51 protein-coding genes and 1 tRNA gene (1 of these 52 only partly in view) are annotated in these 55,830 nt (G+C 67.2%); 23 read left to right on the forward strand and 29 right to left on the reverse strand.

Annotated elements, in window-relative coordinates:
• Nucleotides 1-225, reverse strand: a 225-nt coding sequence (locus AC1D2O_RS05600) for a biotin/lipoyl-containing protein (protein ID WP_478156448.1), incomplete at its 3' end; no start/stop codon positions are given.
• Nucleotides 226-264: 39 nt separating this feature from the next.
• Nucleotides 265-2,979, reverse strand: coding sequence for a pyruvate dehydrogenase (acetyl-transferring), homodimeric type (aceE, locus tag AC1D2O_RS05605; protein ID WP_478156450.1), 2,715 nt, complete (start codon nt 2,977-2,979; stop codon nt 265-267).
• A gap of 206 nt (nt 2,980-3,185) precedes the next feature.
• Between aceE and AC1D2O_RS05610 the strand changes: the two genes are divergently transcribed.
• The 5 genes from AC1D2O_RS05610 to AC1D2O_RS05630 all read left to right on the forward strand — a co-directional run bounded on the left by AC1D2O_RS05610 (nt 3,186) and on the right by AC1D2O_RS05630 (nt 10,037).
• A complete protein-coding gene (locus tag AC1D2O_RS05610; RefSeq protein WP_478156452.1) occupies nt 3,186-5,723 on the forward strand; it encodes a PAS domain-containing sensor histidine kinase in 2,538 nt (845 codons plus the stop codon).
• Nucleotides 5,720-6,352 carry a response regulator transcription factor gene (locus AC1D2O_RS05615; RefSeq protein ID WP_478092149.1) on the forward strand — a complete coding sequence of 211 codons (633 nt, stop codon included), beginning with the start codon at nt 5,720-5,722 and terminating at the stop codon, nt 6,350-6,352. Before AC1D2O_RS05610 ends, AC1D2O_RS05615 begins: the two co-directional genes overlap by 4 nt.
• Before the next feature lie 77 nt (nt 6,353-6,429).
• On the forward strand, nt 6,430-7,290 hold the full coding sequence (gene folD / locus AC1D2O_RS05620; protein ID WP_478092151.1) for a bifunctional methylenetetrahydrofolate dehydrogenase/methenyltetrahydrofolate cyclohydrolase FolD: 861 nt from the start codon (nt 6,430-6,432) through the stop codon (nt 7,288-7,290).
• A gap of 34 nt (nt 7,291-7,324) precedes the next feature.
• On the forward strand, nt 7,325-9,373 hold the full coding sequence (locus AC1D2O_RS05625; RefSeq protein WP_478092152.1) for a M3 family metallopeptidase: 2,049 nt from the start codon (nt 7,325-7,327) through the stop codon (nt 9,371-9,373).
• A 34-nt stretch (nt 9,374-9,407) separates the two neighbouring features.
• Entirely contained in the window at nt 9,408-10,037 is a 630-nt protein-coding gene (locus AC1D2O_RS05630) for a glutaredoxin family protein (RefSeq protein ID WP_478156454.1), read from the forward strand.
• A gap of 72 nt (nt 10,038-10,109) precedes the next feature.
• On the opposite strand, the gene rpiA is transcribed toward AC1D2O_RS05630, so the two are convergent.
• Nucleotides 10,110-10,811, reverse strand: coding sequence for a ribose-5-phosphate isomerase RpiA (rpiA, locus tag AC1D2O_RS05635; RefSeq protein ID WP_478090830.1), 702 nt, complete (start codon nt 10,809-10,811; stop codon nt 10,110-10,112).
• Between the two features lie 47 nt (nt 10,812-10,858).
• On the opposite strand from rpiA, the gene AC1D2O_RS05640 reads away from it, so the two are divergent.
• Nucleotides 10,859-11,926 (forward strand): quinone-dependent dihydroorotate dehydrogenase, encoded by a 1,068-nt coding sequence (locus AC1D2O_RS05640; RefSeq protein WP_478090829.1) that lies wholly within the window; start codon nt 10,859-10,861, stop codon nt 11,924-11,926.
• A 10-nt stretch (nt 11,927-11,936) separates the two neighbouring features.
• On the opposite strand, the gene AC1D2O_RS05645 is transcribed toward AC1D2O_RS05640, so the two are convergent.
• The 13 genes from AC1D2O_RS05645 to uvrB form a co-directional block, all read right to left on the reverse strand.
• Entirely contained in the window at nt 11,937-12,623 is a 687-nt protein-coding gene (locus AC1D2O_RS05645; protein ID WP_478090828.1) for a phage holin family protein, read from the reverse strand.
• Between the two features lie 45 nt (nt 12,624-12,668).
• Entirely contained in the window at nt 12,669-12,977 is a 309-nt protein-coding gene (locus AC1D2O_RS05650; protein ID WP_478090827.1) for a glycine zipper domain-containing protein, read from the reverse strand.
• A gap of 92 nt (nt 12,978-13,069) precedes the next feature.
• Nucleotides 13,070-14,167, reverse strand: a complete 1,098-nt coding sequence (locus tag AC1D2O_RS05655; RefSeq protein WP_478090826.1) for an NAD(P)/FAD-dependent oxidoreductase — start codon at nt 14,165-14,167, stop codon at nt 13,070-13,072.
• Nucleotides 14,168-14,222: 55 nt separating this feature from the next.
• Nucleotides 14,223-14,297: transfer RNA gene (locus AC1D2O_RS05660), tRNA-Val, on the reverse strand.
• Between the two features lie 67 nt (nt 14,298-14,364).
• Nucleotides 14,365-15,084, reverse strand: a complete 720-nt coding sequence (dnaQ, locus tag AC1D2O_RS05665; protein WP_478090825.1) for a DNA polymerase III subunit epsilon — start codon at nt 15,082-15,084, stop codon at nt 14,365-14,367.
• Nucleotides 15,084-15,422: an ISC system 2Fe-2S type ferredoxin gene (fdx, locus tag AC1D2O_RS05670; protein WP_478090824.1), complete on the reverse strand. Its 339-nt coding sequence runs from the start codon at nt 15,420-15,422 to the stop codon at nt 15,084-15,086. The genes dnaQ and fdx overlap by 1 nt, the downstream gene beginning before the upstream one ends.
• 3 nt (nt 15,423-15,425) lie before the next feature.
• A complete protein-coding gene (hscA, locus tag AC1D2O_RS05675) occupies nt 15,426-17,282 on the reverse strand; it encodes a Fe-S protein assembly chaperone HscA (protein WP_478156455.1) in 1,857 nt (618 codons plus the stop codon).
• 42 nt (nt 17,283-17,324) lie between these two features.
• A complete protein-coding gene (gene hscB / locus AC1D2O_RS05680) occupies nt 17,325-17,843 on the reverse strand; it encodes a Fe-S protein assembly co-chaperone HscB (protein ID WP_478090822.1) in 519 nt (172 codons plus the stop codon).
• Between the two features lie 60 nt (nt 17,844-17,903).
• On the reverse strand, nt 17,904-18,227 hold the full coding sequence (iscA, locus tag AC1D2O_RS05685; RefSeq protein ID WP_286507593.1) for an iron-sulfur cluster assembly protein IscA: 324 nt from the start codon (nt 18,225-18,227) through the stop codon (nt 17,904-17,906).
• Nucleotide 18,228: 1 nt separating this feature from the next.
• Nucleotides 18,229-18,642 carry a Fe-S cluster assembly scaffold IscU gene (gene iscU / locus AC1D2O_RS05690; protein WP_478090821.1) on the reverse strand — a complete coding sequence of 138 codons (414 nt, stop codon included), beginning with the start codon at nt 18,640-18,642 and terminating at the stop codon, nt 18,229-18,231.
• A gap of 19 nt (nt 18,643-18,661) precedes the next feature.
• Nucleotides 18,662-19,882, reverse strand: coding sequence for an IscS subfamily cysteine desulfurase (locus AC1D2O_RS05695; RefSeq protein WP_478156457.1), 1,221 nt, complete (start codon nt 19,880-19,882; stop codon nt 18,662-18,664).
• Nucleotides 19,883-19,959: 77 nt separating this feature from the next.
• The gene (gene iscR, locus AC1D2O_RS05700) at nt 19,960-20,496 is read right to left on the reverse strand and encodes a Fe-S cluster assembly transcriptional regulator IscR (protein WP_158720462.1); all 537 of its coding nucleotides are present in this window, start codon (nt 20,494-20,496) and stop codon (nt 19,960-19,962) included.
• Between the two features lie 255 nt (nt 20,497-20,751).
• A complete protein-coding gene (uvrB, locus tag AC1D2O_RS05705) occupies nt 20,752-22,854 on the reverse strand; it encodes an excinuclease ABC subunit UvrB (protein WP_478156459.1) in 2,103 nt (700 codons plus the stop codon).
• Between the two features lie 106 nt (nt 22,855-22,960).
• Here uvrB and AC1D2O_RS05710 point away from each other — a divergent pair, with 106 nt between their 5' ends.
• From AC1D2O_RS05710 to AC1D2O_RS05730, 5 genes are all read left to right on the forward strand, one after another.
• Nucleotides 22,961-24,157, forward strand: coding sequence for an amino acid aminotransferase (locus AC1D2O_RS05710; protein WP_478090919.1), 1,197 nt, complete (start codon nt 22,961-22,963; stop codon nt 24,155-24,157).
• A complete protein-coding gene (locus AC1D2O_RS05715) occupies nt 24,130-24,738 on the forward strand; it encodes a nucleotidyltransferase family protein (protein WP_478090920.1) in 609 nt (202 codons plus the stop codon). The genes AC1D2O_RS05710 and AC1D2O_RS05715 overlap by 28 nt, the downstream gene beginning before the upstream one ends.
• A 111-nt stretch (nt 24,739-24,849) precedes the next feature.
• Nucleotides 24,850-26,253, forward strand: a complete 1,404-nt coding sequence (locus AC1D2O_RS05720; RefSeq protein WP_478090921.1) for a polyhydroxyalkanoate depolymerase — start codon at nt 24,850-24,852, stop codon at nt 26,251-26,253.
• Nucleotides 26,254-26,257: 4 nt separating this feature from the next.
• Nucleotides 26,258-26,884, forward strand: a complete 627-nt coding sequence (locus AC1D2O_RS05725; protein WP_478090922.1) for an RnfABCDGE type electron transport complex subunit B — start codon at nt 26,258-26,260, stop codon at nt 26,882-26,884.
• A gap of 7 nt (nt 26,885-26,891) precedes the next feature.
• Nucleotides 26,892-27,527: a LysE family translocator gene (locus tag AC1D2O_RS05730; RefSeq protein ID WP_478090923.1), complete on the forward strand. Its 636-nt coding sequence runs from the start codon at nt 26,892-26,894 to the stop codon at nt 27,525-27,527.
• Between the two features lie 30 nt (nt 27,528-27,557).
• On the opposite strand, the gene AC1D2O_RS05735 is transcribed toward AC1D2O_RS05730, so the two are convergent.
• Genes AC1D2O_RS05735 through scpA form a run of 6 tightly spaced genes read right to left on the reverse strand, consistent with a single transcriptional unit; the run spans nt 27,558 to nt 35,941 of the window.
• A complete protein-coding gene (locus AC1D2O_RS05735) occupies nt 27,558-28,034 on the reverse strand; it encodes a VOC family protein (RefSeq protein WP_478090924.1) in 477 nt (158 codons plus the stop codon).
• Nucleotides 28,031-29,062: a biotin synthase BioB gene (gene bioB, locus AC1D2O_RS05740; protein WP_478090925.1), complete on the reverse strand. Its 1,032-nt coding sequence runs from the start codon at nt 29,060-29,062 to the stop codon at nt 28,031-28,033. The genes AC1D2O_RS05735 and bioB overlap by 4 nt, the downstream gene beginning before the upstream one ends.
• The gene (locus AC1D2O_RS05745; protein ID WP_478156461.1) at nt 29,063-31,111 is read right to left on the reverse strand and encodes an acetyl-CoA carboxylase biotin carboxylase subunit; all 2,049 of its coding nucleotides are present in this window, start codon (nt 31,109-31,111) and stop codon (nt 29,063-29,065) included.
• A 17-nt stretch (nt 31,112-31,128) separates the two neighbouring features.
• Entirely contained in the window at nt 31,129-32,661 is a 1,533-nt protein-coding gene (locus tag AC1D2O_RS05750) for an acyl-CoA carboxylase subunit beta (RefSeq protein WP_478156463.1), read from the reverse strand.
• A 47-nt stretch (nt 32,662-32,708) separates the two neighbouring features.
• The gene (meaB, locus tag AC1D2O_RS05755) at nt 32,709-33,779 is read right to left on the reverse strand and encodes a methylmalonyl Co-A mutase-associated GTPase MeaB (protein ID WP_478093805.1); all 1,071 of its coding nucleotides are present in this window, start codon (nt 33,777-33,779) and stop codon (nt 32,709-32,711) included.
• Nucleotides 33,780-33,781: 2 nt separating this feature from the next.
• Nucleotides 33,782-35,941 (reverse strand): methylmalonyl-CoA mutase, encoded by a 2,160-nt coding sequence (scpA, locus tag AC1D2O_RS05760; RefSeq protein ID WP_478156465.1) that lies wholly within the window; start codon nt 35,939-35,941, stop codon nt 33,782-33,784.
• Between the two features lie 124 nt (nt 35,942-36,065).
• Here scpA and AC1D2O_RS05765 point away from each other — a divergent pair, with 124 nt between their 5' ends.
• Nucleotides 36,066-36,713, forward strand: a complete 648-nt coding sequence (locus AC1D2O_RS05765) for a GntR family transcriptional regulator (RefSeq protein ID WP_478093066.1) — start codon at nt 36,066-36,068, stop codon at nt 36,711-36,713.
• A gap of 238 nt (nt 36,714-36,951) precedes the next feature.
• Here the strand turns inward: AC1D2O_RS05765 and dusA are convergent, their stop codons facing one another.
• Nucleotides 36,952-37,938: a tRNA dihydrouridine(20/20a) synthase DusA gene (dusA, locus tag AC1D2O_RS05770; protein WP_478093069.1), complete on the reverse strand. Its 987-nt coding sequence runs from the start codon at nt 37,936-37,938 to the stop codon at nt 36,952-36,954.
• Nucleotides 37,939-38,124: 186 nt separating this feature from the next.
• On the opposite strand from dusA, the gene AC1D2O_RS05775 reads away from it, so the two are divergent.
• The gene (locus AC1D2O_RS05775; RefSeq protein ID WP_478156467.1) at nt 38,125-39,684 is read left to right on the forward strand and encodes an aryl-sulfate sulfotransferase; all 1,560 of its coding nucleotides are present in this window, start codon (nt 38,125-38,127) and stop codon (nt 39,682-39,684) included.
• A 9-nt stretch (nt 39,685-39,693) separates the two neighbouring features.
• Here AC1D2O_RS05775 and msrB read toward each other — a convergent pair whose 3' ends face one another.
• Entirely contained in the window at nt 39,694-40,203 is a 510-nt protein-coding gene (gene msrB / locus AC1D2O_RS05780) for a peptide-methionine (R)-S-oxide reductase MsrB (RefSeq protein WP_478093073.1), read from the reverse strand.
• A 226-nt stretch (nt 40,204-40,429) separates the two neighbouring features.
• Here msrB and AC1D2O_RS05785 point away from each other — a divergent pair, with 226 nt between their 5' ends.
• The 9 genes from AC1D2O_RS05785 (at nt 40,430) to xylB (ending at nt 50,732) form a co-directional block, all read left to right on the forward strand.
• Entirely contained in the window at nt 40,430-41,593 is a 1,164-nt protein-coding gene (locus AC1D2O_RS05785; protein WP_478156593.1) for an MFS transporter, read from the forward strand.
• 181 nt (nt 41,594-41,774) lie between these two features.
• Nucleotides 41,775-43,082, forward strand: a complete 1,308-nt coding sequence (locus AC1D2O_RS05790; protein ID WP_478093460.1) for an ABC transporter substrate-binding protein — start codon at nt 41,775-41,777, stop codon at nt 43,080-43,082.
• Nucleotides 43,083-43,137: 55 nt separating this feature from the next.
• The gene (locus AC1D2O_RS05795; protein ID WP_478156468.1) at nt 43,138-43,995 is read left to right on the forward strand and encodes a carbohydrate ABC transporter permease; all 858 of its coding nucleotides are present in this window, start codon (nt 43,138-43,140) and stop codon (nt 43,993-43,995) included.
• A 10-nt stretch (nt 43,996-44,005) separates the two neighbouring features.
• Nucleotides 44,006-44,830 carry a carbohydrate ABC transporter permease gene (locus AC1D2O_RS05800; protein WP_478093463.1) on the forward strand — a complete coding sequence of 275 codons (825 nt, stop codon included), beginning with the start codon at nt 44,006-44,008 and terminating at the stop codon, nt 44,828-44,830.
• A 73-nt stretch (nt 44,831-44,903) separates the two neighbouring features.
• Nucleotides 44,904-45,935, forward strand: a complete 1,032-nt coding sequence (locus AC1D2O_RS05805) for an ABC transporter ATP-binding protein (RefSeq protein ID WP_478093464.1) — start codon at nt 44,904-44,906, stop codon at nt 45,933-45,935.
• Nucleotides 45,936-46,098: 163 nt separating this feature from the next.
• Entirely contained in the window at nt 46,099-47,517 is a 1,419-nt protein-coding gene (dalD, locus tag AC1D2O_RS05810) for a D-arabinitol 4-dehydrogenase (protein ID WP_478156470.1), read from the forward strand.
• Nucleotides 47,514-48,302 (forward strand): L-iditol 2-dehydrogenase, encoded by a 789-nt coding sequence (locus AC1D2O_RS05815; RefSeq protein WP_478156471.1) that lies wholly within the window; start codon nt 47,514-47,516, stop codon nt 48,300-48,302. Before dalD ends, AC1D2O_RS05815 begins: the two co-directional genes overlap by 4 nt.
• Before the next feature lie 24 nt (nt 48,303-48,326).
• The gene (locus AC1D2O_RS05820) at nt 48,327-49,265 is read left to right on the forward strand and encodes an AraC family transcriptional regulator (RefSeq protein ID WP_478156473.1); all 939 of its coding nucleotides are present in this window, start codon (nt 48,327-48,329) and stop codon (nt 49,263-49,265) included.
• Between the two features lie 12 nt (nt 49,266-49,277).
• Nucleotides 49,278-50,732 (forward strand): xylulokinase, encoded by a 1,455-nt coding sequence (xylB, locus tag AC1D2O_RS05825; protein ID WP_478156474.1) that lies wholly within the window; start codon nt 49,278-49,280, stop codon nt 50,730-50,732.
• Here the strand turns inward: xylB and AC1D2O_RS05830 are convergent.
• Together AC1D2O_RS05830 and AC1D2O_RS05835 are read right to left on the reverse strand one after the other, a co-directional pair.
• Complete coding sequence (locus AC1D2O_RS05830) at nt 50,729-51,301, reverse strand: hypothetical protein (protein WP_478095013.1); 573 nt, start codon at nt 51,299-51,301, stop codon at nt 50,729-50,731. The two genes, xylB and AC1D2O_RS05830, sit on opposite strands and share 4 nt — an antisense overlap.
• Before the next feature lie 214 nt (nt 51,302-51,515).
• Nucleotides 51,516-51,734 (reverse strand): hypothetical protein, encoded by a 219-nt coding sequence (locus tag AC1D2O_RS05835; protein WP_478092306.1) that lies wholly within the window; start codon nt 51,732-51,734, stop codon nt 51,516-51,518.
• Between the two features lie 235 nt (nt 51,735-51,969).
• On the opposite strand from AC1D2O_RS05835, the gene AC1D2O_RS05840 reads away from it, so the two are divergent.
• Nucleotides 51,970-52,374 (forward strand): hypothetical protein, encoded by a 405-nt coding sequence (locus AC1D2O_RS05840; protein ID WP_478092309.1) that lies wholly within the window; start codon nt 51,970-51,972, stop codon nt 52,372-52,374.
• A 42-nt stretch (nt 52,375-52,416) separates the two neighbouring features.
• On the opposite strand, the gene AC1D2O_RS05845 is transcribed toward AC1D2O_RS05840, so the two are convergent.
• The 3 genes from AC1D2O_RS05845 to phbB form a co-directional block, all read right to left on the reverse strand.
• The gene (locus AC1D2O_RS05845) at nt 52,417-54,108 is read right to left on the reverse strand and encodes a cation:proton antiporter domain-containing protein (protein ID WP_478092312.1); all 1,692 of its coding nucleotides are present in this window, start codon (nt 54,106-54,108) and stop codon (nt 52,417-52,419) included.
• Nucleotides 54,109-54,145: 37 nt separating this feature from the next.
• Entirely contained in the window at nt 54,146-55,495 is a 1,350-nt protein-coding gene (locus AC1D2O_RS05850) for a dicarboxylate/amino acid:cation symporter (RefSeq protein ID WP_478092314.1), read from the reverse strand.
• Between the two features lie 118 nt (nt 55,496-55,613).
• Nucleotides 55,614-55,830 carry the final stretch of an acetoacetyl-CoA reductase gene (phbB, locus tag AC1D2O_RS05855; RefSeq protein ID WP_478092316.1) on the reverse strand. Its footprint extends 521 nt past the window's final position, so the window shows 217 of its 738 coding nt (coding positions 522-738); the start codon falls outside the window, past its right edge; the stop codon is at nt 55,614-55,616.

Here is a 55,830-nt window from a genome sequence, read left to right on the forward strand (position 1 = left end):
CACCAGCACCACCGAGCCTTCCTTGACCTTGCTGCCGACCTCGACCTTGAGCTCCTTCACGACGCCGGCCTGGCTCGACGGGATCTCCATCGAGGCCTTGTCCGACTCCACCGTGATCAGCGACTGCTCGGCCTTCACCGTGTCGCCGACCTTCACCAGCACCTCGATCACCGCGACCTCGTCGAAGTCGCCGATGTCCGGCACCTTGATTTCCACTGTTGCCATATCGTGTGTCTCCCGCCCTTCGGGCGCCGTTGATTGGTGTTATGCGTAGAGCGGGTTGATCTTCTCGGCGTTGATGCCGTACTTCTTGATTGCGTCTGCCACCTTCTGGGCCGGCACGGTGCCGTCCTCGGCCAGCGCCTTCAGCGCCGCCACCACGATGAAGTGGCGGTTGACCTCGAAGTGCTCGCGCAGCTTGTTGCGGAAGTCGCTGCGGCCGAAGCCGTCGGTGCCGAGCACCTTGTAGTTGCGGCCCTTCGGGATGAACGGGCGGATCTGCTCGGCATAGGCCTTCATGTAGTCGGTCGACGCCACGACCGGGCCGGCGCTGGCCGACAACTGCTGCGCAACGAACGAGATGCGCGCGGTTTCGGTCGGATGCAGCAGGTTCCAGCGATCGGCCTCCTGGCCGTCGCGCGTCAGCTCGTTGAAGCTCGGGCAGCTCCAGACCGCGGCGCTCACGCCCCAGTCCTTCTCGAGCAGTTCCTGGGCCGCGAAGCTCTCGCGCAGGATGGTGCCGCTGCCCAGCAACTGCACTGTCGGTGCCTTGGCCTTGAGCGCCGGCCCCTGCTTGGCCAGGTACATGCCCTTGATGATCTGTTCCTCGGTGCCGGGCTGCAGGCCGGGCATCGGGTAGTTCTCGTTGAGCAGCGTGATGTAGTAGTAGACGTTGTCCTGCTTCTCGACCATGCGCTTGAGGCCATGGTGCAGGATCACGCCGACCTCGTGCGAGAAGGTCGGGTCGTAGCTCACGCAGTTCGGGATCGTGTTGGCCAGGATGTGGCTGTGGCCGTCCTCGTGCTGCAGGCCTTCGCCGTTCAGCGTGGTGCGGCCCGAGGTGCCGCCGAGCAGGAAGCCGCGCGCCTGCATGTCGCCCGCCGCCCAGGCCAGGTCGCCGATGCGCTGGAAGCCGAACATCGAGTAGTAGACATAGAACGGCACCATGATCCGGTTGTTGGTGCTGTACGAGGTGGCGGCCGCGATCCAGCTCGACATGCCGCCGGCCTCGTTGATGCCTTCCTGCAGGATCTGGCCGGCCTTGTCCTCGCGGTAGTACATGACCTGGTCCTTGTCGACCGGCGTGTACTGCTGCCCCGCGGGGTTGTAGATGCCGATCTGGCGGAACAGGCCTTCCATGCCGAAGGTGCGGGCCTCGTCGACCAGGATCGGCACCACGCGCGGACCCAGCGCCTGGTCGCGCAGCAGCTGCGTCAGGAAGCGCACATAGGCCTGCGTGGTCGAGATCTCGCGCCCCTCGGCGGTCGGCTCCAGCACCGCCTTGAAGGTCTCGAGCGACGGCACCGTGAAGCTCTCGTCGGCCTTCACACGGCGGTGCGGCAGGTAGCCGCCCAGCGCCTTGCGGCGCTCGTGCAGGTACTTCATCTCGGGCGTGTCGTCGGCCGGCTTGTAGAACGGCAGATCGGCGATCTGGCTGTCCGGGATCGGGATGTTGAAGCGATCGCGGAAGGCCTTGATGTCCTCGTCGCCGAGCTTCTTGGTCTGGTGGACCGTGTTCTTGCCTTCGCCGATCTTGCCCATGCCGAAGCCCTTGACCGTCTTGACCAGCAGCACGGTCGGCTGACCCTGGTGCTTGACGGCGGCGTCGAAGGCGGCATAGACCTTCTGCGAATCGTGGCCGCCGCGGCGCAGGTTCCAGATCTCGTCGTCGCTCATCTTGGCGACCATCTCGAGCGTGCGCGGATCGCGGCCGAAGAAGTGCTTGCGCACATAGGCGCCGTCGTTGGCCTTGAACGACTGGTAGTCGCCGTCGTTGGTCTCCATCATGATCTTGCGCAGCGCACCGTCCTTGTCGCGCGCCAGCAGCGGATCCCAGTTGCTGCCCCAGATCAGTTTGATCACGTTCCAGCCCGAGCCGCGGAATTCGCCCTCGAGCTCCTGGATGATCTTGCCGTTGCCGCGCACCGGGCCGTCCAGGCGCTGCAGGTTGCAGTTGATCACGAACACCAGGTTGTCGAGGTTCTCGCGCGCCGCCAGGCTGATCGCCCCGAGCGACTCGACCTCGTCCATTTCGCCGTCGCCGCAGAACACCCAGACCTTGCGGTTCTCGGTGTTGGCGATGCCGCGGGCGTGCAGGTACTTGAGGAAACGGGCCTGGTAGATCGCCATCAGCGGGCCCAGGCCCATCGAGACGGTCGGGAACTGCCAGAACTCGGGCATCAGCTTCGGATGCGGGTAGCTCGACAGGCCCTTGCCGTCGACTTCCTGGCGGAAGTTGAGCAGCTGCTCTTCGGTCAGGCGGCCCTCGAGGTAGGCGCGGGCATAGATGCCGGGCGACACATGGCCCTGGATATAGAGGCAGTCGCCGCCGTGGTTCTCGCTCTCGGCATGCCAGAAGTGGTTGAAGCCGGCGCCGAACATGCTGGCCAGCGAGGCAAAGGAGCCGATGTGGCCGCCGAGGTCGCCGCCTTCGGGCGGGTGGTGGCGGTTGGCCTTGACGACCATCGCCATCGCATTCCAACGCATGTAGGAGCGCAGGCGCTCCTCGATTTCGGCGTTGCCCGGCGAGCGCTCCTCCTGGACGGTCTCGATGGTGTTCACATAGGCCGTATTGGCCGAGAACGGTTTGTCGATGCTGTTCTGGCGCGCATGCTCGAGCAGTTGCTCAAGCAGGAAGTGCGCGCGTTCGGGCCCCTCGCTCTCGATGACGGCCGACAGGGCGTCCATCCATTCACGCGTCTCCTGCGCGTCCAGGTCGTTCGCGGCCGAGCCGAACAGGTTCTCGGGATTTGCCGACATGCTTGTCTCCTTTGTGAGGGGGGTGTGGCTGTAATTTAGTGCCGTATCCGGCAGCGCGCGGCAGTTTCTCACAGAATTCTTTGGATTTCAAATCGTGCTTAGCGATTTCTTATTATGAAATCTCTCTATCGAAGGTGGCCGCACGTCGGTCCCTGACACTCGCCTGCCGCCGTTCGTCGGCAGGGGGCTTCACCTAAACTTGGCCGATGCCCCTTTCTTCTCCGATCGCGGTCGCCCGCAGCGCCGCATCGCCGCTGTCGTGGTGGCGCCGCTGGTGGCGCCGCCAGACGCCGGTGCTGCAGGACGCCGTTGCGATGCTCGCGCCGCTGGCCGCCGTGCTGCTGTTCCTCGCCGCCATCGTGTCGGCGTTCTGGTACTTGCGCGCCGAGGAAGTGGAACGGGTCCAGGAGTCGGTGAAGCGCGACGTGGAGTACGCCCAGCAACGCGTGCGCCTGCGGCTGCTGGAGCGCCAGGAGCAGCTGATGCGGCTCGCGCGCGACGCCTCCAACCGCGAGATCGACCCCGCCGAGTTCACCAGCCGCGCGGAGTCGCTGGTGAGCCAGTTCCCGGAGTTGCAGTCGGTCAGCTGGATCGACGATCGCCGCCGCTTCAAGGCCAATTACGCCGCGCCGAGCGTCCATCCGGCGCTCCAGCATGCGATCGGCGAGGTGCTGCGACCGGGCGACATCGAGAGCAACTACGCGCTGGCGCGCGAGCTGCGCCAGCCGGTCTTCTCGCAGCCGCTGGCCGGCGGCGAGCCGCCGCCGATGCTGGGGCTCTACATCCCGTTGTTCGACCAGGGCCTGTTCGCCGGGATGCTGCTCGGAGAGTTCTCGATCGATGGACTGCTGCGCTACGGCATGCCGTCCGAGGTCTCGGCGCGCTACGCGGTCTCGCTGCTCGACGCCAAGGGCGGCCTGATCGCCGGCAACACGGTCGCCAATCCGCGCGGCGCCGGTACGCGGCTGCTGCCCTGGACGGCGCGCACCAACGAGTACGAAGTCCCGGTCTCTCCCGTGGGCAACGCGCTGGTGCTGCGGGCACAGGCCTACCGCACCTCGCAGGGCGTGGTCGGCAACGGCCTCTTCTGGCTGGTCGGCGCGCTCAGCGTGCTCACCAGCTGGATGCTGATCGGCACCTGGCGCCACACGCGCAGGCGGCTGCAGGCGCAGCAGGCGCTGGTCGCCGAGACCAACTTCCGGCGCGCGATGGAGAACTCCATGCTGACCGGCATGCGCGTGCTCGACCTCGAAGGCCGCATCACCTATGTCAACGCGGCCTTCTGCGCCATGACCGGCTGGAGCGAGAACGAGCTGGTCGGCCAGACCCCGCCCTTCCCCTACTGGCTCGAATCCGACCGCGAGGTCATGAACGAGCGGCTCGAGGAAGAGCTGCACGGGCGCGCCCTGCCCGGCGGCTTCCAGGTCCGGGTGAAGCGCCGCAACGGCAGCGTCTTCAACGCCCGGCTCTATGTCTCGCCGCTGATCGACGCCCGCGGCCACCAGACCGGCTGGATGACCTCGATGACCGACATCACCGAGCCGACCCGGATCCGCGAGCAGCTGTCGGCCTCCTACGAGCGCTTCACCACCGTGCTGGAAGCGCTGGACGCCTCGGTCTCGGTGGCCCCGCTGGGCAGCGAGGAGCTGCTGTTCGCCAACAAGCTCTACCGGCTCTGGTTCGGCTCCAACACGGTCGGCCACCTCGGCATGGTGGCGCAGGCCGGCGTGCCGGCCACGCAGGCGCGCGATGAAGAACTGGACGACGTCGACTCCTTCGCCGGACTGCCGATCGACCAGCTCACCACCGCCCAGCCGGCCAACAACGAGATCTTCGTGCCCGAGCTCGGCAAGTGGCTCGAGGTGCGCTCGCGCTACCTGACCTGGGTCGACGGCCGGCTGGCCCAGCTGGTGATCGCCACCGACATCACGCCGCGGCGCGACGCCGAAGACCTGGCAGCGGCCCAGGCCGACCGGGCCCACGCAGCCAGTCGGCTGATCACCATGGGCGAGATGGCCTCCAGCGTCGCGCACGAGCTCAACCAGCCGCTGACCGCGATCACCAACTACTGCAACGGCATGGTGTCGCGCATCAAGGGCCAGCAGATCGATTCGGACGCCCTGCTCGCGGCACTCGAGAAGACCTCGAAGCAGGCCCAGCGCGCCGGCCAGATCATCCAGCGCATCCGCTCCTTCGTGAAGCGCAGCGAGCCCAACCGGACGCCGGCCGAGGTCTCGACCATGGTCAGCGAGGCGGTCGAACTGGCCGGCATCGAGTTGCGCCGGCGCAACGTGCGCCTGAACCACTATGTGGCCGCGCGGCTGCCGATCCTGCGGGTCGACCCGATCCTGATCGAGCAGGTGATGGTCAACCTGCTGAAGAACGCGGCCGAGTCGATCGACCTGGCCAACCGGCCGCTGGCGCGCCGCAGCGTCGAGCTGCGGGTGCTGCCCAAGACAATCGACGGCCAGCCCGCGGTCGAATTCTCGGTCCAGGACACCGGCATGGGCCTGGCCCCCGAAGTGATGGAACGGCTCTACGAGGCCTTCTTCTCCACCAAGCCCGAGGGCATGGGGATCGGCCTCAATTTGTGCCGCACCATCGTCGAGTCGCACCGCGGCCGGATGCAGGCGGAGAACATCTACAATGGGCCGGATGTGGTCGGATGCCGTTTTTCCTTCTGGTTACCGGTGTTGGACGCTATCGATTCCGTAGCAAGCAACGAGGCGAAAGTACCTGCATGAGTTTGATTCCGAAGAAGGGCACGGTCTATGTCGTCGATGACGACGAAGCAGTCCGCGATTCGTTGCAATGGCTGCTCGAGGGCAAGGACTACCGAGTCCGCTGCTTCGATTCGGCCGAGTCCTTCCTGTCGCGCTACGACCCGCGCGAGGTGGCCTGCCTGATCGTCGACATCCGCATGGCCGGCATGTCCGGCATCGAGCTCCAGGACCGGCTGATCGAGCGCCGCTCTCCGCTGCCGATCGTGGTCATCACCGGCCACGGCGACGTGCCGATGGCGGTCGACAGCATGAAGAAGGGCGCGATGGATTTCATCCAGAAGCCTTTCAACGACGAGGCGCTGGTGACGCTGGTCGAGCGCATGCTCGAACACGCGCGCGGCGCCTTCGCGCAGCACCAGCAGTCGGCCAGCCGCGACGCCCTGCTGTCCAAGCTCACCGGCCGCGAGGCCCAGGTGCTCGAGCGCATCGTCGCCGGCCGCCTCAACAAGCAGATCGCCGACGACCTCGGCATCAGCATCAAGACGGTGGAGGCGCACCGCGCCAACATCATGGAAAAGCTCAACGCCAACACCGTGGCCGACCTGCTGAAAATCGCCCTCGGACAGGCGGCGACGCCGGCCAAGGCCTAGCCCGGCCGCCCCGGCGCTCCCGACCGACCTCACGCCTGCGCAAGCGGGCGTTTCCATTTCTGAAGATCGAAAAAACGATGACAGCTCAACTGATCGACGGCAACGCCCTCTCCAAGACGCTCCGCACCGAGGTCGCGGCCCGCGCCGCCGCGCTCAAGGCCCGCGGCGTGGTCCCCGGCCTGGCGGTGGTGCTGGTCGGCGAAAACCCCGCCAGCCAGGTCTACGTGCGCAACAAGGTCAAGGCCTGCGAGGACAGCGGCCTGCACTCGGTGCTCGAGAAGTACCCGGCCGACCTGAGCGAGGCCGACCTGCTGGCCCGGGTCGACGCGCTCAACAACGACCCGTCGATCCACGGCATCCTGGTGCAGCTCCCGCTGCCCGCGCACATCGACGCGCAGAAGGTGATCGAGGCGATCGCACCGTCCAAGGATGTCGATGGCTTCCACGTCGCCAGCGCCGGCGCCCTGATGACCGGCTCGCCCGGCTTCTGGCCCTGCACGCCCTACGGCTGCATGAAGATGCTCGAGTCGATCGGCTTCGAGCTGCGCGGCAAGCACGCGGTGGTCATCGGCCGCAGCAACATCGTCGGCAAGCCGATGGCGCTGATGCTGCTGGCCAGGAGCGCCACGGTCACCATCTGCCACAGTGCGACCGCCGACCTGGGCGCCATCACGCGCCAGGCCGACGTGGTGGTCGCGGCCGTGGGCAAGCGCAATGTGCTCACGGCCGACATGGTCAAGCCGGGCGCGGTCGTGATCGACGTCGGCATGAACCGCAACGACGAAGGCAAGCTCTGCGGGGACGTCGACTTCGCCGGCGTGCGCGAGGTCGCGGGCTGGATCACGCCGGTGCCCGGCGGCGTCGGCCCGATGACCATCACGATGCTGCTGGTCAACACCCTCGAGGCCGCCGAACGCGCGGCCGCCAGCGCCACTTGAACTCGCGCCGTCCGTCCGCCATCTGAACAAGACCATGACCAATCCGCTCCTCGACTTCAACGACCTCCCGCTGTTCGACCAGATCCGGCCGGAGCATGTCGCCCCGGCGGTCGACACCCTGCTCGCCGACGCCGAGTCGGCGCTGCAGGAAGTGACCGCGCCCGGATTCCCGGCCGACTGGACCGCGATCGCGAAGGTCCTGGACGTGGCCTCGGAGCGCTTCAGCCGCGCCTGGGGCGCGGTCGGCCATCTCAATGCGGTCGCCGACACGCCCGAGCTGCGCGCCGCCTATAACGACGCGATGCCGCGTGTCACCGCCTTCTGGACCCGCCTGGGTTCGGACGAGCGGCTCTACGCCAAGTACAAGGCGATCGTCCCGGCGACGCTCAACCCCGAACAGCGCCAGGCGCACCGCTATGCGATCCGCAACTTCGTGCTCGGCGGCGCCGAACTGCAGGGTGCGGCCAAGGCTCGTTTCGCGGAGATCCAGGAGCGCCAGGCCGAGCTGAGCCAGAAGTTCAGCGAGAACGCGCTCGACGCCACCGACGCCTTCGCCTGGTATGCGGAGCTCGCAGATCTCGACGGCCTGCCGGAGGACGTCATCAGCGCCGCCAGCTCGGCCGCCGAAGCCGAGGGCAAGGACGGCTACAAGCTCACGCTCAAGATGCCCTGCTACCTGCCGGTCATGCAGTTCGCGAAGAGCAGTGCGCTGCGCGAGCGGCTCTATCGCGCCTACGTCACGCGCGCCAGCGAATTCGGCGACCCCGCCTTCGACAACACCGCGCTGATCCGCGAGATCCTGGCGCTGCGCCAGGAGGAGGCCAAGCTTCTCGGCTACCCCAATTTCGGCGAGCTCTCGATCGTGCCGAAGATGGCCGAATCGGCCGACCAGGTGATCAAGTTCCTGCGCGATCTCGCCGCCAAGGCCAGGCCCTACGGCGAGCGCGACCTGGCCGACCTGCGCAGCTTCGCGGCGCAGCACCTGGGCCTCGCCGATCCGCAGCCCTGGGACTGGAGCTACATCGGCGAAAAGCTCAAGGAAGCGCGTTACGCCTTCAGCGAGCAGGAGGTCAAGCAGTACTTCCCCGCGCCGAAGGTGATGGCCGGCCTGTTCAAGATCGTCGAAACCCTGTTCGAGGTCTCGATCCGGCGCGACACGGCGCCGGTCTGGCACCCGAGCGTGGAGTTCTATCGCATCGAGCGCGCCGGCCAGAAGGTCGGCCAGTTCTACCTTGACCCGTCCGCCCGTGCCGCCAAGCGCGGCGGCGCCTGGATGGACGACGTGCGCGCGCGCTGGCTTCGCCCCGACACCGGCGCGCTGCAGACGCCGGTGGCGCAATTGGTCTGCAACTTCGCCGAAGGCGTCGACGGCAAGCCGCCGCTGCTGACGCACGACGACGTGACCACCCTGTTCCACGAATTCGGCCATGGCCTGCACCACATGCTGACCCGGATCAACGAGCGCGACGTCTCGGGCATCAGCGGCGTCGAGTGGGATGCGGTCGAGCTGCCGAGCCAGTTCATGGAGAACTTCTGCTGGGAATGGGACGTGCTCGCGCACATGACCTCTCAAGTCGACACCGGCGCGCCGCTGCCGCGCGCCCTGTTCGACAAGATGACGGCCGCGAAGAACTTCCAGAGCGGCCTGCAGACCCTGCGCCAGATCGAGTTCTCGCTCTTCGACATGCTGCTGCACACCGGCTACGACGCCGCCAGCGCCCAGCCGGGCGATGTGATGGCGCTGCTGGCCAAGGTGCGCGAGGAGGTCGCGGTGATGCCCTCCCCGGCCTTCAGCCGCACGCCGAACACCTTCAGCCACATCTTCTCGGGCGGCTATGCGGCCGGCTACTACAGCTACAAGTGGGCCGAGGTGCTCAGCGCGGACGCCTACGCGGCTTTCGAGGAGACCGCCGGCGCCAACGGGGAGCCGAGCATCGAGACCGGCCGCAAGTACCGCGAGGCCATCCTCGAGGCCGGCGGCAGCCGCAGCGCGATGGAATCTTTCAAGGCCTTCCGAGGCCGCGAACCGCAACTGGACGCCTTGCTTCGACACCAGGGAATGGCCGAGGCGCAACCAGCCTGAGATACTTCGCTCCATCCGATTTCGGGAATCATCGATGAAGCTCAACGCCGCCCTCGCGGGCCTCACCCTGCTGCTGGTCGCCGGCGCCACACTGGCGCAGTCGGTCTATCGCAACGTCGACAAGAACGGCAAGGTCACCTTTTCCGACCAGCCGCCGAGTGCCAACGCTCCGGCGGCTCCGGCCCGGGTCGGCGGCAACTCGGGCGCCGGCGCCGGCACCGGCCTGCCCTACGAACTGCGGCAGGTCGCGCAGCGCTATCCGGTGACGCTCTACACCAGCGAGGCCTGCAGTCCCTGCGGCGCCGGCCGCTCGCTGCTGGTCACCCGCGGCGTGCCCTTCGACGAACGGACCGTCAAATCCAACGAGGACGTCGAAGCGCTGCAGCGTCTGAGCGGCCAGGCCTCGCTGCCGCTGCTGACCATCGGCTCGCAGCAGCTCAAGGGCTTTGCGGATTCGGAGTGGTCGCAATACCTCGACGCCGCGGGCTACCCCAAGAGCTCGCAATTGCCGGCGAGCTACCGCAACGCGCCGGCCCGGCCGCTGGTGGCCCTGCAGCCCGCGGCCGAACCCGCGCCGCCGGCCGCTGCTGCACCGGCGCCTGCCGAGGCCCCGCCGCCAGCCAGCGGGCCGAGCCCGAGCAACCCCGCCGGCATCAAGTTCTAGGCCGCAGGCCCGGTCAGGCCGCGTCGGGCCGCCCCGGTGGGCAGCGACCCCACGCAGCGAGCGTGGGAGCTTTCAGTCGAAGCGCAGCGTCCGCACGCCCGATGCGGTGCCCAGCAGGCACACATTGGCGCGCTGGCGCGCGAACACGCCCACGGTGACAACGCCCGCCCACTGGTTCACTTCGCTCTCGAAATCGAGCGGATCCGTGATTCGCAGGCCGGTCACGTCGATGATGTGCTGGCCGTTGTCGGTGACCAGCGGCACGCCGTCCTTCTCGCGCACCTGCGCCAGGCCGCCGAGGCGTGCGAACTGCCGAATCACCCGCCGTGCCGCCATCGGGACCACCTCCACCGGCAAGGGAAACGCGCCGAGCGTGTTCACGAGCTTGGAGGCATCGGCGATGCAGACGAAACGCTTGGACTGCGCGGCGACGATCTTCTCGCGCGTGAGCGCCGCGCCGCCGCCCTTGATCATGTAACCGCGGCCGTCGATCTCGTCGGCGCCGTCGATATAGACCGCCAGTTCCTCGACCTCGTTGCTGTCAAAGACCGGGATGCCCAGCGCCCGCAGGCGCTCGGTCGAGGCCACCGAGCTCGACACGGCGCCGCGGATCTGGTCCTTGAGGCTTGCCAGCGCATCAATGAACTTGTTGACCGTCGAGCCGGTGCCCACCCCGACGATCTCGCCCTTGACCACGTAGTCCAGCGCGGCGCGGCCCACCTGGGCCTTGAGTTCGTCCTGGGTCGGGGCGGGAACAGGTGCGGTGGAGGTCATCGGGGAGAATCCTGGGCTGATTGAAGTCTGAAGCCGAGAATTATCCGATGCTCCTGCCGTTGCCCTCCTCTCTTTACGGGCTTGCCCGCCCCTTCCTGTTCGGCGTCGACCCCGAACGGGCCCATGAACTGACCCTCGACGCACTAGCAAGGACCCAGAACACGCCACTGGTCTGCGCCTATGCGGCGCCTCGCGTGGCCGACCGGGTCACGCTCGCCGGGCTCTCGTTCCCGAACCGCATCGGCCTCGCCGCGGGCCTCGACAAGAACGCCCGCTGCATTGACGCCTTCGCCGCCATGGGTTTCGGCTTCGTCGAGGTCGGAACGGTCACGCCCCAGCCGCAGCCGGGCAATCCGAGACCGCGCATCTTCCGCCTGCCGCAACGCGACGCGCTGATCAACCGGCTCGGCTTCAACAACGAAGGCCTGGCGGCCTTCATCGCCAACGTCCAGCGCGCGCGCTTCCGGCGCGACACCTCGAAGCCACCCATGCTGCTGGGCCTCAATATCGGCAAGAACGCGGCCACGCCGATCGAGCGCGCGGTGGACGACTACCTGATCTGCCTGGACGGCGTCTATTCGCACGCCGACTACGTCGTGGTCAACATCTCGAGCCCGAACACCGCCAACCTGCGCTCGCTGCAAAGCGATGAAGCGCTCGACGCGCTGCTGGGCGCCGTGGCGGACAAACGCGAGGCGCTGGCCGCGCGCCAGAACAAGCGGGTCCCGCTGTTCGTGAAGATCGCACCCGATCTCGACGAGGCCCAGGTCAAGGTGATCGCGGCGACGCTGCTGCGCCATGGCATGGACGGCGTCGTCGCGACCAACACCACCCTGGCGCGCGATGCCGTGGCGGGCCTGCCCCATGCGGAGGAATCGGGGGGGCTTTCGGGCGCGCCGGTGCGGGAGGCCAGCAACCGCGTGATCGGCCAGCTGCGCGCCGCACTCGGACCGAAGTTCCCGATCATCGGCGCCGGCGGGGTGCTCAGCGCGGCCGACGCCGTGGAGAAAATCGAGGCCGGGGCCAACCTGGTGCAGATCTACACCGGCCTCATCTATCGCGGACCGGCATTGGTGCGCCAGGCGGCCCAGGCGCTGCGCGAGCGCAAGGCCTGAGCCAGCGCGCTCACCGCATGCGCCAGAGCACGGGAGCCACCACCGACGCCCAGCGCACCAGCCGGCGCGGACCCAGCACGGCGATGACCGCGGCGGTCGCCACGCCGGTGGCGACCGGATGCTCGCGCGCAATGCGCAACGCCGCGGCGGTGGCGGTCTCGTTCGGGACCGGTGCCTCGCCGGCGCCGCTCGAAGCCGCCTGGAGTGTCGCGATCCGCTGACGCTGGCGCTCGATGCGGGCCAGCAGCTGATCGCGGTCCAGCGCCACGGATACGGGCGGAGCCTCTTCTTCGTCGTCATGAGGGCCGAAGCGGTCGTGGACCCATTCGAGATCGCGCTCGAAGATCTCACGCGCCGGCGCGAAGGCCGACGACTCGCGCAGCGTCCCCAGGAGCGCCAGCACGGCAGCCACCCAGAGCCCGACCCAGACCAGCGCCAAGACCCAGGCCGCCGTATTCCGATGCGGCGTGTCCCAGAAGTGAACCACGATCGCGACCGACAGCAGCGCGATGGCAACGGTGGTCAGCCCGATGACAGCGATCCCCAGACCCATGACCAGCCGCAGGCGCTTCTTCTCTTCTTCCCAGGCCAGTCTCAGGAGCTGTGCACGATCCTCGGCGGCCAGTGCACCTTCACCGGCGAGGATGCGCAGGCGCCGCAGACGGGATTTCAGGCCGAACAGGGACGCCAGGCTCATGGCGCAGCCTCGGCGCCCGCCTTCCGCGCGCCGCGCAGGCCGCGCTCAGCGGCGGCCAAGCAGCAGACCCACCAGCACGCCCACGGCCAATGCAGCGCCGGCGATCTGCCACGGCTCGTCATGCGCATAAGCGTTGGCCGAGGTGGCGGCTTCACGAGCCTTCTTGGCGGCGATCCGACTCTTCTCGGCGGCGATCTCGCGCGCAATCGCCAACTTGCTGTCGACGCGCTGGCGAAGCGCCTTGATGTGCGGCACGGCGTCCAGATCCTTGCTGGCGAGCACGTTGCGCACGTCGCTCGCGATGTCTTCAGCCACGGCGTTGGCCGCGGCTTCGAGGTTGGTGGATGCAGTCATCGAAAAAAGTCCTCCTCAGGCAGGCCGGCACCGCGCCGGCGACACCACGCCGACAAACGGCGTGCCGTTCCATGGTACATGCCCGCGCCGGCCTACGAAAGCAGCACGGACACGTGATGGGCGATCGCCAGGCTGCTGGTCAGCCCCGGCGACTCGATCCCGAACAGGTTGACCAGTCCCCGCACGCCGTGCACCTCGGGGCCCTGGATCAGGAAGTCGGCGGGAGCTTCGCCGGGTCCCGAAATCTTGGGGCGGATGCCTGCATAGCCAGGGACCAGCGCAGCGTCCGGCAGCGCCGGCCAGTACTTGCGCACCTCGGCGTAGAAGCCCTCGCCGCGCGCCGCGTCCACGACCAGATCATCGGGCGACGCCACCCACTGCACGTCCGGACCGAACTTGGCCTGGCCGCCCAGATCAAGCGTGAGGTGCACGCCCAGGCCCGCGGCCTCGGGCACCGGGTAGATCAGTCGTTGGAAGGGGGCACGGCCGGCCAGCGTGAAGTAGCTGCCTTTCGCAAAATAGGCCGTCGGCACCGAATCGGACGGCAGACCCTCGAACTGCCGCGCGAGCCGCGGCGCAACGAGGCCGGCTGCATTCACGACGGTGTTGCAGCGCAGGGCGGTGCCGTCGCGCGACTTCAGCACGATGTCGCTGCCCCGGCACTCGGCACCGACGACCTCGGATTTCAGCGCCACCAGGCCGCCGGCGTGCTCCAGATCCCCCTGCAGGCTCAGCATCAGCGAGTGGCTGTCCACGATGCCGGTGCTCGGCGAATGCAGGGCGGCCAGGCATTCGAGCTGTGGCTCCATGGCACGCGCCTGCTCGCGCGTGAGCAGCGCCAGGTCGTCCACGCCATTGGCGCGGGCCTTGGCGGCAATCGCCTCGAGCTGCCCGAGCTGGGCCTCGCTGGTGGCGACGATCAGTTTGCCGCAGCGCCGGTGCGGCAGGCCGCGCTCGCCGGCGTAGGCGTAGAGCCGCTCTTTGCCGTCGACGCACAGCTGCGCCTTCAGGGAGCCTTGGCGATAGTAGATGCCTGCGTGGATGACTTCGCTGTTGCGCGAACTGGTGCCGGTGCCGATCGCCCCTTCGGACTCCAGCACGATGACCTCACGGCCTTGCAACGCAAGGGCCCGGGCCACGGCCAGCCCCACCACACCGGCGCCGATGACGGCGCAATCGAATTCGTCCATCCCGCAAGCTTAAGCGGGATGGCGCCGAGCCCGGCGTGGCAACGAAGAGAATTGATGGTGGGCGGTGGAGGTTTCGAACCTCCGACCCCAGCAGTGTGAATGCTGTGCTCTACCCCTGAGCTAACCGCCCCCGGCGCACGAAGCTGATGCCGTGCGCCATCTGGATTCATTCGCGCTGTGTAGTGCGAAGCCTGCGATTATGCCACAGCTTTTTCGCTCATCTGCCGAAAGAGCGTGCGGCCGCTGCTGGACTTGTCCAGTTGCAACAGAACTTCCTCGTGTTCGGCCAGCTCGTGCTCGGTCGCGACCAGCACCGGCAGCTCGAAGGTGCTCAGGTCGACCGCGACCACGGCGCCGTGCACGGGCTCGTTCGACGCGACGTCGATCAGCAGCGCATCCTGGCCGCGCGTGAGGTTGATGTACACGTCGGCCAACAGCTGCGCGTCGAGTTTGGCGCCGTGGAAGGTGCGGTTCGAGCGATCGATGCCGAAGCGGTCGCACAGCGCATCGAGCGAGTTGCGCTTGCCCGGGTACACCGCCTTCGCCATCGCCAGCGTGTCGGTCACTTCCCCGACGAAACTGCGCAGCGGCGGCAGGCCAGCGAGCTCGAACTCCCGGTTGAGAAAGCCGACGTCGAAGGCCGCGTTGTGGATGATCAGCTCGGCATCGCGCAGGTACTCGACGATATCGCCGGCCAGCATCGCGAACTTCGGCTTGTCGCGCAGGAAGTCGGTGGTCAACCCGTGCACCTTGAGCGCGTCCTCGTGGCTCTCGCGCTCGGGGTTGAAATAGATATGCAGGTCGTTGCCCGTGAGCTTGCGGTTGAACAGCTCCACGCATCCGAGTTCGATGATGCGGTCGCCGTTGTCCGCCGACAGGCCTGTGGTTTCTGTGTCCAGGACGATCAGTCGGCTCATCAGTGGTTCTCTTTGGCGTGGTTGATCGAGTATTTCGGAATCTCGATCGTCAGGTCGTCCTGCGCGAGGATTGCCTGGCAGCTCAGGCGCGACTGCGGCTCCAGGCCCCAGGCGCGGTCCAGCAGGTCTTCCTCGCTCTCCTGCGCTTCATTGAGAGAATCGATGCCCTTGCGCACGACGACGTGGCAGGTGGTGCAGGCGCAGCTCATCTCGCACGCATGCTCGATGTTGATGTGGTTCTCGAGCAGGGCCTCGCAGATCGAGGTGCCGGCCGGCGCGGATATCTCGGCGCCTTGCGGGCAGTATTCGGGATGGGGAAGGATCTTGATCGTGGGCATGTTCTAGAGAGATTCGATCTGTCGGCCGGCGAGCGCGCGCGCGATGCCCGCATTCATGCGCTCGGCGGCAAAGGCTTCGGTGCCGTCGGCCAGCGCCTTGGTGGCAGCTTCGACCACCGCGGCATCCTCGGCGGCGCGCGCGTCGCGCAGCGCCGCCATCAGCGCCTCGATCACGGCGCGCTCCGCGTCCGACAGCAGCGCGCCGTCGGCATCGAGCGCGCTTTGCGTCGCCAGCAGCATGCGGTCGGCATCGACGCGGGCTTCGACCAGCGCGCGCGCCTGCATGTCCTGCTGCGCAGTCGCAAAGCTGTCCCGCAGCATGGTGGCGATCTGGTCGTCGGAAAGACCATAGGATGGCTTGACCGCGACGCTCGCCTCGACGCCGCTGCCCTGCTCCTTCGCCGTGACGCTGAGCAGGCCGTCGGCATCGACTGTGAAGGTCACGCGGATGCGCGCCGCGCCCGCGGCCATCGGCGGGATGCCGCGCAGCTCGAAGCGCGCCAGGCTGCGGCAGTCGGCGACCAGGTCGCGCTCGCCCTGCACCACGTGCAGCGCCAGCGCGGTCTGGCCGTCCTTGTAGGTCGTGAAGTCCTGCGCCATCGCGGTCGGGATGGTCTGGTTGCGCGGCACGATCCGCTCGACCAGGCCGCCCATCGTCTCGATGCCCAGCGACAGCGGAATCACGTCGAGCAGCAGCAGGTCGTCGGCGCCGCCGTTGCCGGCCAGCTGGTTGGCCTGGATCGCCGCGCCGAGGGCGACGACCTGGTCGGGATCGAGATTGGTCAGCGGCTCGCGGCCGAAGCACTCGGCCACCGCCCGGCGGATCTGGGGCATGCGCGTGGCGCCGCCGACCAGCACGATGCCTTTCAGCTCGCCCTGCGGCAGCCGCGCATCGCGCAACGCGCGGCGCACGGCCGCGATGGTGCGCGCGGTCAGGCTCGCCGTGGCGGCTTCGAACTGCTCGCGCCGTATGTCGACGCGGACTTCCTCGCCCGACAGGCTGGCGCTGAAGAGGGTCGCCTGGGCGTCGGTCAGAGCCTCCTTGGCGGCCCGGGCTGCCACCAGCAGGGCGGCCCGGTCGGCATCGCTGCGCGCCGCGAGCCCGCTTTGCGACAGCACGAAGTCGGCCAGCGCATGGTCGTAGTCGTCGCCGCCCAGCGCGGAGTCGCCGCCCGTCGCAATGACCTCGAAGACGCCTTGCGTGAGCCGCAGGATGGAAATGTCGAAGGTGCCGCCGCCGAGGTCGTAGACCGCGTAGACACCTTCGCTCGCATTGTCCAGACCGTAGGCGATCGCAGCCGCGGTCGGCTCGCTGATCAGCCTCAGCACATTCAGCCCCGCGAGCTGGGCCGCGTCCTTGGTGGCCTGCCGCTGGCCCTCGTCGAAGTACGCCGGCACCGTGATCACGACGCCGTGGAGTTCGTCGTCGAAGGTGTCCTCGGCCCGATAGCGCAAGGTCGCGAGGATCTCGGCGCTGACTTCGATCGGGGACTTCTCGCCGGCCGCTGTCCGCACCTTGACCATGCCGCCCTCGCCCGTGAGGCGATAGGCCATCGCGTCGCGGTTGGCGATGTCCGACAGGCCGCGGCCCATCAGCCGCTTGACCGAAGTGATGACATTGGAAGGATCGGCGGCCCGCGCCGCCACCGCTTCGAAGCCGATCTGCCGGCGATCGGCGTCGAGGTAGCGCACCGCCGAGGGCAGCAGCACGCGGCCTTCGGCGTCAGGCAGGCATTCGGCGACGCCGTTGCGTACCGCCGCCACGAGCGAATGCGTGGTGCCGAGGTCGATGCCGACGGCGATGCGGCGCTGATGCGGATCGGGCGCCTGGCCCGGTTCTGAAATCTGGAGCAATGCCATCAGGCCTCCTCGAGGTGATGGACGGAGGAATGATTCATGCCGCTATTGTCCCCACTGATCGGCCCGGGCCTCGATGTCCTCGGCAAAACGCTCTATGAACATGAGGGCTCTCACCTGCCGCACCGCTTCGGCGTAGTCGCCCTTTTCGTCGATCAGCCAGTCGAGCGAGGACAGCGCGCGCGCGCGGCCGGCCTCGACTTCGCTGCGCAGCTTGTCGAGCGCGGCGGCGTCGCCGGCCTCGTCGAGCTCCTCGCGCCACTCCATCTGGTTCATCAGGAACTCGGGCGGCATCGCGGTGTTGGTTTCGGCGTTCAGGCGCGCGCCGTGGAGCTCGCACAGGTAGGTCGCGCGCTTGATCGGATTCTTGAGCCGCTGGTAGGCCTCGTTGATGCGCACCGACCACTGCATCGCAATGCGCTGGGCCGCGGCGCCCTGGGCCGCGAAACGGTCGGGATGGGCTTCGCGCTGCAGTTCCTTCCAGCGCGCATCGAGCGCGGCCCGGTCCTGCGCGAAGCGCGCCGGCACGGCGAACAGCTCGAAATCAGTGTCGTTCAGGTTCATGGCGATAAAAAGCCGCCAGCACATGACATGGTGGCGGCTCGGGCACGAGGCCGGTCGGGATCAAATGCGGAAGCTTTCGCCGCAGCCGCAGCGGTCGCGTTCGTTCGGATTGTTGAACTTGAAGCCCTCGTTGAGGCCTTCGCGCACGAAGTCGAGCTGCGTGCCGTCGATGTAGGCCAGGCTCTTCGGGTCGACCAGCACCTTGATGCCATGGTCCTCGAACACCACGTCCTCGGGCGCGAACTCGTCCACGTACTCGAGCTTGTAGGCCAAGCCCGAGCAGCCGGTGGTCTTGACGCCCAGCCGCACGCCCACGCCCTTGCCTCGTTTGCCGAGGTAGCGGGAGACGTGGCGCGCAGCCGATTCGGTCAGGGTCACAGCCATGTCAGTGGACGGCTTCGGGGGCCTTGGCGGCTACGCCGTGTTTGGCCTTGTAGTCGCTGACGGCCGCCTTGATCGCATCTTCGGCCAGGATCGAGCAGTGGATCTTGACCGGCGGCAGCGCCAGTTCTTCGGCGATCTGCGCGTTCTTGAGCGCAGCCGCTTCGTCGAGCGTCTTGCCCTTGACCCATTCGGTCACGAGCGAGGACGAGGCGATCGCAGAGCCGCAACCGTAGGTCTTGAAACGCGCGTCTTCGATCACGCCGGTTTCGGGGTTGACCTTGATCTGCAGCTTCATGACGTCGCCGCAGGCCGGTGCGCCGACCATGCCGGTGCCTACCGAATCGTCGCCCTTCTCGAACGAGCCGACGTTGCGGGGATTTTCGTAGTGGTCGATGACCTTGGATGAGTAAGCCATGGGGTACCTCTTTGAATATTCAGTGAGCCGACCACTGGATCGTGCTGATGTCGATGCCGTCCTGGAACATCTCCCACAGCGGGCTCAGTTCACGGAGCTTGGCGACGTTGTGCTTGATGGTCGAGATCGCGTAGTCGATTTCCTCTTCGGTCGTGAAGCGGCCGATCGTCATGCGCAGGCTGCTGTGGGCCAGTTCGTCGCTGCGCCCGAGCGCGCGCAGCACATAGCTCGGCTCGAGGCTGGCCGAGGTGCAGGCCGAACCGCTGGACACCGCCAGGCCCTTGATGCCCATGATCAGCGACTCGCCTTCGACGTAGTTGAAGCTCATGTTCAGGTTGTGCGGCACGCGGTGTTCGAGATGGCCGTTGATGAAGACCTGATCGACATCCTTCAGGCCGTCGAGCAGGCGCTTCTGCAGCGCGCTCGCCTTGGCGATGTCTTCCTTCATCTCGAGCCTGGCAAGGCGGAAAGCCTCGCCCATGCCCACGATCTGGTGCGTCGGCAAGGTGCCCGAGCGCATGCCGCGCTCGTGGCCGCCGCCGTGCATCTGGGCCTCGAGCCGCACGCGCGGCTTGCGGCGCACGTACAGCGCACCAATGCCCTTGGGGCCGTAGGTCTTGTGCGAAGCCAGGCTCATGAGGTCGATCGGCAGCGTCTTGACGTCGATCTCGACCTTGCCGGTGGCCTGTGCCGCATCGACGTGGAAGATCACGCCCTTTTCGCGGCAGATGTTGCCGAGCGCCACCATGTCCTGGACGACGCCGATCTCGTTGTTCACGAACATCACGCTCGCGAGGATGGTGTCGGGGCGGATGGCCGCCTTGAAGGCCTCGAGGTCGAGCAGACCGTCTTCCTGGACATCCAGGTACGTCACCTCGAAACCCTGGCGTTCGAGTTCGCGCATGGTGTCGAGCACCGCCTTGTGCTCGGTCTTCACCGTGATCAGGTGCTTGCCCTTGCCCTTGTAGAAATGCGCGGCCCCCTTGATCGCGAGGTTGTTCGACTCGGTGGCGCCGGAGGTCCAGACGATCTCGCGGGGGTCGGCGCCGATCAGGTCGGCGACGTCGGCACGCGACTTCTCGACCGCTTCTTCGGCTTCCCAGCCCCAGGCGTGGCTGCGCGACGCCGGGTTGCCGAAATGCTCGCGCAACCAGGGAATCATCGCTTCGACGACGCGAGGATCCACCGGCGTGGTGGCGCCGTAGTCGAGATAGATCGGGAAATGAGGAGTGACGTCCATGGCTGGCTCAGGCTGGCGTGGGGTTGATCTTTTGAGGGGTCGAGGCGGCTGGATCGGCGCCCGAAGGCGCCGCCGGATCAGGATTTGGCGAAGGCGTTGCCCAGTGCGAACACGGAGTTCGGCGCGTTGACGCGGATCGGCTTGACCACCGGCTGCGCCGAGATCGCGCGCTTGACGGCCGGCTTGTTCTCGATCTGCACGCCCTTGGCGATCTGGTCGTCGACCAGCTTCTGCAGCGTGACGGAATCGAGGAACTCGACCATGCGCTGATTGAGCGAGGCCCACAGTTCGTGCGTCATGCAGCGGCCCGCTTCGCCGAGGCAGTTTTCCTTGCCACCGCACTGGGTGGCATCGATCGGCTCGTCGACCGAGACGATGATGTCGGCCACCGTGATGTCGGCCGCCTTGCGGCCGAGCGAGTAGCCGCCGCCGGGGCCGCGGGTCGACTCGACCAGTTCGTGGCGGCGCAGCTTGCCGAACAGCTGTTCGAGGTAGGACAGCGAGATCTGCTGCCGCTGGCTGATCGCAGCCAGCGTGACCGGACCGGTGTTCTGGCGCAGTGCCAGGTCGATCATGGCCGTGACCGCAAAGCGGCCTTTGGTAGTGAGACGCATCGCAAGCTCCTTGAGTGCTTACCGTTGAAATGACACCAGGCCTGGAGGCCGCGGTGACGTCGTCTCCGCCCTGCCCGCCTCCTGCTCCATAGGTGAACCTTTAGGTTGGAGTCGGCCCTTCATCGCGAAGTTCTTTTGTTCTTGAGTGTTTCGGTCAAGTATAGCAGAAGCCCCTGCGGCCCGCTGGGGTAAACCCGGGGGCATGGCTCGCCCCCAGGTTGGCTCACTGCGTGTAGCCCCGGCCGGGACGCAAACTCAAAGGTTGTCGTGGCCGGGGCCGCCGAAGGCCTGTTCCCGGAGCTCCGCCAATTGGTCGCGGACACGGGCGGCCTTCTCGAATTCGAGATTTCGGGCGTGCTCCAGCATGAGCTTTTCGAGCCGCTTGATCTCGCGCGCGATGTCCTTTTCGGACATGTCCTCGACCTTGGCGCGTTCCAGTTCGCGCTTGGCCGCCTCCTTGCCCGATTTTTCGCTGTAGACGCCGTCGATCAGGTCGCGCACCTGCTTCACGATGCTGCGCGGCGTGATGCCGTGAGCCAGGTTGTGGGCAATCTGGCGCTCGCGCCGCCGCTGGGTTTCGCCGATGGCCTTCTTCATCGAGTCGGTCATGCGGTCGGCATAGAGGATCGCCTTGCCGTTCAAGTTGCGTGCCGCCCGCCCGATGGTCTGGATCAGCGAGCGTTCGGCGCGCAGGAAGCCTTCCTTGTCGGCATCGAGGATCGCGACCAGCGACACCTCGGGGATGTCCAGGCCCTCGCGCAGCAGGTTGATGCCGACCAGCACGTCGAAGGTGCCGAGCCGCAGGTCGCGCAGGATCTCGACCCGCTCGACCGTGTCGACGTCGCTGTGCAGGTAGCGCACCTTGACGCCGTTGTCGCCCAGGTAGTCGGTGAGCTGCTCGGCCATCCGCTTGGTCAGCGTGGTGATCAGCACCCGCTCGTTCTTGTCGACCCGCAGGCGGATCTCCTGCAGCACGTCGTCGACCTGGTGGGTGGCGGGGCGAACCTCGACCTCGGGGTCGATCAGGCCGGTCGGGCGCACCAGCTGCTCGACCACGTTGCCGGCATTGTCTTTCTCGTACTGCGCGGGCGTCGCCGAGACGAAGATGCACTGGCGCATGCGCTTCTCGAACTCCTCGAACTTGAGCGGCCGGTTGTCCAGCGCCGAAGGCAGCCGGAAGCCGTACTCGACCAACGTGGTCTTGCGCGCCCGGTCGCCGCTGTACATGCCGTTGAGCTGGCCGATCATCTGGTGGCTCTCGTCGAGGAACATCAGCGCGTCCTTCGGCAGGTAGTCGGTCAGCGTGGCCGGCGGCTCGCCCGGCGCCGCGCCCGACAGGTGGCGCGTGTAGTTCTCGATGCCCTTGCAGTGGCCGATCTCGGCCAGCATCTCGAGATCGAAGCGGGTGCGCTGCTCGATCCGCTGCGCCTCCACCAGCTTGCCCTCGGAGACGAAGTGCTTGAGCCGCTCGTCGAGTTCGAGCTTGATGGTCTCGACCGCGCTCAGGACCTTGTCGCGCGGCGTCACGTAGTGGCTCGACGGGTAGACGGTGAAGCGCGGGATCTTCTGGCGGATCCGCCCGGTCAGCGGGTCGAACAGCTGCAGCGACTCGATCTCGTCGTCGAACAGCTCGATGCGGATCGCCAGCTCGCTGTGCTCGGCCGGGAAGACGTCGATGGTGTCGCCGCGCACCCGGAAGGTGCCGCGCGAGAAATCCTGCTCGTTGCGCGTGTACTGCATGCGGATCAGCCGGCCGATGACGTCGCGCTGGCCGATCTTGTCGCCCACCCGCATGATGAAGCGCATCTGCGTGTAATCCTCGGGCGTGCCGATGCCGTAGATGGCGCTCACGGTGGCCACGATCACGGTGTCGCGCCGCTCCAGCACGCTCTTGGTGGCCGACAGCCGCATCTGCTCGATGTGCTCGTTGATCGAGCTGTCCTTCTCGATGAACAGGTCGCGCTGCGGCACGTAGGCCTCGGGCTGGTAGTAGTCGTAGTAGCTGACGAAGTACTCGACCGCGTTTTTCGGGAAAAACTCGCGGAATTCGCTGTAGAGCTGGGCCGCCAGGGTCTTGTTGGGCGCGAACACGATCGCCGGGCGGCCCAGCCGCGCGATCACGTTGGCCATGGTGAAAGTCTTGCCCGAGCCGGTCACGCCGAGCAGGGTCTGGAACACCTCGCCGTCCTGGATGCCCTCGACCAGCCCGGCGATGGCCGCCGGCTGGTCGCCGGCCGGGGGATAGGGCTGGTAGAGCTCGAACGGAGAACCCGGGAAGGTGACGAATTCGCCCTGCCGGGCAGGGCCCACGGGATCGGCGTGTTGCGGTTCGGGAATGACTTCGGTGGTATCTGGCATGGCGTGGACTCGGGGAGTTGATGGCGCGACCGGTAAAATTCAAGCCAACCGGGCAGCGTAACGCAGGACCCGGCTTCACGTGAACCGATCATCCAAAGGACTTTCCATGTCAATGTTCACCGCCGTCGAGATGGCGCCTCGCGACCCGATCCTGGGCCTCAACGAGCAATATGCGGCCGACGGCAATCCGAAAAAGGTCAACCTCGGCGTGGGCGTGTACTACGACGACAACGGCAAGCTGCCGCTGCTCGCGTGCGTGCAGGCCGCGGAAGAGGACATGATGAAGGCGCCCAGCGCCCGCGGCTACCTGCCGATCGACGGCATCGCCGCCTATGACAACGCGGTCAAGGGCCTGGTCTTCGGCGCCGACAGCGAACCGGTGACATCCGGTCGCGTCGCCACCATCCAGGCGATCGGCGGCACCGGCGGCCTGAAGGTCGGCGCCGACTTCCTCAAGAAGCTCAGCCCGCAAGCCAAGGTGCTGATCAGCGACCCGAGCTGGGAAAACCACCGGGCGCTGTTCACCAATGCCGGCTTCGAGGTCCAGAGCTACCCCTACTACGACGCCGCCAAGCGCGGGATCGACTTCGAAGGCATGCTGGCGGCCCTGAAGGCGGCCCCCGCGGGCACCATCGTCGTGCTGCACGCCTGCTGCCACAACCCGACCGGCTACGACATCACGCCGGCCCAGTGGGACCAGGTCATTGCGGCGGTCAAGGCAAACCAGCTGACCCCCTTCCTCGACATGGCCTACCAGGGCTTCGGCCACGGCATCCAGGAAGACGGCGCCGTGATCGGCAAGTTCGTCGAGGCCGGCCTCACGTTCTTCGTCTCGACCTCGTTCTCCAAGAGCTTCAGCCTCTACGGCGAGCGCGTGGGCGCCCTCTCGGTGCTGTGCGAGAGCAAGGAAGAAGCGGCGCGCGTGCTGTCGCAGCTCAAGATCGCGATCCGCACCAACTACAGCAACCCGCCGATCCACGGCGGCGCGGTGGTGGCGGCGGTGCTCAACGACCCGGCACGGCGCGCTGTCTGGGAAGCGGAGCTGGCCGAGATGCGGGTGCGCATCAAGGCCATGCGCCAGAAGCTGGTCGACGGCCTCAAGGCCGCCGGCGTGAAGCAGGACATGGGCTTCATCACCTCGCAGATCGGCATGTTCAGCTACTCGGGCCTGACCAAGGACCAGATGGTGCGCCTGCGCGAAGAGTTCGGCGTCTACGGCACCGACACCGGCCGCATGTGCGTGGCGGCGCTCAACAGCAAGAACATCGACTACGTTTGCCAGAGCATCGCCAAGGTCCTCTGACGGACCTGCAGGATCGCTTCGTCGGGGACGCGCTGCGCAACCCGAACAACCGGGCGATCCTCGAGGGCCTGCCCGCGCTGGCCCTGCCCGATGCCTGGCTGGTGGCCGGCTGCCTGTTCCAGAGCGTCTGGAACCTGCGCTGCGGACGCCCCCCGGAGGCCGGCATCCGCGACTACGACCTGTTCTACTTCGACGCCGCCGACCTGTCGGCCGAAGCGGAGCAGCGTGTCGACGAACGGGTGCGGCGGCACTTCTCGGGGCTGCCGGTCACCATCGAGACCAAGAACCAGGCCAGAGTCCACACCTGGTATGCGGACTATTTCGGCGCCAGCTATGCGCCTTCGCTGTGCTCGCGCGACGGCATCGACCGATTCCTGGTGGATTGCACCTGCGTCGGGCTGCAGCCGCAGGCGGGCGGCCCGCTGCTTTACGCGCCCTTCGGCCTTCAGGGGCTCTACGCAGGGGTCCTTCGGCCCAATTCTCGCTGCCATCAGCCGCGCCTCTATGCCGCCAAGGCAGCGGATTACCGGTCGCGATGGCCCTGGCTCACGGTCCTGGACGCCACCTCGCCGCAGCCCTGAACGCGGCAATGGGACGAATATCACGACGGCATCGGCTGAATCGGGCGGCCACTCTACTTCCGGTCAAGCGCTGCTGATATATTGCATTGCAACAACTCCCTGGCCACCCCGATGCTCTACCAACTCTACGAAGCGCAGCGTTCCCTCATGGAGCCCTTCGCCGACTTCGCGCAGGCCGCTTCCAAACTCTACAGCCAGGGCGCTGCCTTCGGCCAGGCGCCGATGGCGCAGCGCATGGCCGCCGGCTACGACCTGCTTTACCGGCTGGGCAAGGACTACGAGAAGCCGGAGTTCGGCATCAAGACGGTCATGGTGGATGGCCACGACGTGGTGATCCACGAGAGCGTCGAGATCGAGAAGCCCTTCTGCCAGCTGCGCCGCTTCAAGCGCTTCACGGACGAGCCGGACACCCTGCAGACGCTCAAGAGCCAGCCGGTGGTGCTGATCGTGGCGCCGCTGTCGGGGCACTACGCCACGCTGCTGCGCGACACCGTGCGCACCATGCTGCAGGGCCACAAGGTGTACATCACCGACTGGACCAACGCGCGCCTGGTGCCGCTGTCCGAAGGCGAATTTCATCTCGACGACTACGTCAACTACGTCGAGGACTTCATCCGCTACCTGCAGGCCGAGTACGGCAACTGCCACGTGATCAGCGTCTGCCAGCCCACGGTGCCGGTGCTGGCGGCGGTGTCGCTGATGGCCAGCCGCGGCGAAAAGACGCCGCTGTCGATGACCATGATGGGAGGCCCGATCGACGCCCGCAAGTCGCCCACCGCGGTCAACAACCTGGCGATGAACAAGAGTTTCGAGTGGTTCGAGAACAACGTGATCTACCGCGTCCCGGACGGCTTTCCGGGCGCAGGCCGACGCGTCTACCCGGGCTTCCTGCAGCACACCGGCTTCGTGGCGATGAACCCGGACCGCCACGCCAGCAGCCACTACGACTACTTCAAGGACCTGATCAAGGGCGACGGCGCCAGCACCGAGGCGCATCGCAAGTTCTATGACGAGTACAACGCGGTGCTCGACATGGATGCGGACTACTACCTCGAAACGATCCGCACGGTGTTCCAGAAGTTCGACCTCGTGAACGGCACCTGGGAGGTGAAGAACGCCGACGGCGTGCGCGAAACGGTGCGGCCCGAGGACATCCATTCGCTCGGCCTGCTGACGGTCGAGGGCGAACTCGACGACATCTCCGGCTCCGGCCAGACCCGCGCCGCGCATGACCTGTGCACCGGCGTCTCCGCCAAGGAGCAGCGGCATTTCGAGGTCAAGGGCGCAGGCCACTACGGCATCTTCAGCGGACGCCGCTGGCGCGACCAGGTCTACCCGGAGGTCCGGGACTTCATTGCGGCGCACGACAAGCCGCAGAAACGCGCCGGCCGCGCGATCCTCGCTGCGGAAGACACGATCAAGGCCAGCCCGGCGCCCAAGAAGCCGCTGACGGTGGCGGCGCGCAAGACGCCGGTGACTCGGCGCTCGAGCGCCGTCAAGCGCAAGACCGCATGAGATCGTGACCCCGACGGCCGCACACCTGCTGGAGGCGCTGCCGCAGACGCAGTGCACGCGCTGCGGCTACCCCGATTGCGCCGGCTACGCCGAGGCCATCGCGGCCCATGAGGCCGACATCAACCAATGCCCGCCCGGCGGTGCCGAAGGCGTGCAGCGTCTCGCGCGGCTCACGGACAGGCCCGTCCGGCCGATCGATCCGCAGTTCGGCACCGAGGGGCCGCGCGCCCTGGCCGTGATCGACGAGGCCTGGTGCATCGGCTGCACCCTCTGCCTCGACGCCTGCCCCACCGATGCCATCGTGGGCATTCACAAGCGCATGCACACCGTGATCGACGCGCACTGCACGGGCTGCGAACTGTGCATCCCGGTCTGTCCGGTCGACTGCATCTCGCTGGAGACGGTCACGCCGGGCCGAAGCGGCTGGCAGGCCTGGTCGCAGGAACAGGCCGATCATGCGCGCGCCCGCTACCAGGCGCACGCCAGCCGACGAGCCCAAGGAGCGCCCTCGGCCGCACCGGCGAAGGACGCGCGAGCGGACGCGCCCGACGCCACCGATCGCAAGCGCGCGATCGTCGAAGCGGCGCTGGCCCGTGCCCGCGCGGCAGCCAAGGACTTGCGCAAGCCATGAGCCATCGATGAGCGTCGACACCCTGCTCCTCTTCGCCTTCGCTTCCATCGCGCTCGCGATCACGCCCGGTCCCACCATGCTGCTGGCGCTGTCCAACGGCATCTCGGGCGGCATGCGTGCCGCCGCCTGGGGCATCGCCGGCGCCTCGCTGGGCAGTTGCATCGTGATCACCACGGTCGCGCTGGGCCTGGGTTCGCTGCTGGCGGCCTCGGAGTGGCTCTTCCATGCGATCCGCGTCGCCGGGGTGCTCTACCTCGCCTGGCTCGGCATCAAGCTCTGGCGCACCCCGCCGGCCGACGTCGGAGCCGCGCTGGCCGCCTCCTCGGCCCGGCCGCTGCGCGGCCGGCTGGCGCTGCTGCGCAGCCTGGCGGTGGCCTTGTCGAACCCGAAATCGCTGCTGTTCTTCGCGGCTTTCCTGCCGCAGTTCGTCGATACCGCGCACCGCCAGGCGCCGCAGTACCTGACGCTTGGCGCGATCTTCGTCGGCATCGACACGCTGGTGATGCTCGGCTACGCGACGGCCGGCACCCAGGCCGTGCGCTGGCTCTCGCAGGGCAGCCTGCGCGCGCTCAACCGCGGCTGCGCCATCGGAATGTGGCTGCTGGCAGCCACGCTCGCAGTGTGGCGACGGCCCGGGGCCTGAACCGCCGATCAGAGACCGATCGGAGCCCGATCAGCCGCCGGCCAGCGTCGCGAAGGCCTTGACCACTTCGGGTGGCGCCTGCACCAGTTCGATCAACACGCCCTCGCCCGAGATCGGGAATTCGTCGTTGCTCTTCGGATGCAGGAAACAGATGTCGAAACCGGCGGCGCCCTGGCGGATGCCGCCCGGCGCGAAACGCACGCCCTGTGCCGTGAGCCATTCGACGGCCACGGGCAGGTCGTCGATCCACAGCCCCACGTGGTTCAGCGGCGTGGTGTGGACCGCGGGTTTCTTCTCGGGGTCCAGCGGCTGCATCAGGTCGACCTCGACCTTGAAGGGGCCGCTGCCGATCGCGCAGATGTCCTCGTCGACGTTCTCGCGTTCGCTCTTGAACGTGCCCGTGACCTCGAGACCCAGCATCTCGACCCACAGCTTCTGCAGCCGGCCCTTGTCCGGGCCGCCGATCGCGATCTGCTGGATGCCCAGCACCTTGAATGGACGCGTCATGCGCATGCTCCCTGTTCAACGGTCGAACGGGCCTGGAGACCCAGCTTGGCCAGCAACTTCACATCGGCCTCGACATCGGGGTTGCCCGTGACCAGCAGCTTGTCGCCGTAGAAGATCGAATTCGCGCCGGCCAGGAAGCACAGCGCCTGGACCGCGTCGCCCAACTGCTGGCGGCCGGCCGACAGACGCACGCGCGCCTTCGGCATCGTGATGCGCGCGACCGCGATCATGCGGACGAAATCGAGCGGATCGATCGGTTCCGAATCGGCCAGCGGCGTGCCCGGCACGCGCACCAGGCTGTTGATCGGCACCGACTCCGGATAGGGGGCGAGGTTGGCGAGCTGGGCGATCAGCCCTGCGCGATGAACCGGCGCCTCGCCCATGCCCACGATGCCGCCGCAGCAGACGCTGATGCCGGCCGCGCGCACGTGCGCCAGCGTGTCGAGCCGGTCCTGGTAGCTGCGGGTGTCGACGATATCGCTGTAGTACTCGGGTGCGGTGTCGAGGTTGTGGTTGTAGTAGTCCAGCCCCGCGGCCTTGAGCTGCAGTGCGTGCTGCGGCTCGAGCATGCCGAGCGTGGCGCAGGTCTGCAGGCCCAGGCCCTTCACGGCCTCGACCTGCACCGCGACCTTCTCGACGTCGCGGTCCTTGGGTGCGCGCCAGGCGGCGCCCATGCAGAAGCGCGTCGCGCCCGCATCCTTGGCGGCCTGCGCGGCACGCAGCACCTCGTCGACCTCCATCAGCTTCTGCGCCTGGACGCCGGTGTCGAACTCGGCCGACTGCGGGCAATAGCCGCAGTTCTCGGGGCAGCCGCCGGTCTTGACCGACAGCAGCGTGGCGAGCTCGATATCTGCTGCGGGGAAATGCGCGCGATGCACCGTCTGCGCCTGGAACAACAGGTCGTTGAAGGGCTTGTCGAGCAGGGCCTGGACCGCCTCGACGCTCCACGGACCGGTGGGTGCGGCGGGCTTCACCGCCGGACGGTGCAGGGTGACGGCCTTCGCGGCCGGAAGTTCGTTGGCGCCCATTTACGCAAACTCCATGATCACCTGATCGACCGACAGCGATTCACCCTTTGCCGCGGAGATGCTTCCGACCACGCCGTCCTGCGTCGCAAACAGCACGTTCTCCATCTTCATCGCCTCGATGACCGCGAGCTTCTCGCCGGCCTGCACCTGTTGGCCCGGCTGCACCGAGACCTCGACCAGCAGGCCCGGCATCGGCGACATCAGGAACTTGCTCAGGTCCGGCGGGGCCTTGTACGGCATCAGCGCGAGCAGCCGCGCACCGAGCGGCGACAGCACCATCGCCTCGATCTGCGTTCCGTTGTGCACGACGCGCAGCGCCAGCGGATTCTTGCCCGCGCCGCGTTCGACCTGCGCGGTGAAGACACGGTCGTTGACCATGCCTTCGACCCGGATGCTGCCGAGCGGCGCCCTGCTGTCGATCTTGTAGGCGTGGCCGCCCACCGCCACCGCGCTGGAGCCGGAGTGGCCGTGGAAATCGGTGACCGACACGGGCTTGTGCACATGCATGCCCTTGTCGTCCATCACGACCACCACGAACTGCTCGCCCACCTTCACGCCATGGCCCTCGAGCTGGCCGCTGATGCCGGAGGCGCGCGCCCGGTAGCGGCGGTGCATGTAGGCCGCCAGCGCGACCAGGAAATCGGGATCGTCGTGCGGCACGTCCTCGGCATGGAAGCCGCGGCCGTAGTGCTCGGCGATGAAGCCGGTGTTGAAGTCGCCGCTGACGAACTTCGGATGCGCGAGCAGCGCCGCCTGGAACGGAATGTTGCTGCTGATGCCGCGGATCACGAAACCGTTGAGCGCCTCGCGCATCAGCGCGATGGCGTGCGCGCGGTCGCGCCCGTGCACGATCAGCTTGGCGATCATCGAGTCGTAGAACATCGGGATCTCGCCGCCGTCGTAGACGCCGGTGTCGACCCGCACGCCGTACAGCTGCTCGGTGTCGGCGGAGAACATGGTCTCCTTCGGCGGCTGGAAACGGACCAGCCGGCCGGTCGAGGGCAGGAAGTTGCGGAACGGATCCTCGGCGTTGATGCGGCACTCGATGGCCCAGCCATCGCGCTTGACGTCCTTCTGCGCCAGCGGCAGCTTCTCGCCGGCGGCAACGCGGATCATGAGCTCGACCAGGTCGAGGCCGGTGATCGCCTCGGTCACCGGATGCTCCACCTGCAGCCGGGTGTTCATCTCGAGAAAGTAGAAGCTCTGGTCCCGGCCGACCACGAATTCGACCGTGCCCGCGCTCTGGTAGTTCACGGCCTTGGCCAGCGCCACGGCCTGCTCGCCCATCGCCTTGCGCGTCGCCTCGCTGATGAAGGGCGACGGCGCCTCCTCGATCACCTTCTGATGGCGGCGCTGGATCGAGCATTCACGCTCGTTGAGGTAGATCACGTTGCCGTGAGAGTCGCCCAGCACCTGGATCTCGATGTGGCGCGGCTCCTCGACGAACTTCTCGATGAACACGCGGTCGTCGCCGAAGCTGTTGCGCGCCTCGTTGCGGCAGGAGGTGAAGCCTTCGAACGCGTCCTTGTCGTTGAAGGCCACGCGCAGGCCCTTGCCGCCGCCGCCGGCCGAGGCCTTGATCATCACCGGGTAGCCGATGTCCTTGGCGATCTCCACGGCGCGCTCGGCGGTCTCGATGGCGTCGTTCCAGCCCGGGATGGTGTTGACCTTGGCCTCGTTCGCGAGCTTCTTCGAGGCGATCTTGTCACCCATCGCCGCGATCGAATAGTGCTTGGGGCCGATGAAGATGATGCCCTCCTCCTCGACCTTGCGGGCGAAGGCCTCGTTCTCCGACAGGAAGCCGTAGCCCGGGTGCACGGCCTCGGCCCCGGTCTTCTTGCAGGCCGCGATGATGCGGTCGGCCTGCAAGTAGCTGTCGCGGCTGGCCGAGGCGCCGATGTGCACCGCCTCGTCGGCGAGTTCGACATGGCGCGCGTCCTTGTCGGCATCGGAATAGACGGCCACCGTGAGGATGCCCATCTTCTTCGCGGTCTTGATGACGCGGCAGGCGATCTCTCCGCGATTCGCAATCAGGATCTTCTTGAACATATTGGGGTCTCCCGATCTCAAAGGGGAATGTTGCCGTGCTTGCGCCACGGGTTCTCGAGCTTCTTCTCGCGCAGCATCACCAGGCTGCGGCAGATCCGCTTGCGCGTCTCGCTCGGCAGGATCACGTCGTCGATGTAGCCGCGGGTGCCGGCCACGTAGGGATTGGCGAAGCGCGCCTTGTACTCGGCCTCGCGCGCCGCCAGCTTCTCGGGATCGTTCTTGTCCTCGCGGAAGATGATCTCGACCGCGCCCTTGGCCCCCATCACCGCGATTTCGGCGCGTGGCCAGGCCAGGTTGACGTCGCCGCGCAGGTGCTTCGAGGCCATCACGTCGTAGGCGCCGCCGTAGGCCTTGCGCGTGATCACAGTGATCTTCGGCACCGTGCACTCGGCATAGGCGTAGAGCAGCTTGGCGCCGTGCTTGATGATGCCGCCGTACTCTTGGGCTGTGCCGGGCATGAAGCCGGGCACGTCGACGAAGGTCACGACCGGGATATTGAAGGCATCGCAGAAGCGCACGAAGCGCGCCGCCTTGATCGACGACTTGATGTCCAGGCAACCGGCCAGCACCAGCGGCTGGTTGGCGACGATGCCCACGCTCTGGCCTTCCATGCGCGCGAAGCCGATCACGATGTTCTTCGCGTAGTCGGGCTGCAACTCGAAGAAGTCGCCGTCGTCGACCACCTTCGTGATCAGCTCCTTCATGTCGTAGGGCTTGTTGGGGTTGTCGGGCACCAGGGTGTCGAGCGACAGGTCGGCGCGCTCGGCCGGGTCGCCGCTCGGGCGCACCGGCGGCTTCTCGCGGTTGTTGAGCGGCAGGTAGTTGTAGAGCCGGCGCAGCATCATCAGCGCCTCGACGTCGTTCTCGAAGGCCATGTCGGCCACGCCGCTCTTGGTGGTGTGGGTCGAGGCGCCGCCGAGTTCCTCGGCCGTCACGTCCTCGTGCGTCACCGTCTTCACGACCTCGGGGCCGGTGACGAACATGTAGCTGCTGTCCTTCACCATGAAGATGAAGTCGGTCATGGCCGGCGAATACACCGCGCCGCCCGCGCACGGGCCCATGATCATGCTGATCTGCGGCACCACGCCCGAGGCCATCACGTTGCGCTGGAATACGTCGGCATAGCCGCCCAGCGAGGCCACGCCCTCCTGGATGCGGGCGCCGCCCGAATCGTTGAGGCCGATGACCGGCGCGCCGACCTTCATGGCCTGGTCCATCACCTTGCAGATCTTCTCGGCGTGGGCCTCGCTGAGGGCGCCGCCGAAGACCGTGAAGTCCTGGCTGAAGATGAAGACCAGGCGGCCGTTGATCATGCCGTAGCCCGTGACCACGCCATCGCCCGGGATCTTGTTGTCGGCCATGCCGAAGTCGCTCGAGCGGTGCTCGACGAACATGTCCCATTCCTCGAAGGTGTTGTCGTCGAGCAGGAGTTCGATGCGCTCGCGCGCGGTCAGCTTGCCCTTGGCATGCTGGGCGTCGATGCGCTTCTGGCCGCCGCCGAGGCGCGCCTGGGCGCGGCGTTTTTCGAGTTGTTCGAGGATTTCTTTCATGACGTTCCGTCGTAAGAGTTGATCTTTTTGGAAGGGACTGCCGCAGGCTACGCCTGTCCGGCCTGTCCGGCCTGCGCGGCGAGCAGTTGGCGCGCCGCGGTCGATGCGGGCAGCGTCCCGGCCGCCACCTGGGCCACGGTCTGCGGCAGCAACTCGCGTACCTGCGGATGCTGGCGGAAGGCCTGCTTGAGACCGGCATCCACGCGCTCCCACATCCACGCCAGCGCCTGCTTCTCGCGCCGCGTGCCGAAGCGGCCGTTGGCCGCCTGCAGCGCCTTGAACTCCAGCACCGCGGCCCAGAAGCCATCGACGCCGGTGCCCAGCAGCGCGCTGAGCTGGATCACCTTGGGCAACCAGAAGCGCACTTCGGCTTCGGGTGTGCCCGGCGTGGCGTGGGCCGCATGCATGACTTGCGCGTGCGCCGGATTGCCGTGATGGCCGAACAGCCGCAGCGCGGAGGTGATCTGGGCCTGCGCGCGCGTCGCCGCGTCGCGGTCGATGTCGGCCTTGTTGATCACCACCAGGTCGGCCAGTTCCATCACGCCCTTCTTGATCGCCTGCAGGTCGTCGCCGGCATTGGGCAACTGCAGCAGCACGAACATGTCGGTCATGCCCGAGACCGCGGTCTCGCTCTGGCCGACGCCGACCGTCTCGACGATCACGATGTCGTAGCCGGCGGCCTCGCAGACCAGCATCGCCTCGCGTGTCTTCTCGGCCACGCCGCCCAGCGTGCCGCTCGAGGGGCTGGGCCGGATGTAGGCGCGCTCATCCATCGAGAGCCGCTCCATGCGCGTCTTGTCGCCGAGGATGGAGCCGCCCGAGACGGTGGACGACGGATCGATGGTGAGCACGGCGACGCGGTGGCCCTGATCGATCAGGTAGAGCCCCAGGGTCTCGATGAAGGTCGACTTGCCGACCCCGGGCACGCCCGAGATGCCGAGGCGAAAGGACTTGCCGGTATGCGGCAACAGGGCCGTGAGCAGCGCATCGGCCTGCGCGCGGTGGTCGGCGCGGGTCGATTCGAGCAGCGTGATCGCCTTGGCGATCGCGCGGCGCTGCAGCGGCCCCTCGGCCGCCAGCAGCGCTTCCACCGTGACCGGTGCCTTGGCGGGCGGCATCTTCAGGCCGCAACTGCCGCGCGAATCTGCTCGAGCACGTCCTTGGCGCTCGCCGGGATCGGGGTGCCCGGTCCGTAGATGCCCTTGACGCCGGCGTCGTAGAGGAAATCGTAGTCCTGGCGCGGGATCACGCCGCCCACGAAGACGATGATGTCGTCGGCGCCCTGCTTCTTCAGTTCCTCGATGATCGCCGGCACCAGCGTCTTGTGGCCGGCGGCCAGCGTGCTGACGCCCACCGCATGGACGTCGTTCTCGATCGCCTGGCGGGCGCATTCCTCGGGGGTCTGGAACAGCGGGCCCATGTCGACGTCGAAACCGAGGTCGGCAAAGGCGGTCGCGACCACCTTGGCGCCGCGGTCGTGGCCGTCCTGGCCCAGCTTGGAGATCATCACGCGCGGCCGCCGGCCCTGCGCCTCCGCGAAAGCGGCGATCTCGTGCTGCAGCGCCTCCCAGCCTTCGGCCGAGTCGTAGGCCGCGGCGTAGACACCGGTAACCTTCTGCGTGTCGGCGCGGTGGCGGCCATAGATCTTCTCGAGCGCATCGCTGATCTCGCCGACCGTGGCGCGCAGGCGCACCGCCTGGATGCTGAGGTCGAGCAGGTTGCCCTCGCCGCTTTCCGCTGCCGCGGTCAGCGCGTCGAGCGCGGCCTGGACGGCGGCGCTGTCGCGCTTCTCGCGGATCGCCTTGAGCTTGGCGACCTGGCCGTCGCGCACCTTCATGTTGTCGATCGACAGGCTGTCGATCGCGTCCTCGGACTTGAGCTTGTACTTGTTGACGCCCACGATCACATCCTTGCCTGAGTCGATGCGCGCCTGCTTGTCGGCCGCGGCGGCCTCGATCTTGAGCTTGGCCCAGCCGCTGTCGACGGCGCGGGTCATGCCGCCCATCGCCTCGACCTCCTCGATGATGGTCCAGGCCGCATCGGCCATGTCCTGCGTGAGCTTCTCCATCATGTAGCTGCCGGCCCAGGGGTCGATGACGCTCGTGATGTGGGTCTCTTCCTGGATGATGAGCTGCGTGTTGCGCGCGATGCGCGAGCTGAATTCGGTCGGCAGTGCGATGGCCTCGTCGAGCGCGTTGGTGTGCAGGCTCTGGGTGCCGCCGAACACCGCGGCCATCGCCTCGATCGTGGTGCGCACGACGTTGTTGTACGGGTCCTGCTCGGTCAGCGACCAGCCCGAGGTCTGGCAATGGGTGCGCAGCATCAGGCTCTTGGGGTTCTTCGGCTCGAACTCCTTCATGATCCGGCACCACAGCAGGCGCGCGGCGCGCATCTTGGCGACTTCGAGGTAGAAGTTCATGCCGATGGCCCAGAAGAAACTGAGCCGCCCCGCGAAGCCGTCGACGTCGAGGCCCTTGGCCAGCGCGGTCTTGACGTATTCCTTGCCGTCGGCCAGCGTGAACGCGAGTTCGAGCGCCTGGTTGGCGCCGGCTTCCTGCATGTGATAGCCGCTGATCGAGATCGAGTTGAACTTGGGCATATTCTGCGCCGTGTACTCGATGATGTCGCCGATGATCCGCATGCTCGGCGCCGGCGGGAAGATGTAGGTGTTGCGGACCATGAACTCCTTGAGGATGTCGTTCTGGATGGTTCCGCTGAGCTGGTCCTGCGCCACGCCCTGCTCTTCCGCCGCGACCACGTAGCCCGCCAGCACCGGCAGCACCGCGCCGTTCATGGTCATCGAGACGCTGACCTTGTCGAGCGGGATCTGGTCGAACAGGATCTTCATGTCCTCGACCGAGTCGATCGCCACGCCGGCCTTGCCGACGTCGCCGGTGACGCGCGGATGGTCGCTGTCGTAGCCGCGGTGGGTGGCGAGGTCGAAGGCCACGCTGACGCCCTGGCCGCCGGCCGCCAGCGCCTTGCGGTAGAAGGCATTCGATTCCTCGGCGGTCGAGAAGCCCGCGTACTGGCGGATGGTCCACGGCCGTACCGCGTACATCGTGGCCTGCGGGCCGCGCAGGTAGGGCTCGAAGCCGGGCAAGGTATCGGTGTACTTGAGCCCCTGCAGGTCGGCCGCCGTATAGAGCGGCTTGACCGTGATGCCGTCCGGCGTGACCCAGTTCAGGGCGTCCAGGTTGCCGCCGGGGGCCGACTTGGCCGCCGCCTTGGTCCAGGCCTCGAGACTTGCGCTCGAAAAGTTGAATTCGGTTTTGCTCATGGGCGCCGCTTTGGAGGTGGGTGCGAAGTGGGTCGAGTGTCTGCGCTGCCGCCAGACAACGCCACCGAGTCTAACGCATCTGTAATTATTAATTCAAAGAACCAACTTGCGGTACATTGCAGCCATGTCCGCCCTCACCCTCACCCCGCGCGCGCTTTACGAAGAAGTGGCGGAACTTCTGCGCCAGCGCATCTTCAGCCGCGAACTCGAACCCGGCGGCTGGATCGACGAGCTCAAGCTGGCCGAGGAATACGGCATCAGCCGCACACCGCTGCGGGAGGCGCTGAAGGTGCTGGCGGCCGAAGGGCTGGTGACGATGAAGGTGCGGCGCGGCGCCTACGTGACGGAAGTGTCGGAGAAGGATCTGGCGGACGTCTACCATCTGCTGAGCCTGCTCGAGAGCGACGCCGCCGGCGTGGTCGCGACGCAGGCCACGGACGCCGAGATCACCGAACTCGAGCGCCTGCATGCGGAGCTCGAGGCCGCCGCGAAGCCGGGGCACGTGGACCGACAGCACTTCTTCGCGATCAACGAGCGCTTCCACATGCGGCTGCTGGCCATCGCGAACAACCGCTGGCGCGACCAGATGGTGGCCGACCTGCGCAAGGTGATGAAGCTGAATCGGCACAACTCGCTGCTGAAGGCGGGCCGCATCGACGAATCGCTGAAGGAGCACCGGGCGATCATGGCGGCAATCAAGGCGCGCGATGCCGGGGGCACGGTGGCACGGATGCAGCAGCATTTCCGCAATGGGCTCGAGGCGGCGAACTAGGCTCGCCCCCAGGTTGGCTCACTTCGTGTAGCCGCCCACCCCCTTCCGGGGGCAACACCAGCGGACTGGCAAAGCCAGATCCGCGGTGGAAATGTTGCTCACCCCCAGGTTGGGCTCACTTCGTGTAGCCCGCCCACCCCCTTCCGGGGGCAACACCGGCGGACTGGCAAAGCCAGATCCGCGGTGTTTCACGAAGGGGCCTGGCTTCGCCGGCCGGGGGAAATTCGGGTTTTTTTGATCAGGCCGGCTGGTCAACCGTCTCGTGCGCCAGGGCCATGACCTCGTGCGGCGCGCGGGTCTTGAGCTTGTGGTCGCTCCACACCTGGCGCCAGCGGCGGGCGCCGGGGAGGCCGTTGCGCAGGCCCAGCATGTGGCGGGCGATGTTGGACCACGGGGTGCCGTGCTCGGCTGCTTCGCGGGCCATGTAGTCGCACATCTGGCGCTCGACCTCCTCCCGCGTCAGCGTCGACGGCGGCTCGCCGTAGAACACCGCATCCCACTCGGCCAGCCACCAGGGGTTGTGATAGGCCTCGCGGCCGATCATGACGCCGTCGAGCAGGCGCAGGTGTGCCTGCATCTGCGCGTTGTCGGCGAAACCGCCGTTGATCGAGAACGCGAGCGCGGGGAAATCATGCTTGAGCCGATGCACCAGCTCGTAGCGCAGCGGCGGCACCTCGCGGTTCTGCTTGGGCGACAGGCCCTTGAGCCAGGCGTTGCGGGCATGCACGATGAAGGTCTCGCAGCCCGCCTCGCTGACCTTGCCGACGAAATCGCGCACGAAGTCGTAGCTCTCGATCTTGTCGATGCCGATGCGGTGCTTGACCGTGACCGGCACGTCGACCACGTCGACCATCGCCTTCACGCAATCGGCCACCAGCTGCGGCTCGTTCATCAGGCAGGCACCGAAGGCGCCGCGCTGCACCCGCTCGCTGGGGCAGCCGCAGTTGATGTTGATCTCGTCGTAACCCCATTCCTCGCCCAGCTTGGCGCAATGCGCGAGATCGGCGGGTTCGCTGCCGCCGAGCTGCAGCGCCACCGGATGCTCCTCGGCGTTGAAACGCAGGTGGCGCGGCACGTCGCCATGGATCAGCGCGCCGGTGGTCACCATCTCGGTGTAGAGCAGCGCATGGCGTGTGAGCAGGCGATGAAGGAAGCGGCAGTGGCGATCGGTCCAGTCCATCATCGGAGCCACGCTGATGACCGAATGTCTAAGCTCTTGATTCATAACGATTTTTTACTCTTTCCGATCGGACGCATGGCCTCATTTTCTCAGCTACCGACGACACGCTGCGGGTAGCGGCACGCCGCGCCAGTCCAGCTTGAACCCGCATGTGGATCGGCGCATCATCGGGCGTCCCTGTCGCCGACCAACAAGAACCGGGGGTGCGCCGTGTCCTTTCCTGCACGCTGGATGTCCGTGTCGCGCCCCAACCTGCTCCCCTTCGCCGCCATGGCGCTGGCGCTTTCGGGCTGCGGGGGAGGAGGTGGAGGCGGCAGTAACAACACCGGGGCGATCAGCGCAGTCGCCCTCGCCGAGGCGCCGACTTCCACCGTCGCCGCGGTGCGCAACGGTGTCTCACCCTTCATCGCCTTCGTGGACCTGAAACTGAACCGGCCCATTGCCGACCAACTGGCCCTGGTGCACTACCGCATCGAGTCCAAGCCGGGCAGCGTCGCGCGCCCGGTCGACGTCAGCTATGCGATGAGCTACCTGGAGCGCCGCGGCTATGCCTCCGCCGACGGCGCAACGGTCTCGGTTCCGGTCTTCGGCCTCTATGCGAACTACGCCAACATCGTCCACATCGATCTTCAACGCCCGAGCGGATCGCAGCAAGACCTGCGCGTCGAGATCGACACCGCCGCCTACTCCGATCCGAACGGCATCTATGACCGGCCGAACATCCTGAAACCGCGCACGGCGGGCGACTCGCTGTCCTTCGACTACTTCTACATGAAGTCCGCATTGGGCAGCCCGGTGGTCGTCGACACCGACGGCCAGTTGCGCTGGGTGGTGCCTGCGAAGACAGGCTCGCTCACATCGCTGTTCCATGACAATCGGTTCGTCGTCGGCGACGGCAAGTCACTTCGGCTGCTGCGTCTTGAACTCGACGGCACTGCGAACGAGGCGTTCCTGAGCGCAACGGCCCTCACCAACTTTCACCACAACATCGATCCCGGCAAGGTCGGCCTGCTCGCCGAGATGGATGCCCAGGCCAACGGCGTGGCCGCCGTCGAAAGCACGCTGGCCGAGATCGACCCGGACGCCGGAACGGTGTTGAAGCAGTGGGATCTGGCGGACACCCTGTCGCGCTTCATGCGAAGCCACGGCGATGACCCGGCCTTGTTCGTGCGACCGGGCGTCGACTGGTTTCACATGAACGCCGCGACCTACGATCCAAGCGACGACACGCTGATCGTCTCCAGCCGCGAGAACTTTGTCGTGAAGATCGACTACGCCAGCGGCGACCTGGTCTGGATTCTTGGCGATCCGACGAAGTACTGGCACAGTTTTCAGTCCCTTGCAGCCCAGAGCCTCACTCTGGGGGACGGAGGTCTGTATCCGATCGGGCAGCACTCTGTGTCGATGACGCACGACGGATTGCTGCAGGTGTTCAACGATGGGCTGGGTTCGGTCAATCAACCCACCGGAGCGCCGGCCGGCGAGACCCGCAGCTACAGCGCCGTGTCGGCCTATGCGATCGATGGCGCCGACCGGATCGCGGTCGAAGCTCGGCGCTTCGACTACGGACAGCGCATCTACTCCAGTGTCTGCTCCAGCGCCTACCAGGCTCCGGTGGGCGCGTCCATGCTGATCAGCTATGCGGTCGCCGACAACGCCACGCACGCACGCCTGGTCGGGCTGGATGAAAGTCAGAACGTGGCGTTCGACTTCGAGTATGCGAGCTCGGGATGCAACACGAGCTGGAACGCACAACCGATTCCGTTCGAAGCGATGCGCTTCGACAAATAGAGCAGCGGGTCAGGCAGCGCCCGGGTTGAACTTCAAGGCCACGCCATTCATGCAGTAGCGAAGCCCGGTGGGCTTCGGCCCGTCGTCGAAGACGTGGCCAAGATGTCCTCCGCAGCGCCGGCAATGCACTGCCGTGCGCGTCATGCCGAGCGATCTGTCCTCGGTTTGCCCGACCGCGTCGGGCAGCGGCTGCCAGAAGCTGGGCCAGCCGGTCTTGCTGTCGAACTTGGTCCTGGACGAGAAGACCTCGAGGGCACAGCCGGCGCAGGCGAAGCGGCCTTCCCGGTGCTCATCGTTGAGCGGACTCGAATAAGGTCGCTCGGTGCCCTCGTGTCGCAGCACCGCATATTGATCGGCAGTGAGGCGCTGGCGCCATTCCGCGTCGGTGTGCGTCACCTCGAATTTCGCGGGTTCGGCCGCTTGCGCCAGCCGCACTCCCCATCCGAAGGCACTGGCAATCGCCAGCCCCAAGGTCGATGTCCCGGCAACGAGAACTTCACGGCGAGCTTTCAGAGTCATGGCGAACTTTCAACGTTGGCGCGGCGGTGGCTGCCCCGCTGCTCGTAGTTCGAGCCATGCGCGGCCTGGGTTACATCTCGGCGTGTCGGGCCTGGTCGGCAAGCATTCGCGTTGTCGGAATCCCCTTGTGCCGGCCACCTGAGGGCATTCTTCAAGATAATTAGGGTTAACCCTATTTTTCGACATGACGCCCTCGACTGCCCCCCTGTCCACCGCTTCGTCACGCATGCCCGTGGCCCTGCTCGCACTCGCCGCCGCCGCCTTCGCGATCGGCACCAGCGAATTCGTGGTCATGGGCCTCTTGCCGGACATGGCGCTCGACCTCGGCGTCACGCTGTCGCAAGCCGGCCTGCTGGTCACAGGCTATGCAATGGGGGTGGTGGTCGGCGCACCCGTGTTCGCGGTGGCCACCGCGCGGCTGCCGCGCAAGGCCACGTTGATCGCGCTGGCCTCGCTGTTCGTGCTGGGCAACCTGCTGTGCGCGTTGGCGCCGGACTACGGCCTGCTCATGGCCGCGCGCGTGATCACCGCGCTCGCCCACGGCACCTTCTTCGGCATCGGTTCCGTGGTGGCCGCCGGGCTGGTGCCGCCCCACCGGCGCTCGCAGGCGATCGCCCTGATGTTCACGGGCCTCACGCTGGCCAACGTGCTGGGCGTGCCGATGGGCCGCATCATCGGCGAGCACTTCGGGTGGCGCATGACCTTCGCGGCGATCGTGGTGATCGCACTGGGCGCGGTGGCTGCGCTGGTCGCCCTGCTGCCACGGCAGATCGAGATGCAGAAGGGCAGCATTTTGCGCGAGTTCACCGTGCTGGCCGACCGCCGCGTCCTGCTGGCGCTCGCCACCAGCGCGCTGACCTCGGCCAGCCTGTTCTGCGTCTTCACCTTCATCGCGCCCCTGCTGACGCAGGTCAGCGGCTTCTCGAACGCGGCGGTGGCGCCGATCCTGCTGCTGCTCGGCGTGGGCCTGACGATCGGCAGCACGGTCGGCGGGCGCCTCGGTGACCACCGACTGGTGCCATCGATGCTGCTGGTGCTGGGACTCAACGCGACGGTGTTGGCGCTGCTGCATTTCGCGCTGCCGATGAAGGCACCCACGGTGCTGCTGATGTTGCTGTGGACCACGCTCTCGTTTGCCCTGGTGCCGCTGCTGCAGACGCTGATCGTGCAGCACGCCAACGCCGCCCCCAACCTGGCCTCGACGCTGAACCAGGGCGCCTTCAATCTCGGCAATGCAGCCGGTGCCTGGATCGGCAGCGGCATGCTGGCCGCAGGCGCCCCGCTGGCCGGCCTGCCCTGGGCCGGCGCGGCGATCACGCTCGGCGCCCTGGCTCTCGGAGCCTGGAGCAGCCGACTCGACAGYGGCGCGGCACGGCTTCAATCCGCCTGAAACCGGCCATTCCAAGACTCGAGCTCGCACTCGCACATCCGCAGTTGCCCAGATTAGGGATGACACCGATCGTTCGGTGCATCGAAGTATCGGAACAGGCTCAGGAAGTACCAAACCCGGAAATTCGCGTCTCCACAATCGTTGCACGGCGACCCCAGTCGTCGATCAGAAGGAGACAGTCATGAAGCGTTTTCTGAAGGCGGGCCTGGTGCTCGCGCTCGCCGGTGCCGGGCTGGCCCAAGCCGCAACCGAGCTGGTGATCGCGACCGTGAACAACGGCCACATGATCGAGATGCAGAAGCTCGGCAAGTTCTTCGAGCAGGCCCATCCGGACATCAAGCTCAAGTGGGTCACGCTCGAGGAGGGCACGCTGCGCCAGCGCGTGACCACCGACATCGCGACCAAAGGCGGCCAGTTCGACGTCATGACGATCGGCATGTACGAGACGCCGATCTGGGCCAAGAAGGGTTGGCTCAAGCCGATCGCGACCGATGCCGCCTACGACGTCGACGACCTGCTGCCCGCGATGCGCAACGGCCTCTCGGCCGACGGCAAACTCTACGCCTCGCCCTTCTACGGCGAGAGCTCGATGCTGATGTACCGCAAGGACCTGGCCGACAAGGTCGGCTTCAAGATGCCCGAGCAGCCGACCTGGGCCCAGGTCAAGGAACTGGCCGGCAAGATCCACGACCCGAAGGCCGGCGTCTACGGCATGTGCCTGCGCGGCAAGCCGGGCTGGGGCGACAACATGGCGCTGCTGACCACCATGGTCAACACAAATGGCGGCCAGTGGTTCGACATGGCCTGGAAGCCGCAGATCGACACCAAGCCCTGGCACGATGCGATCGGCTTCTACGTCGACCTCATGAAGGCCTACGGCCCGCCCGGCGCCTCGGCCAACAGCTTCAACGAGAACCTGGCGCTGTTCAACGAGGGCAAGTGCGGCATGTGGGTCGACGCGACCATCGCGGCCTCCTTCGTGAGCGACCCGAAGCAGTCGAAGGTCGCCGACAAGGTGGCCTTCGCGCAAGCGCCCGTGGCCGTCACGCCCAAGGGCGCGAACTGGCTCTGGGCCTGGGCGCTGGCGATTCCCGCCGGCTCGCAGAAGGTCGACGCCGCTCAGAGCTTCGTCAAGTGGGCGACCTCCAAGGACTACATCCAGCTCGTGGCGAAGGAAGAAGGCTGGGGCTCGGTGCCGACCGGCACCCGCAAGTCGACCTACGCCTCGCCCGAGTTCATGAAGGCGGCACGCTTCGCCGAGGCCGAGAAGAAGGCCATCGACACCGCCAACGCCAACGACAGCACCTTGCCCAAGTCGCCTTACGTCGGCGTGCAGTACGCGGCCATTCCGGAGTTCCAGGCGATCGGCGTCGCGGTCGGCCAGCAGATGAGCGCGGCGCTCGCCGGCAAGGTCACGGTCGACCAGGCCTTGAAGACCTCGCAGACCGCGGCCGAGCGCGAGATGACCAAGGCCGGGTACTACAAGTAGCCGCCGCCCCCCTCCCCCGACAGGGGGAGGCGCGGGACAAAAACAAAGGTCTGCCATGAACCGACTTCTGCCCCGTGCGCTGATGGCGCCGGCCGTGGTCACGCTCGTCCTCTGGATGCTGGTGCCGCTGCTGATGTCGATCTATTTCTCGTTCGTCAACTACAACCTGATGCAGCCGGGCGAACGCACCTTCGCCCGCTTCGAGAACTTCCACTACTTCATCACCGACCCGGACTTCTGGCCCGCGGTGTGGAACACGCTGCTGCTGATCGGCAGCGTGATCGTGATCACCGTGGTGCTTGGCGTGCTGCTGGCGCTGCTGGTCAACGAACCGTTTCCGGGCCGCGGCATCGTGCGCGTGCTGCTGATCTCGCCCTTCTTCGTCATGCCCACGGTGAACGCGCTGTTGTGGAAACACATGATGATGAATCCGATCTACGGCGTGCTGGCCGACCTGTGGCGCAGCTTCGGCGCGACGCCGGTCGACTGGCTGACCGACCTGCCGCTGTTCTCCGTGATCGTCATGGTGGCCTGGCAGTGGCTGCCTTTCGCCTGCCTGATCTTCATCACCTCGCTGCAGTCGCTGGACCGCGAGCAGATGGAGGCGGCGCGCATGGACGGCGCCAGCGCGATCCAGCGCTTCGGCTACCTCACGCTGCCCCACCTGGGCCGGCCGATGGCGGTGGTGATCATGATCGAGATGATCTTCCTGCTGTCGATCTTCGCCGAGATCGCGGTCACCACCAACGGCGGGCCGGGCAACGCGAGCACCAACCTCACCTACCTGATCTTCAAGCAGTCGCTGATGAACTTCGACGTCGGCGTGGCGTCGGCAGGCGCGCTGTTCGCGGTGGTGCTGGCCAACATCGTGGCCGCCTTCCTGATCCGGATCATCGGCAAGAACCTCGACTGAGGAGCGACGCATGCAAACCGAGAATTTTCTCTTCCTGGCACTGCGAACCGTCGGCGCCTGGGCCCTCGCGCTGCTCCTGTTCTTCCCGCTCGGCTGGCTGGTGCTGACCTCGTTCAAGACCGAGCTGCAGGCGATCCACGTGCCGCCGCTGTTCATCTTCGAGCCCACGCTGGACAACTTCACCGAGGTGCAGCGGCGCAGCGACTACCTGCTGTTCGCGCGCAATTCGCTGATCACGAGCGTGGGCTCAACGGTCATCGGCCTCCTGATCGCGGCGCCGGCCGCCTACTCGATGGCCTTCTTCCGCACCCGGCGCACGCGCGACATCCTGATGTGGATGCTGTCGACCAAGATGATGCCGGCGGTCGGCGCGCTGGTGCCGATCTACGTGCTGGCTCAAACCGCCGGCCTGCTCGACACGCGCACCGCGCTGACGGTGGTGTTCATGCTGTCGAACCTGCCGATCATGGTGTGGATGCTCTATTCGGCCTACAAGGACATCCCGAACGAGATCCTCGAGGCCGCGCGCATGGACGGTGCCAGCCTCTGGACCGAATTCCGCCACGTGGTGCTGCCGCTGTCGGTCGGCGGTCTCGCTTCCACCGGCCTGCTGTGCCTGGTGCTGAGCTGGAACGAGGCTTTCTGGGCGCTCAACCTGAGCTCGGCCAAGGCCGGCACGTTGGCCACGCTGATGGCTTCCTACTCGAGCCCCGAGGGGCTGTTCTGGGCCAAGCTGTCCGCGGCCTCGCTGATGGCCATCGCCCCAATCGTGGTGTTCGGATGGTTCAGCCAAAAACAACTCGTGCAAGGCCTGACCTTCGGCGCGGTGAAATGAGCTCGCCCCAGTCTTCGCGCACTGCGCCACGGGCGCTTCGAAAAATCACGAGAGATCCTCAAGGAGTCATTTGATGGCCTACCTCCAGCTCGACCACATCAAGAAGAGTTTCGGCGACGCCCACATCATCAAGGGCGTCGACCTCGAGATCGACAAGGGCGAGTTCATCGTCTTCGTCGGCCCCTCGGGCTGCGGCAAGTCGACCTTGCTGCGGCTGATCGCGGGGCTCGAGCCGATCACCAGCGGCCGCCTCTCGCTCGACGGCAAGGACATCACGAACACGCCGTCCGGCAAGCGCGACCTGGCGATGGTGTTCCAGAGCTACGCGCTCTATCCGCACATGAGCGTGTACGACAACATGTCCTTCGCGCTCAAGCTCGCGAAGGTGTCGAAGGACGTGATCAGGACCAAGGTCGAGTACGCGGCCAGGACGCTGAACCTCACCGACTACCTGAGCCGCACGCCGAAGGAACTGTCGGGCGGCCAGCGGCAGCGGGTGGCGATCGGCCGCGCGATCGTGCGGGCGCCGAAGGTGTTCCTGTTCGACGAGCCGCTGTCGAACCTCGACGCGGCGCTGCGCGGCAACACCCGGGTCGAGATCCACAAGCTGCATCGCGCGCTCGGCGCCACCAGCATCTACGTCACGCACGACCAGGTCGAGGCCATGACCCTGGCCGACCGCGTGGTGGTGCTGCGCGACGGCCTGATCGAGCAGGTCGGCACGCCGATGGATTTGTACGATCGGCCGGCCAACCAGTTCGTCGCCCAGTTCATCGGCATGCCGTCGATGAACATGGTCGACGCCAAGGCGATCCCGAGCTTCTCGGCGCTGACCGGTGGCCGGCTGCCGGCCGACGGGTTCCTCGGCGTTCGGCCCGAAGCGCTGCGCGTGCACGCGGGCCCGGGCGGGGGCGCGCCGGCACGGGTCGAGCTGATCGAGGCGCTCGGCGCCGACACGCTGATCCACATCGATGTCGGCGGCGTGCCGCTGGTGGCGCGGCAGAACGACCGTACCGCGCTGCAGGCCGGCGATGCGGTCAGCGTCGAGCTCGATCCCTCGGTGCTGCATTTCTTCAACCGCGAAGGCCGCACCCTCGAAGCATGACGCTCGCCCCCAGGTTGCCCCGCGCTTCGTGTCGGGACGCCCACCCCCTGCCGGGGGCAACGCCAGCGGCCCGGCAAAGCCGGATCCGCGGTGTTTCCCGAAGGGGCCTCGCTTTGCGGCCCCGCACGTTTCATCTCCTGTCACGCGCGATGGAGAACACAGAATGACTCATCCTCCTTTGTCCGAATTCGTGGTGCTGCACCTCGGGCTCGGCTCTTTCCATCGCGCGCACCAGGCGCTGTACCTGCAGCTGTTGATCGACGCCGGCGACACCCGCTGGTCGATCACCGGCGCCAATCTGCGGCCCGACATGGCCGAGGTCGAATCCGCCCTGCGCGCGCAGGACGGCCGCTACACGCTGGAGACCGTGTCTCCGGCCGGCGACTTCCGCTACCAGCGCATCGCGTCGATCCGCGAGGTGCTGCCCTATGACGCCCGCCTGGCGGCGGTGATCGCCCGCGGCGCCGAGCCGCGCACGCGGGTGATCTCGTTCACGGTGACCGAGGCCGGCTACTACCTCGACCCGCAGGACCGGCTCGACCTCACGGCGCCCGACATCGCCGGCGACCTCGAGCAGGCGCGCCGAGGCGTCGCCGGCGGCACGATCTATGGCGCGATCTGCGCCGTTCTCCGGGCGCGCCGGGCCGCGGATGCGGGCCCCGTCACGCTGCTGAACTGCGACAACCTGCGCCACAACGGGGACCGCTTCCGCAAGGGCCTGATCGAGTTCATCGAGCGCGCCGGCGAGAGCGGTCTGCTCGACTGGGTGCGCAGCCAGACGAGCAGCCCGAACGCGATGGTCGACCGCATCACCCCGCGGCCGCCGCCCGAACTGCGCCGGCGGGTGCGCGAGGCCACCGGCTGGGACGACGCCGCGCCGGTCACCAGCGAGAGCTTCATCCAGTGGGTGATCGAGGACCGGTTCATCCACGGACGACCCGACTGGGGGCGCGTCGGCGTGCAGCTGGTCGATTCGGTCTCGCCCTACGAGGAAGCCAAGATCCGCATCCTCAACGCCAGCCACAGCGGCATCGCCTGGGCCGGCACCCTGGCCGGACTGCAGTACATCCACGAAGGCACGCACACCGCCGCCATCCGGCGCATCGCCTATGACTACGTCACGGACGATGTCATCCCCTGCCTGGACCGGCCCGGGCAGCCGAGCCCGGTCGACCTGCCCGCCTACCGCGACGTGGTGCTCGACCGCTTCGGCAATCCGGCCATCCGCGACACCAACCAGCGGGTGGCGATGGACGGCTTCTCGAAGATCCCGGGGTTCATCGCGCCGACGGTGCGCGAGCGGCTTTCGCGCGGCGAAGGCATCGCGAGCGTGGCCATGCTGCCGGCCCTGTTCCTGGCCTTCCTGCAGCGCTGGCACCAGGGCACCCTGCCCTACACCTACCAGGACCAGGGCATGGACGAAGGCGCCGCGCATGCGATCTGCGCCGCCGCCGATCCGGTGGCGGCGCTTTGCGCCGACCACGGACTGTGGGGCGACGCGGCCGGCGATGCGCGGCTGGTCGCGGCGATGCGCGATGGCGCCGCGCGGGTCCGGCAATTCATCCAGGGAGCCACGAAATGAGCGGCCGTCTTGCACAACGCCATGTCCTGATCACCGGTGCCGGCGGCGGCATCGGGCTCGCGATCGCCGAGGCCTGCCTGGCCGAAGGTGCGCGCTGCACGCTGGCCGACCGGTCGGCAGAGCCGTCCGATGGCGTCGCGCGGCTGCAGCGCAGGCACCCCGAGGCCGTGGCCTACGTGGCGGCGGACGTCAGCGACGCGGCCGCGGTGGGCGGCCTGCTCTACGCGGCGCGAGCGGCGCACGGAGAGATCCACACGCTGGTCAACAACGCCGCGATCTTCGAGATGGCGCCGCTGCTCGAGAGCGACGAGGCCTCCTTCGACCGGTTGTTCGCGGTCAACGTCAAGGGCATGTTCTTCACCATGCAGCGCGTGCTGCAGCACATGGTCGACAGCCGTGTCACGGGCGGCTCGGTCATCAACATGGCCTCGCAGGCCGGCCGGCGCGGCGAGGCGCTGGTGTCGCACTACTGCGCGACCAAGGCCGCGGTCATCAGCTACACGCAGAGTGCCGCGTTGGCGATGGCGCCCCACGGCATCCGGGTCAACGCGATCTCGCCGGGCGTGGTCGACACGCCGATGTGGAATCACGTCGACGCGCTGTTCGCCCGCTACCAAGGCCTCCAGCCGGGCGAGAAGAAGCGCCAGGTGGGGCTCGAGGTCCCGCTGGGGCGCATGGGAACGCCCGGCGACATCGCCGCCGCCGCCGTGTTCCTGGCCAGCGACGAGGCGCGCTACATCACGGCGCAGACGCTCAACGTCGACGGTGGTAATGTCATGAGCTGAAGGTACATGGGAAAGGACCGCCTCATGTCATCCCCGCGCCAACGCCATCTGCCCCGCGACCGAAAACCCGAACTCGAGCGCGACTTCACGCGTTCGCCCGCGCTGGGCTACGAGGCGCCCGAGGACGCCGGCCTCGTGCGCTGCCTCGCGCACGGCTTCCCGAGCCCGCTGGTGCGCTGGCATTTCCACGAAGAGTACGAGCTGCACCTGATCACCGAGACCTCCGGCCGGGCCTTCGTCGGCGACTGGATCGGGCCCTTCCATCCCGGCCAGCTGGTGCTTTGCGGGCCGCGCCTGCCGCACAACTGGATCTCGCTCGACGTCCCCGAGGGAGGCTCGACCGACCGCGACCGCGTGATCCAGTTCCGCCACGATCCGATCGAGCGCGCGGCGGCCGACATCCCCGAACTGCGCGAAGCGCTGCAGCTGCTCGGGCGGGCCCGACACGGCATCGAGTTCTTCGGTTTCGAGGAGCGTGCGCTGGCGCAGTGGGACGCCATCAAGGCCGCGCGCGGATTGCAGCGGCTCGCGCTCTTCCTCGAGTACCTGGCCGAACTCGCGCACTGCAGCGACTACCGCCTGCTCTCGAACGTGCAGATGAAGGGGGTCGAAGACGACACCGAGGTCGACCAGATCAACATCATCGTCAACCGCATCACCGCCAACCTGGCCGAGCCAGTGGCGATGGCCGACATCGCTAGCGAGCTCGGCATGAGCGAAAGCCGCTTCAGCCGCTTCTTCAAGCGCTCCACCGGCAACAGCTTCACCGACTTCGTGAACCGCGTGCGCATCAACAGCGCCTGCCACCTGCTGATGCAGACCGACCACTACGTGACCGACATCTGCTACCAGGTCGGCTTCAACAACGTGGCCAACTTCAATCGGCGCTTCCTCGAGATCAAGGGCATGACGCCGACCGAGTTCCGGCGCCAGAGCGACAGCCGCTTCGGCAGCCTGGCCTGACCAGGGTGCGGCATGTACCTCGGCCTCGATCTCGGAACCTCGGAGTTGAAGGCGCTGCTGCTGGACCGGGACCATCGCATCGTCGCCCTGGCGCGTGCATCGCTGGAAGTGGACCGGCCGGCACCGCTGTGGTCGGAGCAGCCGCCTACCCGATGGTGGGGAGCGCTGGAGGCCGCCATGGCGGTTCTGCGCCAGGGCCATGCCGAGGCGTTGGCCGGCGTCCGCGCGATCGGACTGTCGGGCCAGATGCACGGCGCGGTCGCGATCGACGCCGCCGGCGCGGTGCTGCGACCGGCGATCCTCTGGAACGACGGCCGCAGCGCGCCGCAGTGCGAGGCGCTGATGGCGCGGGTGCCCGGCCTCGGCGCGATCGCCGGCACCCTCGCGATGCCGGGCTTCACCGCGCCCAAGCTCATGTGGATGCGCGAGCACGAGCCTGAGCTCTTCGCGCGCACCGCCTGCGTGCTGCTGCCGAAGGACTGGCTGCGCTACCGGCTGAGCGGCACGCGGGCGAGCGACATGTCGGACGCCTCGGGCACCTTGTGGCTCGACGTCGCGGCGCGCGACTGGTCCGACGCCCTCCTGGCCGCGACCGGGCTCACGCGCGACCACATGCCGCGGCTGGTCGAAGGCAGCGAACCGGCAGGCGCCCTGAGCCCCGACCTGGCGGCGCGCTGGGGCCTCGCGGCCGGCATTCCGATCGCCGGCGGCGGCGGCGACAACGCGGCGAGTGCGGTCGGGATGGGGCTGGTCGGCGCGGGACAGGGCTTCGTCTCGCTCGGCACCTCGGGCGTCATCTTCATTTGCGGCGAACGCTTCGAGCCCGACCCCGGGCGGGCGGTCCATGCCTTCTGCCATGCGCTGCCGGGCCGCTGGCACCAGATGTCGGTGATGCTGTCGGCGGCGAGCGCCGTCAGCTGGGCCGCGCGCAGCTTCGGCCTCGGCAACGAGGCCGCGCTGCTGGCCGCGGCAGCGACCCTCGACGCCAAAGGCCGCCAGCGAGCCCCGCTGTTCCTGCCCTATCTCTGCGGCGAACGTTCGCCGCACAACGACCCGGACGCGCAAGGCGTGCTCTTCGGCCTGACGCACGCCCAAGGGCCGGCCGAGATCGCCTACGCGGTGGTGGAAGGCGTGAGTTTCGGGCTGCGCGACGGACTGGACACCCTCGCCAGGCCCGCAGGCGATCTGTTGCTGGTCGGCGGTGGCGCGCGCAGTCGCTGGTGGGCCCAGTTGCTGGTGGACATCCTCGACGTGCCGCTCGCGGTCTGCGCAGGCAGCGAGGCCGCCGGTGCCGTGGGCGCCGCCCGTCTCGCCTGGCTGGCGGACGGCGGATCGGAAGCCGGGGTCTGCCCGCCTCCCGCCGTGCTCCAGCGCTTCGAGCCGGCGGCGGGCATCGCCGCGGGCCTTGCCAGCCGCCGTGCCCGCTTCAAGGCGCTGTATGCGGCGCTGGGTTCCTGCTTCCGCTAGCGTTCACCCAGCTGCCCATAGGAGGTGCGCAGCCCCGCGTAGTCTGTCGGCCCGCTGCTTTCAGGTGGATTGCCGGTCGCGGACAGCCAGGCGGCGATGCTCGGCACCCGCCGATCGAAATAGTGCTGCAGGCGCGGCCAGTTGCCGGCCTCGGCATGGCCCTCGGTGATCTCGAGCGCCTCGACCGCGATGGTCCGCAGGCTGGTCACCATGGCCAGCGAGCGGCCGTCCAGCAGTTGCAGCGTCACCTCGCGCCCCTGGGCCAGGATCTCGGCGAGGATGCGCCGATGCACGGCGTAGTCGGCCCAACTCCGCTTGATGCAGGCGTCGTTCAGTTCGCGGAACACCCAGTGCATGTTGGTGGCGAACATCGCGGCCACCTGGCCCGCCTGGTCGAGGCTCCGCCTGGAAGCCCCGGCCTGCAGCCATACCGCCCAGAAAAGGGCCGCGAGGACGCCCAGGGCCTGCACCCAGGCGGCCCATTCGGCCCCGGATGCGGGGCGGTAGAACCAGGCCACGCCCGCCAACGCCACGCCGGCGGCGGCAATCGCCGCGCCAAGTTTTCGCATGGTCATTCCAGCAGCGGCCGGGCGTCGCTCATTGGAGCACCTTCGTGCTTCGCACTGCGGTGCGAGCGCCTTCGGGCGGCCGGGCGTCGCTCATTGGAGCACCTTCGTGCTTCGCACTGCGGTGCGAGCGCCTTCGGGCGGCCGGGCGTCGCTCATTGGAGCACCTTCGTGCTTCGCACTGCGGTGCGAGCGCCTTCGGGCGGCCGGGCGTCGCTCATGCAAACGGGCCTTCCTTGCCAAACAGCTTCCGGATTGCCGCCACGCCGGCCACCAGGGCATTCGCATAGGTGGAATGCGGATCGACCGCCGCCTCGATCGGAAGATAGGGAAGAACTTCGTCCATCACGTAGTCGGTAGCTTCCAGCAATACCCAATAGAACTCGCCCTCTTCGAGTTCTTGCACGGTCAGCGCGATATTCCGCAATTGCGACATGGGGTTAGGAGGATTTCGGGATGGAACGAATTGATCCTATTCAGGGCCGTCTACAACACCTAGTCATAATTTCACGATTTGTTGCAAATGTGACCGATCGTAAATAAATGGGCAAGTCCTTCATTCGCCAACTGTGGATTAGTGCGCTGTTTACAAATTCCAACAAGATTTGCCTACAACTCTTATCTCCGCAACGGCCTAAGCTCATGGTTCCAACCCACTGCGCGGAGGAGCCATGAAGCATTTCAACCTGGACCCCCATATGACCGCCTCGGTCGGCGGCGCCTTCTATCCGACGGGCCACAGCTTCGTGATGTTTCCCGACGCCAAGGACGCCAGCGCCGTGGGCCACCGGCTGCTGGACAACGGTTTCAGCGGCGACGAGATCTACCTGATTCCGCCCGAGGTGGTGCTCGAGCAGATCTCGCCCACGGTGCGCGAGACGGACAGCACCTTTCCATCGGCCGGCACCGACGCCGCCACGGTCCGCGCCTACACCAAGCTGGCGCGCGAAGGGCACACCGCCCTGCTGGTCAGGACCCGGGACGAGGCCGCCGCGAGCCGGCTGATGGATCAGGTGCGCACCGTGCCGTTCTCGATCGCGCAGCGCTACCGCATGCTGGTGATCGAGGACCTCTGAGGGCCGACGGAGGGAGCGTGGGGTCCCTCCGACCCCCTTCGGCTAGGCGCCGGTGGCCCGCAGCAGCACCGTGCGGGCCATCGCCTGCGCCAGTTCCTGCTCGCCGAGGCACACCGTGACGGCATCCTGCTGGGTGAGCAAGCGGGCTTCATCCTCGTTGTGGCTGCGGATCACGGTCTCGATCGCCGGGTTCAGCGTCCGGGCCGCCTCGATCATCTGCCGCACGTTCATGGCGTCGGCGGTGGCGATCACCAGCACGCGGGCGCGGGCGATGTGGGCCTGGATCAGCACCGACGGATCGGCGGCGTCGCCCCACACGGCGGCCACGCCCTCGCCGCGCAGCTGCTCCACGATCGCGCGGTTCTGCTCCGCCACGACGAAGGGGATGTCGTGCGCCGCCAGCGCATCGGCGATGCGCCGGCCGACCCGCCCGTAGCCGACCAGCACCACTTGCCGAGACAGGTACCTGGCCTCGGTGTGCATCGGCAGCTCGGCCAGCGGGTCGTCCCTCGACGCCAGTCGGCGCGCGACAGATGAATGCACGTGCAGCCATTGCTGCAACGGCTCGATCAGGCTGAACCACAGCGGATTGGTGGCGATGGAGATCAGCGCGCCGGCCAGCAGCAGGCTCTGCCCTTCGGGCGGCAACAAGCCGAGCGAACCACCCAGCGCCGCGAGGATGAACGAAAACTCGCCGATCTGGGCCAGGCTCGCGCTGACCGTGAGCGCAGTGCCCAGCGGGTAGCGCAGCAGCAGCACCAGCGCACAGGCAGCGACCGACTTGCCGACCACGATCACGAGCACCACGGCCAGCACCTGCAGCGGCCGGTCGATCAGCACGGACGGGTCGAACAACATGCCGACCGAGACGAAGAACAGCACGGCGAAGGCGTCGCGCAACGGCAGCGATTCCTGCGCCGCGCGGTGGCTGAACTCCGACTCCCGCATCACCACGCCGGCGAAGAAGGCGCCGAGTGCGAACGAGACGCCGAACAGCGCCGCCGAGGCGAAGGCGATGCTGACCGCGGCGGCCACCACGCAGAGCGTGAACAGCTCGCGCGAGTGGGTGCTCGCCACCTGCCACAGGATCCACGGGAAGACCCGCCGTCCGACCACCAGCATCAGGAGCACGAAGCCGCCGACCTGCAGCAGCGTGAGGCCCAGCGTCTGCCAGACCGGCGGGCCGGCGGCGGCCGCGGCGGCCCCGCCCAGCGCCCCGGCCAGCGGCGGCAGCAGCACCAGGACCAGCACCATCGCCAGGTCTTCCACGACCAGCCAGCCGATCGCGATGCGTCCGGTGAACGATTCGAGGATGCCCAGGCTTTCGAGCGCGCGCAGCAGCACCACCGTGCTCGCCACCGACAGCGCCAGCCCGAACACCAGCGCACCGCCCGGGCTCCATCCCCACCAGGTCGCGAGCGCGGCACCGAACAGCGTCGCCACCGCCATCTGGACCAGGGCGCCGGGCAGCGCGACCTTGCGCACCGCCAGCAGCTCGTCCAGCGAGAAATGAAGGCCGACGCCGAACATCAGCAGCATCACGCCGATCTCCGCCAGCTGCGCGGCGATGCCCGCATCGGCGACGAAGCCCGGCGTGAACGGCCCGATGATGACGCCCGCCAGCAGGTAGCCGACCAGCGCCGGCAGCCGCAGCCGCGTCGCCAGGAAGCCGAGCACCAGCGCCAGGCCGAGGCCGGCCGCGATGGTGTTGATCAGTGAAACGCTGTGCGGCATCGCCTTGCATTCTGCAAGAACGATGCCGCAGCCAGGCTCAGGAGGCCATCTTTTCCGTACGGGCGTTGATCAGTTCCTCGGGCTCCTGGGCCTCGACCCAGGTCTCGTTGTTGAGCCCGGCCTGCAGCCGGGCCTCGTCGAGTTCGTTGGTCCATTTGGCGACCACGATGGTGGCCACGCCGTTGCCGATCAGGTTGGTCAGCGCGCGGGCCTCGGACATGAAGCGGTCGATGCCGAGAATCAGCGCCAGCCCCGCCACCGGCACGTGGCCCACCGCCGACAGCGTGGCCGCCAGCACGATGAAGCCGCTGCCGGTGACGCCGGCGGCCCCCTTCGATGTCAGCAACAGCACCGCCAGCAGCGTGATCTCCTGCATCAGCGTCATCGGGGTGTTGGTGGCCTGGGCGATGAAAACTGCCGCCATCGTCAGATAGATCGAGGTTCCGTCCAGGTTGAAGGAATAGCCGGTCGGGATCACCAGGCCGACGCAGGTCTTCTTGGCGCCGAGGTTCTCCATCTTCTCCATCATCCGCGGCAGCACCGATTCGGAGGACGAGGTGCCCAGCACGATCAGCAGCTCTTCCTTGATGTACTTGATGAACTTCCAGATGCTGAATCCGTGGAAGCGCGCGATCCCCCCCAGCACCACGAAGATGAACAGCAGGCAGGTCAGGTAGAAGGTTGCCATCAGCTTGCCGAGCTCGAACAGCGAGCCGATGCCGTACTTGCCGATCGTGAAGGCCATCGCGCCGAAGGCGCCGATCGGCGCCAGCTTCATGATGTAGTTGATGATCACGAAGAGCACGTGCGAGCCCTTCTCGATGACGTCGAACACCAGCGTGCCGCGGCCGCCGAAGCGATGCAGCGCGAAGCCGAAAAGCACCGCGATCAGCAGCACCTGCAGGATCTCGCCCTTGGCGAAGGCGTCGACCACCGTGTTGGGGATCACGTTCATGAGGAAATCGACCGTGCCCTGCATCTTGCCCGGGCCGGTGTAGGCTGCCAGCGCCCGGGTGTCGAGCGACGCCGGATCGATATTCATGCCGACACCGGGCTTGAGCAGGTTGACCAGCACCAGGCCGACCACCAGCGCGACGCTGCTGACCACCTCGAAATAGAGCAGCGCCAGCCCACCGGTCTTGCCGACCTTCTTCATGTCCTCCATGCCCGCGATGCCGACCACCACGGTGCAGAAGATGATCGGCGCGATCATCATCTTGATCAGCTTGATGAAGGCGTCGCCGAGCGGCTTCATGGTTTCGCCGACGGACGGATAGAAATGCCCCAGCAGCACGCCGACGACCACGGCCGTGATCACCTGCGCGTAGAGGGAGCGGTAGATCGGCAGCTTCTTGGCCGGTGCGGCCGGCATCGCTGTGGGTGTCATGCGGGGATCTCCTGGGTGTGATGTGTTGGATTGGGAGACAGACGCCGTCGAAGGCGCCGCGCAAACAAAAAAAACCCGCCGTAGCGGGTTTTCTCGGGGGCTTTTCCAGGTGGGCGCCTCAGTGCATGTGAAGCCCACCATTGACCGAAAAATCGGCCCCGGTGGAGTAGCCGCCTTCGTCGGTCGCCAGCCAGGCGATGATCGATGCGATCTCGCTCGGCTCGCCCAGCCGCTTGACCGGGATGGTGGAGACGATCTTGTCGAGCACTTCCTGGCGAATCGCCTTGACCATGTCGGTGCCGATGTAGCCCGGACTCACGGTGTTGACCGTCACG

Source organism: Variovorax sp. P1_G12 (assembly GCF_056405555.1).

Excerpts from the sequence above, each read along its gene's own strand:
- aceE (WP_478156450.1), bottom strand. The coding sequence starts at position 2,979 with ATGTCGGCAAATCCCGAGAACCTGTTCGGCTCGGCCGCGAACGACCTG.
- AC1D2O_RS05610 (WP_478156452.1), top strand. The coding sequence starts at position 3,186 with ATGCCCCTTTCTTCTCCGATCGCGGTCGCCCGCAGCGCCGCATCGCCG.
- AC1D2O_RS05615 (WP_478092149.1), top strand. The coding sequence starts at position 5,720 with ATGAGTTTGATTCCGAAGAAGGGCACGGTCTATGTCGTCGATGACGAC.
- folD (WP_478092151.1), top strand. The coding sequence starts at position 6,430 with ATGACAGCTCAACTGATCGACGGCAACGCCCTCTCCAAGACGCTCCGC.
- AC1D2O_RS05625 (WP_478092152.1), top strand. The coding sequence starts at position 7,325 with ATGACCAATCCGCTCCTCGACTTCAACGACCTCCCGCTGTTCGACCAG.
- AC1D2O_RS05630 (WP_478156454.1), top strand. The coding sequence starts at position 9,408 with ATGAAGCTCAACGCCGCCCTCGCGGGCCTCACCCTGCTGCTGGTCGCC.
- rpiA (WP_478090830.1), bottom strand. The coding sequence starts at position 10,811 with ATGACCTCCACCGCACCTGTTCCCGCCCCGACCCAGGACGAACTCAAG.
- AC1D2O_RS05640 (WP_478090829.1), top strand. The coding sequence starts at position 10,859 with ATGCTCCTGCCGTTGCCCTCCTCTCTTTACGGGCTTGCCCGCCCCTTC.
- AC1D2O_RS05645 (WP_478090828.1), bottom strand. The coding sequence starts at position 12,623 with ATGAGCCTGGCGTCCCTGTTCGGCCTGAAATCCCGTCTGCGGCGCCTG.
- AC1D2O_RS05650 (WP_478090827.1), bottom strand. The coding sequence starts at position 12,977 with ATGACTGCATCCACCAACCTCGAAGCCGCGGCCAACGCCGTGGCTGAA.
- AC1D2O_RS05655 (WP_478090826.1), bottom strand. The coding sequence starts at position 14,167 with ATGGACGAATTCGATTGCGCCGTCATCGGCGCCGGTGTGGTGGGGCTG.
- dnaQ (WP_478090825.1), bottom strand. The coding sequence starts at position 15,084 with ATGAGCCGACTGATCGTCCTGGACACAGAAACCACAGGCCTGTCGGCG.
- fdx (WP_478090824.1), bottom strand. The coding sequence starts at position 15,422 with ATGCCCACGATCAAGATCCTTCCCCATCCCGAATACTGCCCGCAAGGC.
- hscA (WP_478156455.1), bottom strand. The coding sequence starts at position 17,282 with ATGGCATTGCTCCAGATTTCAGAACCGGGCCAGGCGCCCGATCCGCAT.
- hscB (WP_478090822.1), bottom strand. The coding sequence starts at position 17,843 with ATGAACCTGAACGACACTGATTTCGAGCTGTTCGCCGTGCCGGCGCGC.
- iscA (WP_286507593.1), bottom strand. The coding sequence starts at position 18,227 with ATGGCTGTGACCCTGACCGAATCGGCTGCGCGCCACGTCTCCCGCTAC.
- iscU (WP_478090821.1), bottom strand. The coding sequence starts at position 18,642 with ATGGCTTACTCATCCAAGGTCATCGACCACTACGAAAATCCCCGCAAC.
- AC1D2O_RS05695 (WP_478156457.1), bottom strand. The coding sequence starts at position 19,882 with ATGGACGTCACTCCTCATTTCCCGATCTATCTCGACTACGGCGCCACC.
- iscR (WP_158720462.1), bottom strand. The coding sequence starts at position 20,496 with ATGCGTCTCACTACCAAAGGCCGCTTTGCGGTCACGGCCATGATCGAC.
- uvrB (WP_478156459.1), bottom strand. The coding sequence starts at position 22,854 with ATGCCAGATACCACCGAAGTCATTCCCGAACCGCAACACGCCGATCCC.
- AC1D2O_RS05710 (WP_478090919.1), top strand. The coding sequence starts at position 22,961 with ATGTCAATGTTCACCGCCGTCGAGATGGCGCCTCGCGACCCGATCCTG.
- AC1D2O_RS05720 (WP_478090921.1), top strand. The coding sequence starts at position 24,850 with ATGCTCTACCAACTCTACGAAGCGCAGCGTTCCCTCATGGAGCCCTTC.
- AC1D2O_RS05730 (WP_478090923.1), top strand. The coding sequence starts at position 26,892 with ATGAGCGTCGACACCCTGCTCCTCTTCGCCTTCGCTTCCATCGCGCTC.
- AC1D2O_RS05735 (WP_478090924.1), bottom strand. The coding sequence starts at position 28,034 with ATGACGCGTCCATTCAAGGTGCTGGGCATCCAGCAGATCGCGATCGGC.
- bioB (WP_478090925.1), bottom strand. The coding sequence starts at position 29,062 with ATGGGCGCCAACGAACTTCCGGCCGCGAAGGCCGTCACCCTGCACCGT.
- AC1D2O_RS05745 (WP_478156461.1), bottom strand. The coding sequence starts at position 31,111 with ATGTTCAAGAAGATCCTGATTGCGAATCGCGGAGAGATCGCCTGCCGC.
- AC1D2O_RS05750 (WP_478156463.1), bottom strand. The coding sequence starts at position 32,661 with ATGAAAGAAATCCTCGAACAACTCGAAAAACGCCGCGCCCAGGCGCGC.
- meaB (WP_478093805.1), bottom strand. The coding sequence starts at position 33,779 with ATGCCGCCCGCCAAGGCACCGGTCACGGTGGAAGCGCTGCTGGCGGCC.
- scpA (WP_478156465.1), bottom strand. The coding sequence starts at position 35,941 with ATGAGCAAAACCGAATTCAACTTTTCGAGCGCAAGTCTCGAGGCCTGG.
- AC1D2O_RS05765 (WP_478093066.1), top strand. The coding sequence starts at position 36,066 with ATGTCCGCCCTCACCCTCACCCCGCGCGCGCTTTACGAAGAAGTGGCG.
- dusA (WP_478093069.1), bottom strand. The coding sequence starts at position 37,938 with ATGAATCAAGAGCTTAGACATTCGGTCATCAGCGTGGCTCCGATGATG.
- AC1D2O_RS05775 (WP_478156467.1), top strand. The coding sequence starts at position 38,125 with ATGTCCGTGTCGCGCCCCAACCTGCTCCCCTTCGCCGCCATGGCGCTG.
- msrB (WP_478093073.1), bottom strand. The coding sequence starts at position 40,203 with ATGACTCTGAAAGCTCGCCGTGAAGTTCTCGTTGCCGGGACATCGACC.
- AC1D2O_RS05790 (WP_478093460.1), top strand. The coding sequence starts at position 41,775 with ATGAAGCGTTTTCTGAAGGCGGGCCTGGTGCTCGCGCTCGCCGGTGCC.
- AC1D2O_RS05795 (WP_478156468.1), top strand. The coding sequence starts at position 43,138 with ATGAACCGACTTCTGCCCCGTGCGCTGATGGCGCCGGCCGTGGTCACG.
- AC1D2O_RS05800 (WP_478093463.1), top strand. The coding sequence starts at position 44,006 with ATGCAAACCGAGAATTTTCTCTTCCTGGCACTGCGAACCGTCGGCGCC.
- AC1D2O_RS05805 (WP_478093464.1), top strand. The coding sequence starts at position 44,904 with ATGGCCTACCTCCAGCTCGACCACATCAAGAAGAGTTTCGGCGACGCC.
- dalD (WP_478156470.1), top strand. The coding sequence starts at position 46,099 with ATGACTCATCCTCCTTTGTCCGAATTCGTGGTGCTGCACCTCGGGCTC.
- AC1D2O_RS05815 (WP_478156471.1), top strand. The coding sequence starts at position 47,514 with ATGAGCGGCCGTCTTGCACAACGCCATGTCCTGATCACCGGTGCCGGC.
- AC1D2O_RS05820 (WP_478156473.1), top strand. The coding sequence starts at position 48,327 with ATGTCATCCCCGCGCCAACGCCATCTGCCCCGCGACCGAAAACCCGAA.
- xylB (WP_478156474.1), top strand. The coding sequence starts at position 49,278 with ATGTACCTCGGCCTCGATCTCGGAACCTCGGAGTTGAAGGCGCTGCTG.
- AC1D2O_RS05830 (WP_478095013.1), bottom strand. The coding sequence starts at position 51,301 with ATGCGAAAACTTGGCGCGGCGATTGCCGCCGCCGGCGTGGCGTTGGCG.
- AC1D2O_RS05835 (WP_478092306.1), bottom strand. The coding sequence starts at position 51,734 with ATGTCGCAATTGCGGAATATCGCGCTGACCGTGCAAGAACTCGAAGAG.
- AC1D2O_RS05840 (WP_478092309.1), top strand. The coding sequence starts at position 51,970 with ATGAAGCATTTCAACCTGGACCCCCATATGACCGCCTCGGTCGGCGGC.
- AC1D2O_RS05845 (WP_478092312.1), bottom strand. The coding sequence starts at position 54,108 with ATGCCGCACAGCGTTTCACTGATCAACACCATCGCGGCCGGCCTCGGC.
- AC1D2O_RS05850 (WP_478092314.1), bottom strand. The coding sequence starts at position 55,495 with ATGACACCCACAGCGATGCCGGCCGCACCGGCCAAGAAGCTGCCGATC.